Source organism: Erwinia typographi, assembly GCF_000773975.1.
GTDB lineage: Bacteria > Pseudomonadota > Gammaproteobacteria > Enterobacterales > Enterobacteriaceae > Erwinia > Erwinia typographi.
This window is the reverse complement of record NZ_JRUQ01000051.1, coordinates 1-57671: the sequence shown is the minus strand read 5'-3', so window position 1 is coordinate 57671 and position 57671 is coordinate 1. Positions and strand designations below refer to the sequence as shown.

Below are 57671 nucleotides of genomic sequence, written 5' to 3'. Positions count from 1 at the left end.
AGGCCAATCATGATGCCGATGATCACCTCTTTCAACGCCAGGGCGGCGAGCAGGAACAGCGAGGGATCGTCGACGGCGATCTGCTGCTGGATCATCGGCGCAGGAAACAGCGCCAGCGAGAGCACAATGGCGGAGCGCAGGCCGCCTTTAATGGCGTTAAATGAGAAGACCGGCGAGAGCAGCAGGCAGGGGAAAATCCTCGCCATCGCCAGAGTGACGGCAAGGATAAAGTGATAACCATCGAAAAGAACGTTATTCCACATTTCAGTACTTCACGTTGGGCATCATGGCAAAGGCGCTTTGCGCCAATTCCATCAGCTCTACGCCAATCCAGCGACCGGTCAGCGCCAGCGCCACGCCGACCGCGACCAGCTTGATGGCGAACGGCAGCGTCTGATCCTGTAACTGCATCACCGCCTGTAGCAGCGAGACGATAATCCCGACAATCACCGCCACTATCAGCGGCGGCGCGGAGAGGAGCACCACCAACAGCATCGCCTGACGAAATAGCGTCAAAATATCCATCGGCCCCTCACATATAACTATAGAAAAGGCCGTCCAGCAGCCGCGTCCAGCCGCTGACCAGCACGAACAGCAGAATCTTTAGCGGCAGCGAGATGGTCATCGGTGACACCATTTGCATCCCCAGCGCCAGCAGCACGTTGGAGACGATCAGATCCACCACGATAAAGGGGATAAAAATCAGAAAGCCGATTTTGAAACCGTTTTGCAGCTCCGAGAGCACAAAAGAGGGGATCAGCAACAGCGGGCTGTCGTGCTGGACGGTGGCGGACATCTCCTTAGGCCACATCCGCTGCGCGTTTTCCTGCAAATGGATAAGGATGTCGGGATCGGTATTTTTCACCATAAAGCGCTTCAGCGGCTCCACGCCGTTGCTTACCGTGTAGTCCAGCCTGTCGGCCGACTGAGTATCAATCGGCACCGCTTTCACCCGCTGGCTCATTTCGTTGAAGACCGGCGCCATCACAAACAGTGAGGCCGCCAGCGCAATGCCGTAAATCGCCATATTGGGCGGGACCTGCTGCACCCCCATCGCATTGCGGGTCAGCATCAGCACCATGGAGATTTTCAAAAAGCAGGTGCAGACAATCATCAGGATCGGCACCAGCGATAACGCCCCAAGGAACAGGGCCAGCGTCATCGGATTGAGCGAGAGGTTATCCATAGGGTTAGCGAGCCAGCGGATTCTGGCTGCCGGGCAGCATGTGGGTAATTTGCAGGCCCAGCCTGCCCTCCACATCCACCAGTTCCCCTTTGGCTAACGGGTAGTCGCCGTGGCACAGGATAGCCTCGCCAGGCGTGACGTTATTGATCATCACCATCGCCCCCGGCCCCAGCTGCTGGAGTTCACCCAGCGTCAGTTTTAGCTGGCCGCAGCGCACCGACAGAGAGAGCGGCAGCGGCGCAAAATCGGTCTCCGCCTCTGCCGTTTCTGGCTCCCAGTGGGATTCGGGGTGATTCACAAACTCGTCAGGGGTCAGGGTCACGTTCAGTCTCTCCATCTCGGTCAGGATAAAATGGGCCGTCGGGCCAGGCTGCATTTGAATATCCCCGTGCAGCAACCAATTCGCACAGCGAAGGGTTCCACGACCTTCAGGGGTAAAACAGGGCAGTGGCGGCAACAGGATGTCCCCGCTGCGCAGCGCCCGCAGTCCGGCTAACGACAGCGCTAAATCGCCGATAACGATCGGCAAGCTCAGCGTCATGCTTTGCGGCAAAGGCCATGCGTCCTGCTGCCAGCCGTGTTTATTCATAAGCAGTGACAGACTCCGGGCCGAGAGGGCCAGCAGGCTATGCGCCTGTTGCCCTGCCCACTCGATCGCCAGCGTCAGCAGAAGTTCGCCTGTTTCAGCCTTCTCCTGCTTAAAGTCTAAGTGGCCGAACAGCGCAAGAAGTTCGGCAGAAAGTTGCTGATGCCACCACGGCCAGTACCACTCTTGCTCAGAGTTACCGGCGGGCAGGGCAAAAGTGGGGCAGCGTGACATCAGCGACAGCACGGCCTGGGCATCGGAAAATTGCAGCAGGCCAACGTCAGTCAGCCAGCTGCTCATCTCGCCCGGCTGGCGTCCGTCTGCCAGCGTCAGGCGGAGTACGCCCTGCTCTCCCGCCAGTTGAAAGGGGTAAAAGCAGCCCGCGCCAAGCTGCTGGCGCAGGCCAGCGAGTTCAGCACTCATGGTGGGTAAACGCAGCCTGCTCATCCTTGCTGTTCCCGCTCGTCTCCCTGCGTGCGGCGTTCAAAGCGTAGCCGCACCCGGCAGGCCATTTTCTGGCGCAGGGAAAAACGACAGCGCTCCTGATGCGGCAGCAGCGCCTGCCACGCGCCGGGCTGTAAATGCAGGGCGATGTCCCACCCTCCGGCCGCCAGCGCCGTCATATGCGCATCCACATTGCCGAGCTTAGGCAGCATCAGCGTCAGCTGCATTTCGCCAGGCTGAGGTTCGGTCAGTGCGGAGATCAAAGCAGGCTCGATTTCCTGCCAGAGCGCCATTGCCGGTGGCGCCGCTGAAGAGGGGGTTTCTTCCAGTTGGGTGAACCCCTGCTGCTGATCGGAACCCTGATCCAGCGCCAGCCGCTGGGCCATCACGTCATCGCCTTCCAGCAGCGCGCTGAACAACGCATGATCTTCGTCGGTTGGGCGTCTGGCCTCACTGCGCAAGGAAGAACGTGGAACGGGCGGCGCCTCATTAACGCGGCTGGGCTGGCGTGGTAATGCGGCTCGGGGATCGGCACGCTGAACATCGCGGGACTGAAGAAACTGCTGGCGCGCCTGGCGCTGCAAATCGCGCTGCTGCTCAGCCTGCCGTTCGCTGGCCTGCTGCTGGGCCTGGTGCTGAGCAGCCGCCTGAGAAAGAGTACGTATCATCCAGAGACCTCGTTTTGCTGCAGAAGATATTCCAGCTTTTCCACATCACGCAGCCGCAGCCGCGTTTCCCGCTGAGCCTGCTCCACCCGCTGCTGCTGCTGCTGTTGCTGCTCCGCCAGCTCGTGCAGGCTCAGGCGCTGCCGATCGACCTCTTCCGCCGCCTGCTGCTCGCACTGCAACGCGCGCTCCAGGCGAAATTTCGCCTGCTGGACGCCGGCGTTTTGCTGCATAAAACCAGCGCGGATCTGCTGATATTCCCCCTTCTTCTCGTCCAGCTTCCGTTCGGTATGGACGGTTTTATCCACCACGGCCCGCAGCGCCTGCTCCTGCTCACGCTGCTGACGCTCGCTGCGGCTCAGCCGCTGACGGCGGATCGGCAACAGCAGTTGCAGCGTACGCTGGAGTTCCGCCGCGCTGGCGTCGGTTTCGGCTTCCGGTTCAGGCATTGAGTGACGGCGCATAGCGGCTTACCTCCGACAGGTCAAAACAGGTCTTTTCAAAATTTGAGGGATCGCGCATCGACTGCTGTAGATAGCCGTTGATCGCGCCTTGCGCCTGCACGGCAGCATCGGTCAGGCTGTCGTTGCCCGGCTGGTACTCTCCGAGGCGGATCAGCACTTCCACCTGCTGCCAGGCGGCCATTAACCGCCGTACGGAAGTGGCCTCGCTGACCTGCTGCCGCGCCACAACGTTGCTCATGGTTCGGCTGAGGCTGGCCAGCACATCGATGGCCGGATAGTGACCCCGTTCGGCCAGCTTACGGGTCAGAACGATGTGGCCGTCAATCAGCGATCGCACCTCGTCCGCTACCGGATCGTTCATCGAGTCCTGCTCGATCAGCACGGAATAGAGCGCGGTGATGGCGCCGGTTGAAGTCTGCCCGGCTCTTTCCAGCAGCGTAGGCAGCAGGGTATAGACCGAAGGCGGCAGCCCGCCTCGTCCCGGCGGTTCGCCGAGCGCCAGGCCGATTTCGCGCTGCGCGCGGGCAAAACGGGTCAGCGAGTCGAGGATCAGCAGCACGCTTTTCCCCCGATCGCGGAAGGCCTCCGCAATGGCCGTGGCGGTAAAAGCGGCGCGGGCGCGCTCCATGCTGCTGCGGTCAGAAGTGGCGCAAAGCAGCACCGTGCGGCTACGCAGCTCGCTGTCCAGCTCGTGATCGAGAAACTCGCGCAGTTCACGTCCGCGTTCGCCAATCAGCCCGAAGACAATCACATCGCAAGGGGTATTTCGCGCCAGCTCGGCCAGCAGCGTGGTTTTACCGCAGCCCGCTCCGGCAAAAATGCCGACGCGCTGGCCGACGCCCAGCGTCAGCAATCCGTCGATGGCACGCATCCCGGTAGGCAGCGGCGTATCGATTCTTGGCCGTTCGGTCGGCGGCGGCGCATCGCCCAGCACGGTCTTAACGCCGTCCGTGTCGCCCGGCTGGGCAAACGCGCTCAGGCTGCCCTCTTCAATTGGGCGGCCAAAACCGTCCAGCACGCTGCCCAGCAACGCGTCGGAAACGCGAATGCTGTGCGGCTGATAGAGCGGCGTAACCCTCGCCCCCTGCGCAATGCCGTCGAGCTGGCCCAGCGCGGAGAGCAGCGTATGCTGAGGGTTAAAGCCAACCACCTCTGCCAGCACGCGGGTATTGTTTTTGCCTTCGATGCGACAAAGGTCGCCTATGCGGGCGCCCGGCAGGCTGCTTTCCAGCAGGATCCCACTGATGCCGGTAATGCGGCCAAATGCTTCGACGGGCGCAAAACGCGCCAGCCGTTGCTGATGCTGACTGAACCAGCAATCCAGCTCCGCCAGCATCACCAGTTCACCTTGATGTGCTCGCGGCCGCCAAATTCGACCTCGCTGGAGGTGATAGCGACCAGCCGTAAGTCATCCACCTGATCGCCGATAAACAGCCGGTCTCCGGCATCGGTCACCACATTAGCGCGCTTGCCGGTGGTGATTTGCACAATGCGGAACGGCAGTTTTGCATTGTACTGACGGGTGTTATTCACCAGTTGGGGCTGCACGTTGTACTGCGCCTGGAAGCGCACCAGCATCCGCTCCAGGATTTGCAGCTGCTCTTTGTTCAGCTCGCCGTTGAGGATCAGCTTGCCCTTATCCATGTCGATTTTCACGCCGGGCGTCAGGCCGCGCTCGCGCAGCATCGCCACCAGCGGCGGACGCACTTGCTGTAACGTTTCCAGTACCTTGCGGTTGGAATCGGTGGTTGAGGTCTGCGCTACCGTAGGCTGAAGGATCCAACTGATGATGGTGAAGCTCAGCAGCAGGATCAGGCTGATGGAAAGAACCTGTACGCCGCGGGAGAAGGTGCGGGAAGGCACAGGTGCCGCTTCGACCGGCGCAGCTGCCGCTGCCGGAGCCGCCAGCGCCGGCTGTGGCGCAGCGGGCATCGCCTCCCAGGGGCGATCGGCCGGAGAAAGGCACAGCCAGGTTTCGCCCAGCGCAAAAGGGGTATCGAACGGTAGCGGGTCCAGCAGCGCGACCGTTTCGCCTGCGGCCGTCAGCACCTCGCCTTCCTTGCCCTGAAGCTGCCAGTGCTCGTCAGCGAAAACCAGCGTGGCATGCTGCGCCAGTACGCCATCGTCGCTCAGCAGCAGATCGGCTTCATCGGCACTTCCAAGGCTTAACTCGCCGCCGATAACGGGCAGCGCGGCGCCCTGGTGGCGGCCCGTAAGTACGCGTAGCTCAAACATAATCAGCTCCTTAAGCATCAAAGGACTCGGCTGAATCGTCCAGATCGAGGCGACCCACTACGTTTATCGACAGGTTGGACTGCAGCTCGGCAAACGACAGCACCGGCACCTGATGGAATTCATCCTGAATCAGCCCGCGCAGCGGGCTGCGGAGATCCTGCGCCACCAGCATTACCGCAAATCTGGCGTTTTCAACGGCAAAGGCGTTACGCATCTGCGCCAGGATCGCCATGTTCTGCTCCTGCGTCAGCGAGAAGAAAACTTCACTTTGGGTCTGGCGCAGCGAATCGCGCAGCTGCTCCTCCATTTCAGGGGTGAGCAGCCAGACGTGCAGGCCATCTTCCTGGGTGTACTGATAGCAGATATGTTCTTTCAGCGAGATGCGCACCAAATCGGTCAGCAGGCTGATATCTCGCTCGTTCTGGCCGTGCTCAATCAGGGCTTCCGCTATCGCACGCACCGAGCGCAGCGGGATACGCTCCGCCACCAGGTTTTGCAGCACGTTAGAGAAGCGCGCGATAGGCATGACGCGCTGAAGTTCCTGGGCCAGCTCCGGCTGCTCGCTCTCCAGCCAGCCCATCAGCGCTCGCGTCTCCTGTAGACCAATAAAATGGGGCGCGCTGGCGTGAATGGCGTTTTCCATACGCTGCATCAGCAGCTCATGGAAGCCCCAGCGCGGAATCTGCTCGTTTTCCAGCAGAGGATGATCGGCCGGCAGCCACAGCAGAGTGGACTCCCGGCGAGTTTCCGTTCCCGGCGTCACGCCCTCTTCTTCCGCCAGATGATCATGGCCGCTGAGGCCAACCGCCGACTGCGCCACGTTGAAGGTGCCGATCACCCTGGGGATTTCGTACACCGAGTAGCGAAACTCGTCGACGGGCAAACTCTCCTGAAATTCAATATCAAAAGCGGGCAGCGTGAAGCCGTAGTTATAAACGATGCTATTGCGCATACGGCGGATAGCCTGCACCAGATCCAGCGTTTCGGCCGTGCCGCGAGCGCTGCTGGGGAATTGCAACAGATAAGGTCGGGTCGGATTGAATTGCCGCAGGTCTTCAGTGCCGTTCAGCTCAGGCGGGACCACCTCGTTTTCCATCTGCGGCCGTTCGGCAACCAGCAATCGCTTTGCCCGCCAGACCTGAAAACTGCCGGTAGCCAGGGTCAGCACGGCCAGTACGATAAAGACGCCGGTTGGCATTCCCGGTAACAGGGCAAAACCAAACATGCCGATAGAAGAAAGTATCCACGCCTTTGGCTGGCTGGTCAGCTGCTCGGCGATCTCACGACCAATATTGTTATTGCCATCGGTTTCGCTGTCCGAGGAGACGCGGGTGATGATCATCCCTGCCGTCAGGGAGATCAGCAGCGCCGGGATTTGCGCAATCAGGCCGTCACCAATGGTCAGCACCGAATAGGTATGCATCGCGTCCCCGGCTGGCATACCAAGCTGCATTACGCCGATGCTGAAGCCACCGATCAGGTTAATAAACAGGATCACCAGCCCGGCGATGGCATCGCCCTTGACGAACTTCATCGCCCCGTCCATCGCCCCGAACAGCTGGCTCTCTTTTGCCAGATCGACGCGACGGCGCTTGGCCGTGCTGACGTCAATCAGCCCGGCGCGCAGATCGCTGTCGATCGACATTTGCTTACCCGGCATGGCGTCAAGCGTAAAGCGGGCCGCCACTTCTGCCACCCTCTCCGAGCCTTTGGTGATCACCAGAAAGTTGACGACAGTAAGGATCAGGAACATCACCATCCCGACGGCGAGGTTGCCGCCGACCACAAAGGTGCCGAAGGCGGCGACAATATGTCCGGCATCCTGCTGAACCAGGATCTGGCGAGTGGTGGAGATCGACAGCGCAAGGCGGAACATGGTAGTCAGCAGCAGCACCGCCGGAAAGCTGGAGAACGCCAGCGGCTTCGGCAGATACATCGCCAGCACGACCAGCAGGGAAGATATACAGATGTTGACGGCGATCAGGGTATCGATCAGCCCCAGCGGCAGCGGAATGATTAGCATGAAGACGATCGCCATCGCAAACATCGCGCCGACGATTTCGGAGCGCTGCATTGCGCCCAGCGCGATGCGGTTGAGGATTAAAAACATGCTGTTCATTCTATTGTCCCCTTAGCCTTTCGCCGCCGCTTTGTGCTCGTTATCCACCAGCATACCGATCACGCTGCGCAGCAGTTTTGCGGCTTCGGGTCGATGATTGCGGTCGCGCCAGAGCATTGGCGGCATATTGTTCATTAGCGGCAGCAGGCCATTGAAAAAAATCATCTGCGCTTCAGGCTTCTCTCCGGCAAACTCTTTCCCTATTGCGTTGATGTCCCGTCCCTGTAATCCGGTTTCCGCTACGTTAAGCAGCCGTCTGGTCATCTCAATACCGCCCAGCGCGGAGGGGGGAATTTTCCCCCTGGAACGGAGGTCGTCGAGCAGCTTGTCGCTATTTGCAATCAGATGCGTTAGCTGTCCGGCCTCGCTAAGACCAAGTTGGATTTTATGCAGCGATCGCGCCGAAATAGAGGGGGCAAGAGAGGCGATGTCCTCAGACAGCGCGCGTTGCAGCGTACGCAGGCCTGGCATAAATTGTTCCCGACCAAACCGCTCAAGCAGGCTGTCGAGGATCACCGAAGGTGACTGGTGCTTAACGATGCCGTTGTAGTAAAGGTCGCGCATCCCCTGCTTTTCCGCCGGGTCGGTGGTGAAGCTGGCAATCGCTGGCGCGGTATTCAACCCAGCCCTGACCAAATCGCCAAACTGCTCGTCCAGGCGCTCAAGACCATGGCTTGCGGCGTTAGCCGTCTGCGTATCCCCGCGGCTGTCCGCTTCGCGCAGTACCATCCTCAGCATGAGATTGCAGCGTGCCGGATCGTTATCCGCCGCCTCGACCAGCTCGCCAGCATCCGGCTCTGGCCCTTTGGCGAGCACGCTTTTCAGCGCGTTCATGCGGGTTTCCAGTCGGTCCTGCTGCTGCCCGTCAAGCATTTGATAGAGCTCGCCCAGCCGTTCAATGCGCTCCACCGCCCCACGGTTGCTGCGTAAATGCTGGGTATTAATCTGACGGCGGTTGAGCCCTTTGGTGCTCTTCTCCACCTTTTCGCCAAATATTGCCCCTAACTCTTCCAGCGAATCCGTGAGTGAATCCGCCGCCGATTGAGTATTCACCGGACGGGCGCGAGCGTCAGCCCCGGAAGCACGCGAAGACGCGCTATCCTGTTTGAGCAGCGTTTTTACCAGGGCCTGCTGAGACTGAAAGGAGGACTGAACTTTAATCATCTCGGACTCGTCGTTGATTTCGCGATTCTCTTACGTGGCTGCAATCCCCAATAAGTTCCCGAAGAAAACGTCGTTAAACCCGTATTTTAAATGCCTTATTCAGCTGAAACTTTACAGTGCCGTTATTAGTGTAAGAACTTGCACAGCTAATTTTTATAATCCTCCCAGTTTTGTCTCAGATAATTCTTAAGCATTGTAAACATCGCCGGAATAACGCCGCCTGGCGGTATTTTCGTCCTCTGGCACGCTCCTTGCTATATGACAACCCTCAGGCTGTTAATTAATTCCCAGGAGCGTAAAGATGCTATCTTCTTCAACCGCAGAATTGTCATTTTCACCTGAAGTACCGGTCGTTATTTTATGGCAGGAGATCCTTTGCCAGCAGAATCGAAAACTGCACAATTTTATTCGCAAACGCGTTTCCAATCGTGAAGACGTAGAGGATATTGCGCAGATGACCTGCGTGGAAGTTTTGCGAAACAGCCACAAATTCCTCGGCGCCTCACGCCCGGAAACCTGGCTTTTTGGTATCGCCGCCAATCTGATCCGCAATTACTACAAGACGCACCAGAACCGTTTTCTGTTCGACAGTCTCAATGAGGACAACGTGCTGGAACTCATTCAGGATTGCGATCCCAGCGATATCATCGCCAACGATGAACTACTCAGCGTCATGGCGAACTCCATTGACCGGCTGCCCGAAGAGACCCGCCAGATGTTGAGTATTCTGGTCGAACGCAACGGCAGCTACCAGGATGTTGCCACCTCTCTGGATATCCCGTTGGGCACGGTAAAATCCCGCCTCTCCCGCGTGCGCGAGGCGCTCAAGAGCACGATAAGCTGAACAAAGCGTTTTTTTCAGTCCGAATAACGCCATAATTATTTATCTGCGTGTTGACGCAACTTTCAGATGAATATTGATGGTCAGCAGCGATTTTATTTGCTGTAATTGTTTCTTAATGGTAATTAGCCGGGTGAGATACCCTTTGCGGTAATATAATCTATGCTTATCATACTTCCAACTTTCAGCCTTCAGAGAGAAACATGCTTTCATCTGAAATATTCAGCCTCAATGTGAGTAGCAACCCGGATAACGGTCGGGCTATCCTGCCCGACTTTGCTCTTGACAAGGTCAATGACGCGATTTATTTAGTCGGCAAGGACGCAAAGCTGGCTTATATCAATAATAAAGCCTGTGAAATGTTGGGCTATAAATATCAGGAACTGCTCAGTTTAACCTATGCCGATATTGAAAGTGAGCTGAAAGATCCTGACGTTGCGGCACTGTGGTGGAAACTTAGTATGCGCCCGGAAGGCATTCGTTTTACTTCCCAGCACAAGACGCATGACGGTGAGCTGATCCCGGTTGAGGTCAGCTCGAGCACCTATGAGCACCTGGGGCAGACGCTGGTGCTAAACGTAGTGCGGGACGTACGGGAGATCAAAAAACGCACCGAGCGCTACCTTCAGCAGGAGCAGCAGTTTCGCTCGCTGGTGGAGAATTCACCGGATCTGATCGCCCGCTTTGATACCCAGATGCACTGCCAGTATGCCAACCCGCCGGTGCTGAAACTGATTGGCTGTAGCGAGGAGCAGGCGCGGGGATGGCGTTTAACCGACAGCATTCCGTTTGATGAGGTGGGAATGCGGCTGTTCCGACTGGTGTCCAACACGCTGGCCAGCGGGGAGAAAAGCGAATCGGAGCTGGAAGCGCGGTTTGGCGAACGCGCGATGGTGCTGCACGTCCGCTGCGTGCCGGAATACAATTTACTGGGCGAAGTGGTCTCCATCCTGGCGGTAGGCCGGGATATCAGCCGCCTGCGCGAGGTGGAGAATGAAGTTCGGGCGGCCCATCAGCAGATGCGCCTGCTGGCCAGTAATCAGCAGCAGCGTACCGAGGATGAGCGCAAGCATATCGCCAGGGAGATCCACGATGAGCTGGGCCAGCACCTGACCAGCCTGCGGGCCGGTCTGTCGGTGATTGGCATGCAGGCGGACAATCCGGTGCGGGTCAATCAGCAGGTAGACTATTTGATGACGCTAATCGACAGCACTATTCAGGTAGTCAGGGATGTTTCCACTCGCCTGCGGCCTAATATGCTGAATATGGGTCTGGTCCCGGCCCTGGAGTGGCTGCGCGATGAATTTGTCAAAAACAGCCGCTGCGCCTGTATGCTGATCGTGCCGGAAGGAAAGCCGGTGGCGCTGAGCGATCAGGCCGTCACCGCCGTGTTTCGCGTGGTGCAGGAGTCGCTGACCAATATTTCCCGACACGCCAGGGCCAGCAAAGTGTCGATCATTGTGCAGGCCAGCCGTGAGTCGGTGGTTATCCAGATCCGCGACAACGGCCGCGGCTTTAAAATGCAGTCGGTCCGCCGGGATGCCTTTGGGCTGCTGGGTATTAAAGAACGGGTGGATATGCTGAACGGGGTCGCCTCGATCGTCAGCAAGCCAGGCGAAGGCACTCTGCTGGAGATCACCCTTCCCCTTTCAGCATAACCGTCACAGTGAGCTGATATATTCTGCGCTCGCACAGGACATCTTCAACCAGGGAACCAGGATGAGTGAAGTAATTAAGTTAGTGATCGCCGACGATCACGCGCTGATGCGCGAAGGACTGAAACAGATTTTCTCCCTGGACGACGGGATTGATGTGGTAGGTGAAGCGGGAGACGGTAGCCAGGTGCTGGAGCGTTTGCGTCTTGGCGGTCTGGATCTACTGCTGCTGGATATTTCCATGCCGGGAATAAGCGGGGAGGATTTGATCAACCGAATCCACTCTCAGTACCCGGATCTGCCGATTCTGGTACTCAGCATGTTCAATGAACCGCAGATCGCCCGCCGCGTGCTGAACTGCGGCGCGCTGGGGTATATTACTAAGGATAAAAATCCTGACGCGCTGCTGGCCGCCATTCGCTGCGTAGCCAAAGGCTCGCGCTATATCGACCACGATTTAGCGCAGGAAATCGTCTTTGCCGAGTACCAGAACGGCAGCCGGGCGCTGCACGAAACCCTGACCACGCGAGAGCGCCAGATCCTGCTGATGCTGGCACACGGCGAAACCATCAACGCCATTGCTGACGGCCTGTCGATCAGCAACAAGACGGTCAGCACCTATAAATCGCGGATGATGGAAAAAATGCATTTCACCAGCAATGCCGACATAGTGAAATACGCCATCAGCCACCATCTGGTGCAGTAGCTTTAAGCGGTGGGCGTCGGCGCCTCAGCCTCTTCAGGCGGGGCATCCCACAGCTCTTCATCAGGCTCTTCCGGCTGAGCGTTCCTGCGTAACCGCTTACTGACCAGGAACACCGGCGTGGCAATAAACAGCAGCAGGCTGCCCGCCATACCGCAGACCAGCAGGCTGAGGCAGCCAGCCCATCCTTCTCCCGCCGTCAGCCCCGCGATGACCAGAGACAGAATAAAGAAGAAAGAGAGCGTCAGGCTGACCGGCCAGATATTGGTGATATCCATCTCGCTGAGCGCCATTTTCACCGGCTTTCTCGCCCATTTAGCCGCCAGTTTTTCGGCCTTCATCGCCTCTTTTACCGCCAGCAGATCCACACAGGGAGCGACGAAATTTTCCGCTGATGTGGGGTAATAAAGCGCGTCGAAAATGCGGGCGATTGGCGGGAAAGTTACCGGCCAGCTACCGCTGTGCACGCCATAAGTGGTCAGCGCGGGCAAGGTGATTCGCGGCCACATAACCGGTTGCAAATAGCGGTCGTGCAAAACCACCCAGCTCTGCCGGGTCTCCCCTTTGCTCACATGGTAGAGGCGAAAGCGGTCGGCTGGCGGGTAGTTAAGGTTACTGACCCGCGCGGTGATAAAAGGAATGTGCCGCTGGCGGCAATAGTTAACCCGGCTTTGCCCTTGAGCCGCGAGCAGCAGCCCGATCGCCGGCAGGAAATACCACGAGGTACTTTCCGCCGCCAGCGGGCCGTTGAGATGCTCAGCCAGCTTGCTCTCGCTGTTGGCGCTGAGGTGATCGGGCCACCAGCGCCAGCTTCGCCCAATCACCCGCTCGGTAGGCACGCGGAAAATGCCGAGTGGCTCGGTTTCGGCAGGCAGCATGGCAAACGGAAAGATTTTGCTGAAAAAGGTCAGCGCATCGTCCGGCCCGTCCCATTCGCCGCTGGCCTCCAGACCATGAAGGTTCGCCGTCAGCTCGCCCCAGCCCGTTTTCCCCAACATATCTATCTGGTATTTAGTGTCCGCAAGATGCTTTCCGAGCCGCAGTATCTCTTGTGGGATACCCTTCAGCGGCAGCTCGGGGATCGTCGGCACCTGATTCTGTTCATTTTCCATACTGCACTCATCCCCAAAGGCAACTGCCCGCAGACCTGCAAAAAAACCAAGGATAATTAACCGCCAAACGCAGAATGCGTTAAAGAAAGGTGTTTGATGGCCGGAGCCGAAAAGGGAAAAAATTGGCTGAATGTCGCCTGTTATCGTTATCGAAAAAAATTTGGCTTTAGTCAAAAAACTAAATACTTTCAAGATGATAGTATACTTAGCAACGCCTTCCCTTTGCAACTCTCTCCGCACATCACGCTGCCTTCCTCTCCTTTTTACCGGGCTGTTTTTCGGCTTTATTTCACGACAACGGCAAAATATTCGTTTAAAAATAAACAGTAAACTCGAAAGCAAAGGAGGAAAAAAATGCGTCAGGCAGGTGAGGAAATTCGGATTGCGAGCAGCAGGCTACGACAGTTTGTGGCATCGCTTTGGCAACATGCAGGCAGCAGCGAGACGGAAGCCGCGCTAGTAGCCGACCATCTGGTGCAGGCCAATCTGGCGGGCCATGATTCGCACGGCGTCGGGATGATCCCAAGCTATATGGCGTCCCGCAGGCAGGGCCACCTGATGCAAAATAAGCATATTGAAGTGGTTAAAGACGCGGGCGCGGTACTGACGGTTGACGGGCATAACGGTTTTGGTCAGGTTGCCGCCAGCGAGGCGATGGCGCTGGGCATTGAGCGGACGCGTCAGCTGGGAATGTGTGCCGTTGCGCTACGGCACACACATCATATTGGCCGCATTGGTCACTGGGCTGAGCAGTGTGCCAGTGCCGGGTTTATCTCGTTTCATTTCGTCAATGTGGTGGGCGATCCGATGGTTGCCCCGTTTAACGGTAGCGATCGCCGGTTCGGCACCAATCCTTTTTGCGCCATTTTCCCGCGTGAAGGCCAGCCTCCGCTGCTGCTGGACTTCGCCACCAGCGGCATCGCCTTTGGCAAAACGCGAGTAGCCTATAACAAAGGAGTTCAGGTTGCGCCGGGCTATCTGATTGATCACCACGGTGCGCCGACCAATGACCCAACGGTGATGCACGAAACGCCGTATGGCTCGCTGCTGGCCTTTGGCTTACACAAGGGCTACGGTCTGGCGGTAATGTGCGAGATTCTGGGGGGTGCCTTATCGGGAGGGCAGACTACGCATGAAAGCTCGCTGCAAAAGAGCGTGGAAGCCATTTTCAACAGCATGACGACCATCATTCTCGATCCTAAAGCGTTTGATGCCCCGCAGATGCAGGAAGAAGCGCAGGCGTTTATCGACTGGGCAAAAGCCTCACCGCAGGCGGGCGACAGCCCAATCCTCGTGCCGGGCGAGTTTGAACAAGCGCAGCGCGCAGCGCGCCTGCGCGACGGTGTGCCGATTGATGCCAATAGCTGGCAGCAGATTCTGGCGGCAGCCCGCGAAGCCGGAATGCCGGAAGCCGAGCTGGCGGAGTATTACGGCCAGGTAAGTTAGCCCATTTTGCGAGCTGCATGCCCTTCCCCTGTACTCAGGCGGAAGGGCCACGCTTTGCCCAGTTAAATCACCGCATTTAACAACAGGCATCCAGCCAGACCACAGACGGAAATGACCGTTTCCAGACCGGACCAGGCTCGCATGGTTTCGCCGATGGTCAGATTGAAATACTCTTTGAACAGCCAGAATCCCGGGTCGTTAACGTGGGAGAAAATCACGCTGCCGGAGCCTACCGCAATCACCATAAGCTCAGGGCTGACGCCGGTGGTGGCGATGATCGGCGCTACAATGCCACCGGCCGTAATAGCGGCAACCGTTGCAGAACCCAGCGCAATGCGCAACGCAGCAGCGATTGACCATGCCATCAGCAGTGGCGAAATATTGCTGCCTTCCATCATGCCGGCAATATATTTGTCCACGCCGCTATCCACCAGAACCTGCTTAAATGCCCCACCACCGCCAATAATCAGCAGCATCATGGCGATGATTTTGATGGAATCCGTCAGCGTATCCATCACTTCATCCACGCTGCGCCCACGGTTAAGACCGAAGGTGAACAGCGCAATCAGCACGGCAATCAGCGTCGCCATAATAGGATCGCCAAAGAACTCGGCCCAGGCCAGCAGCGGATGCCCTTTTGGCAGCATCATCTCAGCTACCGCGCGCAACGCCATCAGTATTACCGGTACTAATGAGGTCCAGACGCTAACGCCAAAGCTGGGCATTTCGGCTTCGGTAAAGGTCTTCTTGTTATACAGACCTTCCGGGATCGGCTTATCAATACTTTTCAGGAAACGGGTATACACCGGGCCAGCCAGGATAACGGTTGGAATCCCCAGCAGCGTGCCGAACAGTAAGGTTTTCCCCATGTCCGCATGGAACAGCGTGGCGATAGCCGTTGGCCCTGGGTGAGGAGGCAGGAAGCCGTGGGTCACCGAGAGTGCCGCCGCCATCGGCACGCCGACAAACAGCAGAGGCACGCGGGCAGAAGCGGCAATAGTCAGTACCAGCGGCAGCAGCAGCACAAAGCCGACTTCATAGAACAGCGCAAAACCGACGGTAAAGCCAGTCAGAACGACCGCCCACTGAATGTAGCGGGTGCCGAACTTAGCAATCAGCGTGGTGGCAATGCGCTGCGCGCCGCCACAGTCCGCCAGCAGTTTTCCCAGCATCGCGCCAAAGCCCATAATCAGCGCAAGGCTGCCCAGGGTGCCGCCGACGCCAGCCTTAATGGAAGCAATGACTTTGTTAACGGGCATTCCCTGCATCACGCCGACGGCCAGCGCAACGAGGATCAGGGCAATGAATCCATTCAGTTTAAAGCGGATCATCAGCAGCAGTAACATGACTACGCCAATGGCAACGATGACTAATGGCATAACTCTTCTCCGGTGCGTGCTCCTGGTGAGTTCAGAAACACAGTAAATTCTCCCGCTTTGCGCTAAGCGTTACGGGTATCAGTGTCAGGGTAATCAGGCATAACGCCACAGTGTTACCGGGAACATGTTAACGGTAACATCACGCAACCGAAATGCCTCAGCTACGCGGAATTTACATTCTGAGATGAAGATCAAACTTTTGACATACTGTTCAACAAGGTGGTGGCAGGGAAGAAATGAGGCCGCGTCAGTGTTTTCGTTAACGCCACCAGGGCCAGCAGCACCTTATGTTGCTGCGGGCAGGTAGTTCATACATTAACCAACATGTTCTTGACCTCAGACAAGAAAGCATACGTTCATAAGGGGTAAAATGTAACAAAAAAATTCACAGTGAATCAAAATGAGAAATTCAGCGTTAACATCTACACGCGTTTTCAATCAAAATAATGACATTGAGAAATTAGTCATCAGTCGATAACAATCCAGAATATAATATTTAAATTATCCCAACCCCAATGATAACAATAAAGTAACATTACCGTTGTCATGGGGATTTTTCACAGCATTAATTTCCAATTTGTGCGCTTATTCAGTCAATGGCACGACCTAAAAGTAATAAGAAAAGGGACTTTTATTACTGAAGTGAAAAGCTGATTTTTACAATCTCCCTCTCTCATCCGCGCGCTCCCGTCGATAAAAAAACCTTATCAGGCATAAAGATACCTTACCGTCACATCACGATACCACTTAGCCACACACATTTAACAAAGCCGCAAAATTTTTTAACGCGCCGATGAAACAATTCATCGCAAAGTTCAACGCTGTTATAGGAAAATTTCCTATTACTGTAGCTACTCCTTCACCTGATTTGGTCTCAGGATCAAACCTTCGATGAAATAACCGCGTAACGGCGTGAAACCCCATTTGCCTGTTAATTGGCGGTAAATAAAAAAGAAAGGCAGTCTTTTATTATGTTAGATCGAGGTAAGCAATGTTTGGATTAGATGCGTTCCACCTGGCAAGGATACAGTTCGCGTTTACCGTCTCCTTCCATATTATCTTCCCGGCCATCACCATCGGCCTCGCCAGCTTTCTGGCAGTGCTGGAAGGATTATGGATAAAAACCAAAAACCCGGATTATCGTGATCTGTACCATTTCTGGTCAAAAATCTTCGCCGTTAACTTCGGCATGGGCGTGGTGTCCGGCCTGGTGATGGCATACCAGTTCGGCACCAACTGGAGCGGCTTCTCCCAGTTCGCCGGTAGCATTACTGGTCCGCTGCTGACCTACGAAGTGCTCACCGCCTTCTTCCTCGAAGCGGGCTTTCTGGGCGTGATGCTGTTCGGCTGGAACCGCGTGGGACCGGGCCTGCACTTCTTCGCCACCTGCATGGTCGCGCTGGGGACGATCATCTCCACCTTCTGGATCCTTGCCTCGAACAGCTGGATGCAAACCCCGCAGGGTTATGCCATTCAGAACGGCATTGTCGTACCGGTCGACTGGCTGAAGATTGTCTTCAACCCTTCCTTCCCGTTCCGATTGCTGCATATGTCCACCGCGGCATTCCTCGCCAGCGCCTTCTTTGTTGGCGCGTCTGCGGCGTGGCATCTGCTGCGTAAAAATGACACTCCGGCCATCCGTAAAATGCTGTCGATGGCTATGTGGATGGCGCTGATCGTTTCGCCCATTCAGGCGATGCTGGGGGATGCCCACGGTCTGAATACGCTTGAGCATCAGCCGGCCAAAATTGCGGCGATCGAAGGCCACTGGGAAAACCCGCCGGATGAGCCAACGCCGCTGATTCTGTTCGGTCTACCGGACATGGAACAGGAAAAAACCCGCTATGCGCTTGAGATCCCGTATCTGGGCAGCCTGATCCTGACGCACAGCCTGCATAAGCAGGTGCCTGCGCTGAAGACGTTCCCTAAAGAAGATCGTCCGAATTCGACCATTATTTTCTGGTCCTTCCGCGTGATGGCCGGTCTGGGGATGCTGATGGTGCTGCTGGGCTTTGCCAGCCTGTGGCTTCGCTTCCGCGAACGTCTTTACACCTCGCGCCCGTTCCTGTGGTTTGCGCTGGCGATGGGCCCCTCTGGCCTGATTGCAATTCTGGCCGGTTGGTTTACTACCGAAATCGGGCGTCAGCCATGGGTGGTTTATGGCCTGCTGCGCACTACCGACGCGGTCTCCGCGCATGGCGATCTGCATATGAGCATCAGCCTGCTCGCCTTTATTGCGGTCTATATGTCCGTGTTCGGCGTGGGCTATATCTACCTGTTCAACCTGATTAAGAAAGGTCCGCAGCAGGGTGAAGGCGACCATACGCCAGATGGCGGACCGGGTACTTCGCATACCCCTTCTCGCCCGCTGTCTGCCGTACAGGAAAAATTAAATTCGCCGGAAGAGGGGAAATAACGTGGGTATCGATCTTCCTGTTATCTGGTTCACCATCATTGTCTTCTCGACGCTGATGTATATCGTAATGGATGGTTTCGATCTGGGCATCGGCATCCTGTTCCCGTTCAATAAGGACGCCACCGAGCGCGACATGATGGTTAACACCGTTGCGCCCGTATGGGACGGCAACGAAACCTGGCTGGTGCTGGGCGGCGCGGCGCTGTACGGCGCCTTTCCACTGGCCTACGCGGTGGTGGTTGATGCGCTGTCAGCGCCGCTGACCGCGATGCTGGTTGGGCTGATTTTCCGTGGCGTGGCGTTTGAATTCCGCTTCAAGGCCACCGAAGAGCACCGTCCATTCTGGGACAAGTCCTTTATCGTCGGTTCTTATCTGGCTACCTTCAGCCAGGGCGTCGCGCTGGGCGCGATCATCAACGGCTTCAGCGTGACCAACCGCACCTTCAGCGGCGCCGAGCTGGGCTGGCTGACGCCGTTCTCGCTGTTCTGCGGTCTCGGTCTGGTGGTCGCCTATGCGCTGCTGGGCAGCACCTGGCTGATTATGAAAACCGAAAACGATCTGCACCGCAAGATGACCGCGCTGGCGAAGCCACTGCTGCTGGCCCTGCTGGCGATCATCGCGGTGGTCAGCGTCTGGACGCCGCTGGAACATGCCAACATCATGCAGCGCTGGTTCACCCTCCCCAACCTGTTCTGGTTCCTGCCGGTGCCGGTGCTGGTACTGTTGGCATCGTGGGGCCTGCTGCGCGCCCTGAAGCGTCATGCGCACTACTCGCCGTTCCTGCTGACGCTGGCGCTGGTGTTCCTGGGCTTTACCGGTCTGGGCATCAGCATCTGGCCGAACATCATTCCGCCTTCCATCACCATCTGGCAGGCCGCGTCACCGCCGCAGAGCCTTGGGTTTATGCTGGTTGGCGGACTGCTGATTATTCCGGTTATCCTGGTTTATACCTTCTGGAGCTACTACGTGTTCCGCGGGAAAATCAAACCGGATGAAGGCTACCATTGATAAATCGCTGACGGTACGGGAGAAGAAGATGGTTGAGACACAAACTCAGCAGGCGGCTAAATCCCCGGCGTGGAAACGCGTACTGTGGATGGTGGCTATCTATGCGGGCAGCGTAATGGCGCTGGGCATCGTGGCAACGCTGTTTCGTCTGATGATGACCGCCGCTGGCATGAAATCTCACTGAGACGCTGAATGCCAATGGCATAACGGGGGCCGACATTTGTCGGCCCTTTTCTTTACAACCGTCATAAATAGTCACATAACCGAGGCGGCGGACGGCGCAGGATGGTCTAAGCTTATTGTCATCCATGAGGAAATCATGCCACCAAGAAGGAGACAGTATGAGTCTTTTAGATAAAGCATCAGATAAAGCTGACGAAGCGCTGGGTAAAGGTCAGGAGCAGTTTGGTAAGGCTGTCGATTCTCCCGAGCATGAGTTTAAAGGCCGCGTGCGCCAGGGCGCTGCAAAAGCCTCTTATGCGGTAGACGATGCGCTGGACTGCGTGAAATCGAAAACGCAGGATTCCCCGTTTGTTTCGCTGGCGATTGCCGCTGGCGTCGGTTTCCTGGCCGCGAAGATTTTTGGTCGCCGCTAAGCCGCGGGTTCCGCCGATTAAAGGCCGATATTTCGGCCTTTTTTTATTCCACCCTGCCCTCCTCCCGGCGAGTATTATCGCTGTAGCCGGAAACGCTGACGCTCTGCAATTCATCGGTCTGGACTGGATGCTGTTTTCGGTATTCGGCAGGCGTGACGCCGACGTGTTTCTGAAAGGCCCGACGCAGCGTATCGGCATTGGCGAAGCCGCATTTGGCGGCTACCAGCTTGGGCGCATTATAGCCATTCTCCAGCAGTTTTCGGACAGCCGCCACGCGGGTGGTCTCGACCCAGGCGCCTGCCGTAATGCCGACCTCGGCATGGAACAGACGAGCAAAATGCCGGGGGCTTAGTCCGGCGTGCCTGGCCATGCTTGCTACGCTGTGATTGAGTTCAGGATTCGCGGCGACCCAGCGTTGAACTTCCTGTAACGCCGCTCGCCCTGCCGGGCCGGTTTCCCCTTTGCGACTGAACTGCAACTGCCCACCGGGGCGTTTGAAGTACATGACCAGTTGCCCGGCGACGCGTCTGGCGATATCACGCCCGAGATCCTCCTCGACCAGCGCCAGCGCCAGATCCAGACCCGCCGTAACGCCCGCCGCCGTGCGCAGCTTCCCGTCACGAACATAGAGCGCATCCTCATCAATTTGCAGCGAGGGATAGGCCCGGGCCAGCGCATCGACCGCGGCCCAGTGGGTGGTAATATGCCGCCCTTCCAGCAAGCCCGTCGCTGCCAGAATGAATGCTCCCGTACAAACCGAGCCATAGCGTCGGCTGCGCATAGCCGTTGCGCGGAGCCACTCCAGAATCTCGGGCGACAGATTCAGCTTTCCGGCGTTGGGCGCACCGGCGACCAGTAGCGTGTCAATACGCCCGACGTCTTCTGTAGCTATCGCATCCGGTAGCAGGCGCACGCCCGAGGAGCTGCGCACGGGACCGGACTCACAGGCAATGACCCGCAGCGCGTAGATCTCCTTGCCTGTTTCAATGTTCGCCTGGGCGAAGACATCGAGCGGGCCGGATACATCCAAAAGCTGGACGCCGGGAAGAGCCAGAACGGCTACCAGCTTGCTCATCATCGATCATTTTCCTTATACGTCCGCGTGCCGCGTAAAATGGCAGTATATGACGTGTTACCCCTGTTGATAACAATCTTCACTCTCAGGAAAATGAAGTCTGATTCCTGAGGAGATTAATCATGTCTTTGAATATTGAAGGTATTGCGGTTCCCGACAGCCACTTTGCCCGCGAAATCACCGAGCTCGTTCGTGATACCGCATCGCCACTTCTGTTCCATCATTCCAGCCGCGTGTACTACTTCGGCGCACTGGCTGGTCAGCATCGCGGCCTGAAATTTGATGCCGAATTGCTCTACTGCGGGTGCATGTTCCACGATATGGGGCTGACCCATAAGCACAGTAGCGCGTGCGAACGTTTCGAGGTAGACGGCGCCAACGCCGCTCGCGATTTTCTGAAGAGCCATGGGATCGGCCAGCAAGATATTGACACGGTGTGGACCGCTATCGCGCTGCATACCACGCCTGGTATTCCGCAACATATGCATCCTGTCGTTGCACTCGTCACGGCCGGCGTTGAAATGGACGTGCTGGGGCTGACCTATGCCGGGTACAGCGATGCGGAACGTGAAGCTGTCGTTCTGGCCCATCCGCGCGGGGACAACTTTAAGGAAAATATCATTCAGACATTCTACGACGGCATCAAACACAAGCCCGATACCACCTTCGGTAACGTCAAGGCCGACGTGATCGCCGAAAAAGATCCCCATTTCCATGCCGGAAATTTTTGCAGCGTGATCCGCAACTCAGCCTGGACAATCTGATTGTCCATGTCTGTACAAACTTTCGCAGCCACCTGCATCCAGTCAACACCGCTGATGCAGGTCTTTTCTACGCCTGCCAGTTAGCCTTTTGCCAGAAAGTTCCTCCCTTGCCGCTTTAGTTTCGGAGTGAAATTGTGATCTGGCTAAAAATTTTGATGCTAATTTCTTTCTGCCGACTCTTTTCAGCACGATTTAGAACATTTATCTGCCGCAATAGTGCTTTCATTCATCCTGTTAAGGCCATCAATTCAAACTTATTCCAGCATTTCCCACCCTGAACAGCGGTGATGTGTGGGGTAAAATGCTTAATAAAGCCGGATGGTCGCAACGTACCCTGCCCGACGCACAGAAGGACAGCGTTATCCTGATAAAAAGAAGGTGTTCCACATGAAAAGCAAACTCCCGCAAACCACGTTAAAAAGATCGGTGGCGCTCTGTGGTTTTGGACTGATGCTGGCGTCCGGATCTGCCCTTGCAGATTTTGCGCCGCTCAGCATGGACTCTCCCTACGCATTTGGCGACTGGGAGGGTTATCGTTCCCAGCTAAAAAATGACGGCGTGGATTTCCAGGTGAATTACACCATGGAATCCGCCAGTAACTTCTCCGGCGGCTATAACAAGTCGACAAGCGCGCGTTATACCGACCAGTGGGCCTTTGGCACCACGCTGGATTTGGATAAGCTGCTGAACTGGAAGGACACCCAATTCCAGGCGACTATCACCAGCCGTAACGGTCAGGATTTAACCCAATACGTCAACGACCCGCGTTCGGGTGGCCTTTCCTCAGTACAGGAAGTGTGGGGGCGCGGGCAAACCTGGCGTCTGACCCAGTTCTGGTTGAATAAAGGCTTCTTTGATAATGCGGTGGAAGTGAAAGCCGGTCGCGTGACGGTAGGTGAGGATTTCGACTCCTTCGACAGCAACTTCCAGAACTTAGCGTTTGGCAGCGGCCAGGCGGGTAACTGGCGCGGCGACCGCTGGTACAACTGGCCGGTTTCCCAATGGGGCGGACGCGTGAAGTTTAACTTCACGCCGGAACTGTTCTTCCAGGTCGGCTTCTATAACCAGACGCCTTCAAACTATGACACCGGCAACGGTTTCCGCCTGGATGGCAGTCCGACGCTGGGGAATATGGTTCCCGTAGAACTGGGCTGGAAACCGGCGCTGGGCGCCGACAAGCTGCCGGGTAACTACCGCGTCGGGATGTACTACTCCTCCGTACGGGGCGATAACTACAGTTCTTACAGCAATGGTCAGTACGGCGAAGATAACCACTCTTACGGCGGTTACCTGCTGCTGCAACAACAGCTGACGGCGATGGACGGCGACAACCAGCGTGGCCTGGGCGTTACCGTTCAGGCGGTGATGAACGATCAGAAAACCTCGAAGACCGACAACTATCAGTCTGTCTCCTTTACCTGGAAAGGGCCGTTTGATGCCCGCCCGAAAGACGAGGTCGGCATCGGGGCCGCACGTATTCACGTCAACGACGACTACAGCAATATGTTGCGTAAGACTAACCAGGAAAACGGCGTGGGCGACTACAACAGCCCAACCTATCTGCCAATCCAGAGTGGCTCGGAGTATAACTACGAGATCTACTACAATGCGCAGGTCACTAACTGGCTGAAACTGCGGCCAAACCTGCAATATGTTGCCTCTCCGGGCGCGGTAAGCGAAGTGAAAGACGCCTTTATCGGCGGCATCAGCGCCAATATCAACTTCTGATAACCTCAGCGCCAGGCGGATCGCTCGATCCGCCTGTTCTTTACCGACTTCGACCACACAACCCGGCTTTTTGATCCCCTGTCTTACGCTGCCGCTAGCGCAACTGAGCACGAGGCGTGTAAAATTTCCGGTAAGCCAGATACCCCGCAATGATGGTCGAAATGCTCGCCGTGCCGAGCAGCATAAAGGTCACCATAATCTGATATTTGATGGCTTTTACCGGATCGATACCGGCAAAAATCAACCCGGACATCATGCCTGGCAGGCTGACCAGCCCGACGGTTTTGGCCGCGTCGACGGTTGGGATCATCGCGGCGCGAATGCTGTCGCGGATTAACATGCCGGAGGCCATTTTCACCGAGGCTCCGAGGCTAAGCATCTCCTGAATCTTTTGCCGGTTATCAGCAAACCGCTGATTCAGATTGCTGTAACACAGGCCGACGGCAACCATCGCGTTACCCGCGATCATCCCGGAGATCGGGATCACCTGCATCGGCATAAATTCGATTGCGCCACTCAGCACCAGAATGGTCAGCGTCAGCGTGGTGCTGAAGGCGATAGCGATAAAAGAGAGAACAAACGCGTTGCCAATATTGCGGCTGCGTTTACGGGCATTCAGCGCCGCGTTCACGCAGATAAACAGCACCATCAGGACCGTCAGCCAGCCATTATTCAGATCGAAGACAGACTTGAGCACGTAACCGACAATAATCAGCTGTACGATAGCGCGGGCGATGCTCCAGACAATATCCTTCTCAAGCCCCAGCTTCTCTTTGCTGCTCACCAGCAGCGCAATCAGCACCAGAACCAGCGCCAGCCCAAGGGATTCGTTAGTAATATTATGCTGGTTCATGGGGTTCCTTCCCGCCAGGCGGCTGCAGGGTAACAACCCTTTGCGCCTGAGTGATTTCGGCCGTATCGTGGCTGATCCAGATAACCGCCACGCCCTTTTCTTTCACCAGCCCGCCAATCAGCTGATTAACCATTTGCTTATTCTCTTCATCCAGCGCGCTGGTTATTTCATCCAGCAGCAGCACCTCCGGCAGCCATTGCAGGTTACGCAGCAGCGCCACCCGCTGCTTTTCGCCGCCAGAGAGCTGTTCAATATTTTTTTCCAGCATTTCCGCAGGCAAATTAACCTTTCCCAGCCACCCTCTCAGCACGTCACGTTCGACCTTCTTCTGGCGAATTTGCCATGGCAGCGCCAGATTGTCATATACCGTCGCGCCAAACAGCGCGGGCGTCTGGAAACAGTAGGAAACCTGCTGACGATAAATTTCCGGCTTCAGTTGGTCAATTGCCCGATCTCTGTACAGCACCCGGCCTTTTGAAGGATCGAGCAAAGAGGCGATGATTTTTAATAGCGTACTTTTTCCGCTGCCGGACGGGCCGGTCAACAGGATAAATTCACCCCGATTCAGACTGAGCGAGACGGGCGCCAATAGCGTGGTGCCATCCTGCACATAGCTAACATCCTGCACGTCCAGCAGGAGAGAAGTTTGCGACATAGTAAATCAACCTGATGAAAGATAAGCCCGCGGATCATAACGCGAAATGGCGACGGTATGTCTCCTTTTCCTCGCTAAAACCATACCGATATAAAATAATCTTAACGTTCAGGCCACTGGGTGAACGCCCGGCAGCTGCGAGTAGAATTTCTCCCTGCATTCTGTCGAGCAGCGTGCGGACGATGGACAGCCCCAGACCGGAACCGCTCTCCCCGCTTCCTTCAATACGATAAAACGCATCAAATACCCGCTGTCGTTTCTCCGCAGCGATGCCGGGACCAGTGTCCTCGATTTCGACCACCACCCTGTGCTGGCTGGCGATAATTTGCAGATCTATCCGTCCAAATTCCGGCGTATAGCGAATAGCGTTATCTATCAGATTTTTGATCACCGTAAACAGCTCTAGCGGCTGGCAGAACACGGCCACCTCACTGTCCTCAAGCATTCCCAAATCGAGATGTTTTTTCTCGGCCAGCGGCAGCAGATCGGCGATCGCCTGTCTCACTATCTGGCTGACTACCACCGGCTGATCCTCTTCTGCCGAATGACGAGCTGCTGACTGCGCTCGGGCTAGTGAGAGCAACTGCTCCAGCAAATTTTTCATTCGCTGCATTCCCTCGCGCATCCGCCTGACCCGCATCCGGCTGTCTTCCGGCAGCTCAGCGGCTGATAAACGTTCAGCCTGTAAGGACAGTGCGGTGAGCGGCGAGCGCAATTCGTGGGCCGCATCAGCGACGAAACGGCGCTGGGCCTCCACCGAGAGCGAGACCCGCTCAAGCAGACGGTTAATGGCGTGGATAAAGGGCACGATTTCGCGAGGCAAATTTTCCGTTTCCAGCGGCGTCGTGTCCTGCTCATCCCGGTTATGTACGGCTACTGAGAGCTGGCGAATCGGCCGGAAAATTTTCTTCACCAGGTCCGCCACCATAAACAGCAGCACCGGGACCAGGATGAAGAACGGTAGCAGCGTACGCAGCGCGCCAGCCATCGCTACCTCATCCTGTACCGAAGAACGCTGCGCAACCGCTACTTTCGTTCCCGCATCAATCTGGCGGACCAGCACCCGATACTGATGGCCGTTGGTATGCAGCGTGTGGAATCCTTCGGCCAGCGACCAGCTGAGAGTGAAATTTTTCATCGGTCCCTGAGCGAGGCGTTGTGGGGAAAACATGAAGTGCACGATGATGCGGGATTCGCGCTCATCATGCAGCGGCGGACCGATCAGATTGGCATTGCTCACCGCAACCACGCCGTTTTGCGCCAGTTCGGCAATCTGGCTTAGCGAGGAGTCCTGCAATTCGTGGGCTTCATCCAGCGCGGAGAAAAAAGCGATGCTGCCAGTCAGGATCGCCACCAGCATGATCGCGCTACACAGCCCGAACGACAGCCTGAGTTGAACCGACTCTTTCAGGCGTTTTTTGATACCATCCATCCCACACCCCGGACGTTCTTAATCACCTCGCTGCCAAACTTTTTACGTAACGCATGAATAAAATATTCGACCGCATTGCTTTCAATCTCTTCGCCCCAGCCGTAGATTTTCTCCTCCAGCTCACTGCGTGAAAGCAGCGTGCCGGGGCGGATTAGCAGCGCCTGTAGCAGCGCGAATTCGCGGTTCGACAGGCGCTGCATTTCCCCGTTTGCCACCTCGCAGGCCTCGTGGCTGGCCGGATCCAGCGTAATGATACCGTTGCTGAGCACCGGCCCGCTGCTGCCGCCTTTACGGCGCAGCACCGCACGAATTCTGGCGAGCAACTCTTTCATTTCAAAAGGTTTAACCACATAATCGTCGGCGCCTGAGTCCAGCCCGCGCAGGCGATCTTCCAGCGCATCCCGGGCGGTTATAATCAGCAGCGGGACTTCATTACCGCGGCCCCGCAGCGAGCTGAGCACGCTGAAGCCATTTTTTCCGGGTAAACCGAGATCGAGCAGGACCAAATCGTAGCTCTGGATGGCAAGAGAGCTGCTGGCTTCCGTGCCATTGCGCACCCAGTCCACCGCATAGCTGGCCTCTTTTAACGCCTCGCGCACGGCTTCGCCGATCATCACGTCATCTTCAACCAGCAACACTCGCATGGTGTCCTCCGAACAGCATTGTTAGTCTGCCGCGCGTTCTGCCAGCGTCAGATATCCCACCAGCGCGGCAATCGACGCCAGAAAAAGCAGATTAATTTCAACGATGCCGATGCCAAAGCCGCCGTTATTCACCGGCTGTGCCAGCAGATCGCCACAGGAGGCGCCCAGCGGGCGGGTGAGAATATAAGCCAGCCAGAAGCAGAGCACCGTATTGAGCCGCAATCCTTTCCAGACCAGCGCAACCAGCGCAATAGCGCCGCCAAAGACCAGCGCCGACGGCAGATAGCCAAGGTTCAGTCCTTCGGCTAACCCGTCTCCCACCGCCGTGCCCAGCGCGAAGGTGAACAGGATAGCCGCCCAGTAAAAAGCCTCCCGCGCTGGCGTAGTGATTGAGTGGATGGACAACGTCCCCTCACTGCGGTGCCAGAGCATAAATGTCAGGATCAGCGCGCTGCTGAACATGATGATGGAAAACAGCAGCGGGATACCTGACGCATCGGTGAAATTATCGGTAATCAGGGTGCCGAAAATACTCACCATCACCACCGTCGACCAGTAGAGCGCGGGAATATAGCGCTGGGCGCGCATTTGAGCCAACAGCAGCACCGCCAGCAGGCATCCAGCCGTCAGCGAGGTCAGGCTGAGGCCGAAGCCAAGATTAACATTGAGAAAATCCGCAGCGGTTTCTCCCACGGTAGTAGACATCATTTTGATCAGCCAAAAGAACAGCGTGACCTCAGGCACCTTGCTGAGCGCAGCGGGTACAGTGAGCATTCTCTCTCTCCTTTAAACAGGGTGAGAGGAGAGTGTGCCCGGCAAGACTTAGTCTGCCGTTAGGTCCTTAACTCGCTTTACGACCGGGCCAGCAAATCAGCAGCAGGCCGCTGAAAATGAGCGCCACGCCAAGCAGTTTTCCCCACAGGAATGCCTCATTGAACAGCGGCAGCGCCAGCGCGGCAGCCCACACCAGCACGTAGCTCAGGCTCAGCAACGGGTAGGCTTTACTCAGCGCCACCCGCTGAAGCGCCAGGAACCAGCACAGCATCGACAGCGCGTAGGCCAGCAGCCCGCCGGCCAGGGTGAACGCCGCTGTGGGCCATGTCAGCAGCACGCGGCAAAATGCCGCAACATCGCTGACCGGGGGAAGCGACATCATCGACCAGCGCAGCAAAAGCTGCGCGCAGCTGACCAGCAGTACGCTGCCAAGCGCCCATATTATTCCCATCAGGCATACGCTCCCATTACCGCCACACCTGCCACAATCAAGCCAATGCCCAGCCAGTGCCGCAGGGAAACGGGTTCCTTCCACAGCCAGCGGGCGGCCAGCGCCACGAAGATAAAGTTGAGGCTGAGCATGGGATAAGCCACGCCAACCGGCACCGTTTGCAGCACGACCAGCCAGACCAGCATTGCGCAGCCCAGCAGCATCACGCTTAGCCCCAGCCAGAACAGCAGGTGCAGTTTGCCTTTCAGCAGGCCGTGCTGGGCCGCCTGCTTCTGGCACAGTTGGCCGATGCAGCTCAGCAGGCTGGCAAAAAGGATCAGCAGCAGGTTCATGGCGTTCGGTTAAACTGGTACATCACGACTCTTCCCTGGCGGTAGCTGAAGTCCGCCTTCGGCAGCGACTGGTCGGGGTTCTCATTGCGCGACAGCACCATTATCAGGCTGACATCTCCCAGCCGACGATGCTGCGCCAGCCATGCCGGGAAGTCCGTGCCTTTAACAAATTTGCCGCGCGCATCGGGATAGCTTAATCCGTACTGCACCTCGCCAGGCTGATCGTAAAGCAAAATATCGCTGCGGCGCAGTTCCCAGGCCAGCCCCGAAGCCAGCCCCGGGTTGTTCGCCAGCACATAGCGGCTGCCCGCGATATCTTTTTTGATCCCACGAATAAACTGCTGCGGCTGCTTGGAATCGATCACCTGCTGAGGAATCACCTGGCCCAACGCCAGCGCCAGTGCCAACGGGCAAAGGGCCGCCCAGCGCCAGCGCGTCTGCGGGGCTTGCAGAGTCAGCCAGCCGAACGCTCCCCACAGCAGGAACACGCCAGCGGCCATCAGCACTTTCCCCGTTTCGGGATAACCATACAGCGGGTGCTTTGCCAGCCCCCAGGGAGCAAGGAAGCCCATTACCGCAACGGTACAAACCAGCCCGAAGGCCAGGTTGATCCAGCCGTTGATTCTTAGCGCCCTGCCCCCAGCCGAGATCGACAACATTGCCTGACGAGCCATCAGGATCGCCAGCGGGGCAAAGCACGGCAGAATATAGGTAGGCAGCTTGCCCTTCGCGATGCTGAAAAACAGCAGCGGCATCACTACCCAGCTCAGCAAATAGAGGCTGCCCCGATTCTGCTGACGCTCCGCCCAGCCCGCGCGCAGCGCGCCCGGTAACAGCGCCAGCCACGGTAAACAGCCGAGCACTAAAATCGGCAGGTAGTACCAGAACGGGGCCTTATGTTGCGCATTTGACTCGGCAAAGCGCTGGATGTGTTCCACCCAGAAGAAGTAGTGCCAGAAATCCGCTTCGCTTTTGGCAATGGCTATCGCCCAGGGGGCGCTGATTACCGCAGCGCCGACGATAGCCAGCGGGCCGAAGCACAGCAGCTCCTTAAAGCGCTTCTGGTGGATCGCCCACGGCAGAATAGCGATAACCGGCACCGCCAGCGCCAGAAAGCCCTTGGTCATAAATCCCATGCCGCAGGCCAGACCAAGCACCAGCCAGGCCAGCGTTTTTTTCCTGGTGGTGGTGGCTTCACTTGCCCACCAGTAGCTGCACATGGCGGCCACCAGCCACAGGGTGATCATCGGATCAAGCACCGCATAGCTGCCGACGCCGTAAACCAGCAGGCAGGTCAGAAAGATCACCGCAGCCATTATCGCCATCGCCCGGTTGCACCACAGCCGCAGCGTCAACCAGTAGACCAGCAGCGCGGTCAGGGTGATGGAGAAAACGGAGCCAAAGCGCACGGCAAAGTTATTGTGCCCAAAAATCAGCTGGCTGAGATTGTTGATCCAGTAACCTGCGGCAGGCTTTTCAAAATAGCGCAGGTCGAAAAAGTGCGGCACCACCCAGTTGCCGTTGACCAGCATTTCCCGGCTGATCTCGGCATAGCGGGTTTCATCAGGCTGCCACAGAAAGCGAAACTCCAGAGGAATCAGGTAGTACAGGGCAAACAACACCAAAAGGAGAAGGCCATTTCTCGTTATGTTCATACACAGTTACTCAACTAATTGCTGGCATCCCAACCATCCTTCACGACCGGGGAGGCTACCCCGAACAATTTTTCCCGTAGGCAGGCTGCTCAGATCGTCGGGCAGCAATTCGCTTAGCGGACAAAACTGAATACCCTCCTGCTCCGCCAGGGTCAGCAGCTCGCTGAACAGCTCGTTCATCACAATCCCTTCCACTTCGGCGTGGATGGTATAGACCGGCGTACCGCTGTCGTTCTTGATCCGATCGATAATAAAAGCGTTGAAATCCTCTTTAGCTAAAGAGGAGCCAATCACTTCATCCCAGGTCGGCAGCGTCACCGGAATTTGTACCGTCCCCAGCGAGCCGTCGCTTAACTGCGGCCTGAACGGAGAGGTTCCCCGGCAGTCGCTGTTGTAGTGAAAATGAAAAGGCTCTTTCGCATTCACTACCCGCTGGTCGGCCCGCCATCCCGCTACCGCAGAGCAGGTAACCGGCTGTTCGGTGATCACCGCCAGGGCATCGCGCCCCAGCCTGATCTGATGGTTAAGCTGCTCGGCTGGCCAGACGCCGGCCCAGGTTTGCCAGGCAAAATGGTCCCAGGCGTGCAGCCCCACCTCATGATGATCGCTGGTCGCGGCGATAATCTCCGCCAGCCCGCGGCCAATATTCCGGCCAGGCCAGGCGGTGCCCGCCAGCAGAATATCCCAGCCGTACAGCGAAGCCGCGTTGGATCTCAGCATCTTCCAGAGGAATTGAGGCTTTAGCAGGCGCCAGAGATGGCGCCCCATATTATCCGGACCGACGCTGAAGAAAAAAGTGGCCTGGGTGCGATGTAAGCTGAGTATTTCCAGAAGCTTAGGCACGCCATCTCGCGTCCCACGCCAGGTATCAACATCTATACGAAGGCCGACTTTTTTCATTTCCGATCGTCCACGCCGTCTACGGTACGCAGGAAGAAGTCCAGCGTGGCGTCAATGGTCTTATCCATCCTCACCTCAGGCGTCCAGCCCAGCAGGCGACGGGCGTTGCGGATCGCCGGTTTACGGTGCTCAACGTCCTGATAACCTTTACCGTAGTAGCTGCTGCTCTCCACGTCGCGGAAGCCAGCAAACGGTGGAAACTGCTGGCGCAGCGGATGACGCTCGAAGCTGGCGAGCAGCTGTTCTGCCAGCTCTTTAATGCTCGCTTCGTTATCCGGGTTGCCAATATTAATGATCTGCCCGTCGCAGTTATTATTTTTGTTTTCAATTATGCGGAACAGCGCTTCCACGCCGTCGCTGATATCCGTGAAGCAGCGTTTTTGGTTGCCACCGTCCATCAGCCTGATCGGCGATCCTTCCACCAGATTGAGGATCAGCTGGGTGATGGCGCGCGAGCTCCCGATACGCGCCGCGTTCAGGTTATCCAGCCGCGGTCCCATCCAGTTGAACGGACGGAACAGGGTAAAGCGCAGTCCCTCTTTATCGCCATAGGCCCAAATCACCCGGTCAAGCAGCTGTTTGGAAACCGAATAAATCCAGCGCTGTTTGTTGATCGGCCCGACCACCAGATTGGAACTGTCTTCGTCAAAGTTCGGGTCTTCGCACATCCCGTAAACTTCTGAGGTAGAAGGGAAAATAATGCGTTTTTTGTACTTGACGCAGTCGCGGATAATTTTCAGATTCTCTTCAAAATCCAGTTCGAAGACCCGCAGCGGATTGCGCGTGTACTCAATCGGCGTGGCGATGGCGACCAGCGGCAGGATCACGTCGCATTTCTTGATGTGATACTCAATCCATTCGGAGTGAATGCTGATATCGCCCTCAACAAACTGAAAGCGCGGATGGCCGACAAAGCGGCCGATGGCATCGGAGCCAATATCCAGACCAAAAATATCGAAATTGTCGTCCTGCAACAGGCGTTCGGTCAGGTGGTTGCCAATAAAACCATTCACGCCGAGGATCAGCACGCGAGTACGACGCTTAACGGCGGAAACAGGCTTGTTGGTCAGCAGCGCGCCGCTCACCAGGCCCAGCGTTTGCGCCAGCTGGGAACCCTGCATATAGACGCCAGTTTCACTTTGTCCGGTGATCACTTCAAGCGCCCCTTCGCCGCAGGCGATAATCAGTGGGCTGACGGACAGCACGGTGCCCGCTTTCGCGGCTGGCCTGTCGTGACGAACCTTGCCTTTCCAGATAATGAACTTAGCCGCACCGACGTAGCCAAACGCCCCCGGCCAGGGATCGGTAACGGCACGCACCAGATTATTAACGCTTTCCGCTGACAGCGACCAGTCGATGCGGCCATCCTCCGGCGTACGGCGCCCAAAGCAGGTTGCCTGAGAATCGTCCTGCGGATGCGCCACGGCATTGCCATTTTTCAGCGCGGGCAGGCAGTCGGCCAGCAGATGTTCAGCGGCAGAGTTCAGCTTGCGGTGCAGCGTCAGCGCGTTGTCCTCAGGCTCAATGCTGACCCGCTCCTGAGCCACAATGGCTCCGGCATCGGCGCGCGCCAGCATCCGGTGCAGCGTCACGCCCGTTTCCGTTTCGCCATTCACCAACGCCCAGTTCAGCGGCGCACGTCCCCGGTATTTCGGCAGCAGCGACCCATGCAGGTTGAATGCCCCCTGCGCGGCGCAGCCAAGGATCTCGTTGCTGAGCAGGTTACGGTAATAGAAGGAAAAAATAACCTCCGGCGCCATGGTTTTGATTCGATCAACCCACAGCGGATGGTTTACGTCCTCCGGCGCAAAAACCGGGATACCCAGCTCTGCCGCCGTACGGGCCACGGAGGCGAAAAAGTGATTTTCCGTCGCTGAATCCGCATGGGTGAAAATCGCTTCAATCTCATAACCAGCCTTCACCAGCGCGTGGATACCAATGCATCCCATATCGTGATAGGCAAAAACAACAGCTTTCATTATTCATCTTCCTCAGAACGGACAGGCACGGTCGAGTTGACCACGCGCTGGATAAAATAGCGGGGACGAGCGCGGACATCGTTATAGATGCGTCCGATGTACTCACCTAACAGCCCCATGCCAACAAACTGGGCGCCGATAAAAATAAACAGCACGGCAAACAGCATAAACACGCCATCTGCGGCCCAGTGCGGCCCTAAAAACAGACGCAGGCCAATCAGCAGCAGGGAAAAAGCAAACCCGGCGAGGGCAATCAGGGTACCGACCACGCTGAGCAGGCGCAGCGGCGTGGTGGTCAGGCAGGTCACCAGGTCATACATCAGATTAATCAGCCGCATCAGGCTGTATTTGGAATCGCCAAACTCGCGTTCGGCGTGCAGCACCGGAATTTCAGTTGCCCGACGGGCAAAGGTGTTCGCCAGAATCGGGATAAAGGTGCTGCGCTCGTGGCAGTGGAGCATGGCATCGATAATGTGGCGGCGGTAGGCGCGCAACATGCAGCCATAGTCGCCCATCGCTTTGCCGGTAGTGCGCTGGATCAGGTGGTTAATCAGGCGGGAAGCCCGCTTGCGGAACCAGCTGTCCTGGCGGTTTTGCCGTACGGTGCCGACCACGTCATAGCCTTCGGCCGCAACGGCAACCAGCCGAGGGATCTCCTCCGGCGGATTCTGTAAATCCGCATCCAGCGTGATAATCAGGTCGCCGCTGACGTGGCTGAAACCGGCCATAATCGCCGAATGTTGCCCGTAGTTGCGGTTCAGCAGCACCGCGACGATCTGGCTGCCGGGAGCTTCTGCCGCCGCCGTCAGCATCTCGGCTGAGCGGTCGCTGCTGCCGTCGTCCACCAGCAGGATTTCCCACGCCATCGACAGTTGCGCGCAGGCTTCAGAGGTACGTCTGATCAGCTCCGGCAGGCTGTCCTGTTCGTTATAAACAGGGATCACCACGGAGACTTTATTAATAGGTTGTTCAACGGTCATTGGTGTTTCTCGGCAATATCGTGCAGTGCGGCAACCACACGGCTGACATCGTCATCGGTCATGGTTGGGAACAGCGGAATGGAGCAGATACGATCTGAATTCCATTCCGTTTCAGGCAGCGAGAGCGCTGGAAAACGCTCGCGATAATATTTCTGGGTATGGGCAGCCCGGAAGTGCAGGCCAGTGCCAATATTGCGTTCTTTCAGCGCCTGCATCAGCGCATCCCGGCTGATGCCGCAGCGCTGCGGGTCCACGCGTAGAATAAACAGATGCCAGGCGTGCTGATGCGGCCAGGCCGGTTGGGCCAGCGGCTGAAAAGGCGTCCCGGCCAGTTCTTTCAGGTAGCGGCCGGCGATCTCTGACCGGCGGGCATTGAGCTGTGGCAGCCTGGCCATCTGCACCAGCGCAATGGCGGCGTTAATGTCGGCGAGGTTGTATTTATAGCCAGGCGAGATCACCTCGGCCTGCGGCGCGCGGCCGTGAGTCTGGCGGTCAAACGCATCCACGCCGAGGCCATGAAATTTCAGGCTACGGATGCGGGCGGCCAGCGCTTCATTATCGGTGACCACCAGGCCCCCTTCCGCGCAGGTCATATTTTTAATCGCGTGAAAGGAGAAGATTGCCGTGCCGCTGGCGCCAACGTGGCGGCCTTTGTACCAGGTTCCCGCCGCATGTGCCGCATCATCAATGACCGGAATACCGTAGCGTTTACCCAGTTCGTGGATCGCATCGATATCGGCAGGCGCGCCCGCATAGTGAACCGGCACAATCGCTTTGGTTCTTGGCGTGATGGCGGCTTCAATCAGCGCAGGCGTGATCATCAGCGTGTCGCGATCGACGTCGATCATCACCGGCTCCGCACCGAGCAGCGCAATCATGTTGAGCGTGGAAACCCAGGTCAGCGATGGGGTAATGACTTCGTCTCCGCTGCCGATCCCCAGCGCCATCAGGGTGACATGCATCCCTGCCGTTGCGGAACTGACGGCGATAGCATGTTGGTTACCGGTCAGCTGGCAGAATGCCTGTTCCAGCTGCTGGTTTTTTGGACCGGTAGTGATCCAGCCGGAATTCATCACTTCGCCCACCGCAGCGAGTTCGGCCTCACCCATGGCCGGTCGGGAAAACGGGAGAAATTCTGACATTATTAAACATCCTTTAACAATAACCTGAGAAAACTGTAGCAGATTGCGCGATTCTGGCCTGACATCAAAGCGCTAACGCAGGGAAATTTAGCTACCGTTTAAGCAAATCGATAATTTTTACCTGGCGTAACAATCGCTGGCATTTTGGCCCGATCATTTTGCCCACGGATTAAATGGCTCAGTCAGGCGTAACGCCGTGCTCAGCCAGCGATTCCTGAACGATACAGGTGATTCCTTAGCTGAAAATTAAGAAAGCGACGGAGAGAAGAAAATGAAGGCGTATATTGAGGAAAGGTTTACTTTCAGCGGCGTTTAAACGGAAGTGTGCAAAAGAAAGGACAGCGTGCAGGAAGGGAAATATTAAGATTATCTTAATATTCATTAGCAAAGTTAGCAGGGAGATAAGGCGTCAGGGCGGCGGAATGAGGAGAAATGCGTTGCCTTCCCCGCCGGGCGGGGAAGACAGGCGAACCGAGATTCGCCGTTATCAATACTTACTTCGCCGCCTCGTCTGGCAGCGCATAGGCAATAATGTAATCGCCCAGTTTGGTCCCGAAGGAACCGTGACCACCGGCAGCAATCAGTACGTACTGCTTGCCGTTCACTTCATAGGTCATTGGGGTTGCCTGACCACCAGCCGGCAGGCGAGCTTCCCACAGCGCTTTACCGTTGGAGACGTTAAAGGCACGCAGATAGTTATCTGCGGTGGCGCCAATGAACATCACGTTACCCGCGGTAGAGATTGGGCCGCCCAGCATCGGCATCCCCATCTTGAACGGCAGCGGAATTGGCGAGCTGTCGCGCACGGTGCCGATGCGTTTTTTCCATACGATATCGTTAGTTTTCAGGTCAACCGCCGACACATAGCCCCAGGCAGGCTGCTTACAAGGGAAACCAAGCGGCGACAGGAACGGATTCAGGGTTACACCGTACGGCACGCCGTACTGCGGCTGAACGCCAGTTTCTGTGCCGCTGCCGCCTTTATCGTTCTCGTTTGGCCACAGTGGGTTTTGCGGACCACGCGGGATCAGACGAGAAACAAACGGCAGCGCCATCGGGTTAGTCACGGCGATCTGGCGATCGGTATCAACAGAAATACCGCCCCATTCGAACATGCCCAGGTTACCCGGGAACACCAGCGTACCCTGCTCTGAAGGCGGCGTGAACGGACCTTCGTAGCGCAGGCTGTGGAACATCACGCGGCAGATCAGCTGATCGTAAATCGTCGCGCCCCACATGTCCGCGCCGGTCAGGTTCTTTTTCGGACGATAGGTCAGCTCAGAGTACGGCTGAGTAGGCGACAGACGATCGCCTTTGGCCGGACCTTGCGGCACTGGCGTTTCTGGCGCAGGCACCACCTCTTTACCGCTACGACGATCGAGTACGAAAATGTTACCGGTTTTCGCCGGTACGTAGATCACCGGAACCTTGTTGCCGTTCTTATCGTCAATATCGGCCAGAGTCGGCTGAGCCGGTACGTCCATATCCCACAGATCGTGGTGCACAGTCTGGTAGAACCAGGCCAGCTTGCCGGTGGTGGCGTTAAGCGCCAGCAGGCCGGAAGCAAAACGCTCCATTTCCGGGGTACGGTTGCCGCCCCAGATATCCGGGGTCGCTACGCCGATTGGCAGGTAAACCAGATCGAGCTTAGCGTCATAGGCCGCAGGTGCCCATGAGTTTGGCGAGTTCGCCACATAGTGTTGTTCGCCTTCCGGCACCACGTTAGGGTCTTTAGCGCCGGTATCGAAGGCCCACAGCAGCTTACCACTGTTGACGTCGAAACCCCGGATCACGCCAGAAGGCTCTTTAGTGGAGTAGTTATCGGTCACCGCACCGGCCACCACAATCACTTTATCGGTGACGATCGGCGGTGATGTTGGCTCGTAGGCACCCGCACGGGCGTTAGGCATGTTTTGCTGAAGGTTCAGCTTGCCGTTCTCGCCAAATTCAGGGCACAGCGCGCCAGTTTCGGCATCCAGTGAGTACAGGTAACCGTCGTTCACTGGCAGGATGATACGACGTGCGCACATCGCAGGCTTAGCGCCCGCAGGCAAAGCGGCGGCTTCAGGCGTCTGATAGTAAGACACGCCGCGACAGGTTACGTGCTGGAAGGAAGGATCGGTTTTCAGTTGAGGATCAAACTTCCACTTCTCTTTACCGCTAGCCGCGTCCAGCGCAAACAGAATTTGGTGCGGCGTACACAGGTAGAGGGAATCGCCAATCTTGATCGGGGTCACTTCGTTAGTCATTTCACCCGGATCGGTTGGACGCTTCATATCGCCAGTCTGGAAAGTCCAAGCTTCCTTCAGCTGACCGACGTTTTTGTCGTTGATCTGCGTCAGCGGCGAGTAGCGGGTGCCTCCCTGGGTACGACCGTAGGCCGGCCAGTCGCCGGCAGCGATGCCGTCGCCAGACTTCTCAATGTTCGCCGCCTGTTCAGGGCTGAGCGTGCCGTTGATTTCCTGCGGATCGTTAAAGACCGAGTAGACCAGCACCGCAACCGTTGCCACCAGTACCAGGCTCAGCGCGCCACGGGCAAATTTGCCCTGAGTGAGGCCACGGTAAACAAACGGCAGGATCAGCCACAGGCCGAGGAAGAAGGTGACGTCAAGACGCGGCGTCAGCGCCCAGAAATCGGACCCCACTTCCCACAGCGACCAGATCAGCGTCGCCAGCAGGAATACCGCATACAGCAGCAGCGCTGAAGAGCGACGACGGAACAGCAGCCAGGCAACAACCAGTTCAATAACACCCGCGATGATGTAATAGAACGAGCCGCCGATCTTAGCCAGCCAGATACCGCCAATCAGCAGATATAATCCGCTGATGACGGCGAATACAGCCGTAAGGATCACGAGGATACGTGATAACGGTGCTTTACTTTGCATAGTATGGACCTTACCAAAATTTAACGTCTTCGATTTAGATCGTATGCTAAATCGCAAAAAACACTCGGTTTCGTACTGACTATCCATCCCGGTGTTTTGAACCTGCCGCTCAACTGGCGCTAAACGACAGGCTGTGCTGGATTCTTATTACAGGAACGAGTAAGAGAGCGACGCGCCGACGCCATAGTTACGTCCCGGTGCCGGCTCGTAATAACGGCCGTTGCCTTCGTTGACGATGACTGAGCCAACGTAGGTTTTATCAAACAGGTTATCTACGCGGCTGAACAGGTCCAGCGACCAGCGATCCCAGCCGAATTTATAGCCGGTGCTCAGCCCGACAACCGTGTAAGACGGGGCTTTGGCATCGTTTTGATCGTCGGCCTGAATGCTGCCCATATAGCGAACATCCGCCCCCGCGTGCCAGCCCTGCTCAGGCGCCCAGGCCAGTGAAGCGTAGCCCATATTTTTCGCCACGCCAGGCAGACGGTTACCGGACGGCGTGCAGCTGCCGCTATCATCGCAGGTACTGTTGCGGTAGGTAGCGTCCAGCCAGGTCCACGCCGTTTTCAACTGCCAGTTTTCAGCAAACTGCTGGTCAAAGGATAGTTCCACGCCCTGACGACGGGTTTTACCGGCATTCTTATAAACGGAGCGGCCGTTGCTGCTGTCGGCGACGACCAGTTCATTATCGGTGTTGGTCTGGAAAATTGCCGCCGTCAGCAGGCCATAGCCAATGCGGGTTTTGCTGCCCAGTTCAAAGGTGTCGCTGGTTGACGGCTTCAGGCCAAGGTTCAGGCCGGTGTCGCTGCCGTCCACCGAACGGTAGGAGAGCTCGTTAATGGTAGGCGTTTCAAAACCACGTCCGGCAGAGAAGTAGAGGTTCCAGGCGTCGGTCACCGCGTAGTTCAGCGATCCCATCGGCAGCAGCTTGTGATAGCGCTTGCTGCCGCTGTCATCGCCATTGCCAGCGGTGACGTAGTAATCGGTCGAGTCAAAGCTGACGGTGCTGTAGCGCATACCGGCATCCAGCGTCCATTTCGGCGTCAGGTTCCAGCTGGTCTGTAGGTAGGGATCGAGGTTCCACATGACGTTCTTCTCGTTCCGGCGTAGATCGCCCTTCTCGCCCAGCTCGGTCGTGCCATTATTGATGACATAGTTCTGGAAGCCCTGGCGGCGTTCAGTCATGGTTTCATAATCCAGACCGCCAATTACGCTGAACGGTATCGGGCCGATTTGGTCCAGATGTTTCCAGCGAGTATCCACGCCAGAATACTTACGCTCCAGCACAATGACGCCGCCCGGATAGCCAGCCTGCTGCTGTACGCTGACGGGGATGGACTGATATTGCGTGGTATGCCGTTCGCCGTGCCAGGTGGTCAGCGTCAGCTGATCGTTTGGACTCATCTCGCGCTGATAGCGCAGGCCGAACTGCGTCTGATCGAGGCTCTTACGGGTGTTATACATATCGCCGCGCGGAGACTGACGGGGATTATCTTTCCACTCATCGCGGGTCAGGCCACCCGGGTCGTTAGCATCGACGGAGACGCTGTTGAACATCAGCGTCAGGGTGCTGACATCATCAAGCCGTACGCCCAATTTGGCGTTGCCCAGGTTCTTTTGCGTACCGCTGTGGTCACGGTAGCCGTTGGTGGTGAATCGCGAGCCGGAAAGGGTGTAATTCACGTCGCCTGCGTGGGTGCCGTCTCCCGTTGAGCCACTGGCCTTAACGCTGTTACGCCAGCTGCCGTAGCTGCCGAAATAAGTTCCTGCGGTCAGCGTTGTCGGCTGGCTGCCGGTCTGGGTATCAATATTGACAACGCCGCCTGAAGCGTTGCCGTACAGCGCCGAATAAGGCCCGCGAAGCACCTCAACCTTATCAATTGAGTTGATATCGATATTTGAGGTTTGCCCCTGCCCGTCCGGCATGGTAGCGGGGATGCCGTCAACATAAACACGCACGCCGCGAACGCCGTACATCGATCGGCTGCCGAAGCCGCGCACGGACAGCTGAAGATCCTGTGCATAGTTCTGCCGGTTCTGAATTTGCAGACCGGGCACGCTACCCAGTCCTTCAGAAAGATTGACCTGCGCGCTGCTACTACGCAAATCGTCGCCGCTGACGACGCTGACGGCGGCTGGCGTATCCAGTTCCGACAGCCCACTGCGCTGTTTGATCACCATCAGCGAATTTTCAGAAGAAGCGTCGGTAGCGCTCTGCGTGGCAGCAGACTCGGCGTTGCTAACGGCAGGCTGTATGAAAAACAGCGGCGTTAATAAAAGGGCAGACGTTTTGTTGTTCACAGGATCCGTTCGTTTTTAAAAGATTATCCGTAACAGCTTCCCGGCCAGGTTCTGCACGAAAAGTCAGGCTTTTCAGGCGGAACGTCGCGGCGGAGAAACGCGCGCATCGTTGCTGCAAAAGTATACAACCCGTTTTGAAACTTGCCCGCTAAAGTTCCCCATTTTAATAAGGTGATAGCGCAATCAGTCGAGTAAAACGGCTGTTCAGATGCGGAGAACAAAGGGGAAAGGGCAAAATCGGCAGAAAGTGTAGCACCCAATAATCGGTTTGCGAACTGTTGTTACGCATTTTGCTGAATTGATTCAGTCTTACAACACAATTTGATAATGGGGTAGCTACAACCGACGAAAAGTGCGGTTTTATTCAGGGCGATATTTAACAAACTCCCCGCTATACTCAGAAGAAACCCAAGCAAAAGGACGTATTATGCGCTGGCAGGAACCCGAACGCCGCCCTGGCGCTGGCCTTAGCACGCTGAGTAAAAAAGGCCCCATCGCGGCAGCAGTCTTATTATTAATGGCCTGTTCCTCTGGCAACCAGGGGATGGTTTGCCAGGGAAAAGTCCAGACGCTGGACGGCCGCGATGTCAGCATGGTAGAGGGCAAGATCATTGACCGCTACGCCTCCTTTAGCGTTTCCCTGCCCGATCTCAAGCTTGAAAGCGGACCGCTGCACTCTTCCGACCGGCGGCAGTATGTCCCTTCCGCCGTCACCAAAGAGGGCTGGCTGGCTATGAGGCTGTCCGATACGCGCTTCATGGTAGTTAATGCGCCGCTGGATAAAGTCATCACCTTTGACTGTCCTGCCCGCTCAATCTGAGCTTTATCCCGTCGCCCCGGCAAGGTAGCCTGAGCGTTCTGATTCTGACCTTAATGGAAAACCCATGAGCACCAGCCAGATGATTGCTAACCGCCAGACCTTTTTCGGCCGTGGAAGCCTGCGCGAGCTGCCGCCACTGCTGCAAAACGATCCGCAACCTACCCTGCTTTTCTGTGGCCGCTCCTTTTTGCACAGCGCCGCCTGGCAAAGCCTGAAAGCCGAACTTGAGCCGCTTTTTCTGGGCCATGAGATTGTCAGCCACGAGGCCTCGCCGGATGAGATTGATGGCTGGGTTGCGCGCTGGCGCGGCAAAGTGGCCAGAGTGGTCGCCATTGGCGGCGGCAGCGTGCTGGATGCGGCAAAAGCGTTTGCCGCGCTCAGCCAGCATCCGCTGAACACGCTGCGCTATCTGGAAAAAGTCGGCGATACTAAGGTCACCGGCAAGACGCTGCCGCTGATTGCGGTTCCAACAACGGCAGGCACCGGGAGCGAAGCGACGCAAAATGCCGTGGTGACCGATAAAGCGGAAATAAAGGTCAAAGCCTCGCTGCGCCACGCGAACTTTGTGCCGCAGATCGCCATTTTGGACCCCGATCTGCTGCGCGGCGCACCCGAGCACGTACTGGCCTGCTGCGCGATTGATGCGTTCACCCATCTGTTTGAGGCCTGGCTCTCCAGCAAAGGCAACCTGTTCAGCCGCCAGACCGCGCTGAGCGGGATGCGCGCCTTTATCAGCGCCTGGCCGCACCTCAACCGTGACGATGAGCAGGGCGATCTGGCTCGCGAGCAGATGATGTTTGCCTCCTGGCAGGGCGGGTTGAGCCTGAGTATGGCGGGGTTAGGGGTGATCCACGGTATTGCCGGAGAGCTGGGCGCAATTAAGGATTATCACCATGGTGAAGTATGCGGACGGCTGCTGTTCCCGTTCCTTGCCCTGCTTAACGAGACGGAGAATGCGCAGCAAAAAGCGTTGATGGAGGATCTGGCCGCGGTGCTGTTCCCTGGCTTCACCCTGCCCCCGGCGCGGATGCTGGCGCACTGGCTTCAGGACAATGCGATTACGCCATTCTGGCATGATACCCAGCCGCTAAGTGCCGAAGAAGTGGCGTGGATACTTGCCCGCTCCAACAGCAAAAATTCGCTGGTGTCCTACAGTGAAGAACAGCAGCGGTTTATGCTGGAGAAAGCGTACTCGGTCGGGTGAGCCGACAGGCCGAAAGCTGGCCTGTCAGACCTTCCGTTCAGGCTATGCCGCTATCCCGTTCAGCTTTACCAGCGCTTCAGCGGGGAGCTTCAGATCTTTCGCCGCCAGGTTTTCGTGTAAATGGCGGACGGAAGAGGTCCCTGGGATGAGCAGGATATTAGGCGAACGTTGCAGCAGCCAGGCCAGTGCGACCTGCATTGGCGTGGCGTTAAGCGTCCGCGCCACCTCTGTCAGCGCCGCGGATTGCAGCGGGCTGAAGCCTCCCAGTGGGAAGAAGGGCACGTAGGGAATACCCTGCGCCGCCAGACTGTCTACCAGCGCATCATCCTGCCTGTTCGCCAGGTTATACAGATTCTGCACGCAGGCAATCGGGGTGAGAGCCTGCGCGTCAGCAACCTGCGTAGCCGTAACGTTGCTTAGCCCGATATGGCGGATCAGCCCCTGCTCTTTCAGCTTGATTAATGCCCGCAGCGGCGCCTCAAGCGACCCTTCGACCGGTTTGTGTACGTCGAGCATACTACGCAGGTTGACGACCTCCAGCACGTCCAGCCCCAGGTTTTGCAGGTTCTCTTCTACCGCGCGGGCCAGTTCATCGTCGCTGAATGCCGGGAGCCAGCCGCCTTTCTCGTCCCGTCGACAGCCAACTTTGGTGACAATGCACAGATCGTCAGCATAAGGATGCAGCGCGCGTTTTATCAGTTGGTTAGTGATATGCGGGCCATAAAAGTCAGAGGTATCAATCATCGAAACGCCAGAGGCCACGGCCTCGCGCAGGACGCTAATGGCGGCGGCTTCATCGGCCGGTGGACCAAAAACGCCGGGACCAGCCAGCTGCATTGCGCCATAGCCCATGCGGCTGATCTGGCGGTCGCCAAGCGTACAGGAAAGTGAATGGACGGACATAACAAATCTCCTTTGTGAGTGACCTGATGATTGTAGCGGCGGGCCTGCTGTGCAACTATCCGCTAAAATAACGACACACTGTACGGGATGGCGGACAATGAAACTCGATATAGCCCTGCTCCACGCGGTCGTTGCGGTGGCAAAAGCCGGAGGTTTCCGCGAGGCCGCTCGCGTGACCGGCAGCAATGCTTCCCGCCTGAGCGACGCGGTCCGACGCGCAGAGCAGCAGCTCGGCGTCAGATTATTTAACCGCACCACCCGCAGCGTGGCGCTGACTGACGTCGGCAGAACTCTGATGGAGCGGTTGGTGCCAGCGATGAATGAAGTGGAATCCGCGCTGGATGACGTCAACCGCTACCGCGATACGCCAGCCGGTACGCTACGGCTGAATGTGCCGGTCAGCGCCTCCCGGCTGATCCTGCCCGCCATCGTCCCCGCTTTTCTCGCGCGCTATCCCGACATTGAGCTGGAGGTGATTGCCGAGAGCAACGTTCAGGACGTCTTCCGCGACGGCTGCGACGCGGGAATTCGCTATGATGAAACGCTGGAGCAGGACGTGATCGCCGTTCCAATTGGCCCCCGTCGACAGCGCTTTGCGCTGGCCGCCTCCCCTGAGTATCTTGACAAGGCTGGTCGCCCTGCTCATCCGCACGAATTAATTCATCATCGTTGCCTGCGCGGACGCTTTGCCAGCGGCGTAGTGCCTGAGTGGGAATTCGAAAAGGACGGCGAAGCCGTACACATCCAGACCACCGGACCGCTGCTGGTGAGCATCGGCAGCGGAGTGGAGCTGGCGATAGATACCGCGATTGCGGGCGGCGGCATCATTTATCTGTTTGAAGAGTGGCTGAGACCCGCTCTGGAAAGCGGCAAGCTTGAACCGGTCCTCGAACCCTGGTGGCTCTCCTTTCCCGGCCCGTGGCTCTATTATCCTGACCGCCGTTTGATCCCCGCTCCGCTGAGAGCGTTTATTGATTTTGTGCGGGAATGTGACTGAGGCCGCTTTACGCCGCCGGGCTTGTCTACACTTAACTCTTTTGCGCTAACAGAGGAGACGATCATGAAGATTGATTTAACCGGCAAAACCGCCATTGTGACCGGTTCAACAAAGGGGATCGGTAAAGGCAATGCGCAAGGTCTGGCTGCGGCAGGAGCGACAGTTATTGTCACCGGACGCAGCAAAGAAGGCGTTGCTTCGCTGGTGCAGCAGCTCGGCAACAACGCCCGTGGTCATGTGGTGGATTTAGGGACGCCGGAGGGCTGCGAGGCGCTGCTGAAAGCCGAGCCGCAGTGCGATGTGCTGGTCAATAACGTGGGCATCTTTCCACAGGGCGACTTCTTTGAGACGCAGGACGAAGTCTGGCAAACTATCTGGGACGTTAACGTGATGTCTGCCGTGCGCCTCAGTCGCGCTTACCTGCCCGTAATGAAAAAGGCAGGCTGGGGGCGAGTGGTCTTTCTCTCCTCCGAATCGGCGGTCAATATCCCGGCCGATATGATCCATTACGGCGTGAGCAAGACGGCGCTGCTGGCACTCTCCCGCGGCCTCGCTAAGGCTGTTGCCGGAACCGGCGTTACGGTTAATGCCGTGCTGCCCGGTCCGACGCTTTCTGATGGTTTTGCCGACTTCTTTACCAAAGAGCTGGAACAGGGCGCCAAGCTCGAAGAGCTGGGGGTAGAGTTTGTCAAAGAGAACCGGCCGAGCTCTATTATTCAGCGCGCGGCCAGCGTGGAGGAAGTCAGCAATATGGTGGTCTACGTCTGCTCGCCCCTCTCCTCAGCCACGACTGGCGCTGCGCTGCGGGTGGATGGCGGCGTGGTAGAGACGCCATTCTGAGCCAAATGGCGCTGTGCAGGCAGCGCCGGCCCTCTCTCTTTACCTCTGCTATGCCGCGTTATCTGCCTTATGTCCCCTGCTGATTTATCGGCATGCTGCCACTCTTTTGATAAGAAAGCGTAAATTTAGCGTTAAGATCGCCCTTGTTAGGATTATTCAGCTTGTTGTTCGCGTGGCTACCCCCCAGATTGTCAGCTATCAACAAGACGTTTGGTTCAAACCTGTAAGGGAAAAAACGATGAAAAAATCAGGAATTATTGCCCTTTCGGCGCTGCTGTTTGCGACCACCAGCCTCAGCGCTTTTGCCGAAGGCCCACAGCAGAGTCATGACGATCGGCAGCAGCAAGTGAAACGCCCGCCGCAGGGGGGTAACCAGCAGCAGGGTAATCAGCAGCACGGCCAACCGCAGGGCAACCAGCACGGCGCGCAGCCGCAGCACGCTTCCGAGCGCCGTCAGTCACAGCAGCATCATCAGTTCCATCAGGGCCGCCCGCTGCCGCAGAAATACCGTGGCGAAGGCTATCAGGTCACCGACTGGCACGAACGCGGCCTGAAGGCGCCGCCTGCTGGTCATCGCTGGCAGAACGTTGACGGCAACTATGTGCTGATTGCCGTGGCTACCGGCGTCATTACCTCAATCATTACCCATCAGTAGCCTTACGCCCCTGTTTTAGCGCCACAATAAAAAAGCCCCGCCAGAGATTAACTGGCGGGGCTTTTTTTTGGCGCTTACTGGCACCAGCAGCCGAAACGGGCTGTCGCTCTTATCGCAGGGCTGACGGGTGAGCCCTCAGAACAGTAGCTTTGCCAGGCCAAGCCCCGTCCCCAGCACCACGAACAGTGCCGAAACCAACCATTTTGTCTGGCTGGCGAGCGACGATTGCAGCTCGCGACGCGCGCTCTCCACATCTTCTTTGGTGGCGTAATTTGCTTTAATTCCGGCGAAATCAACCCGCAGATCATCGACCTTTCCCTCAAGCTTTATCACTCTTTCCATCTCATGTTTCCTTTCCATGCTGAAAGATGTCTCCGGATTTCAATCATACCCGGAGAGGAAAAAATAACCAGACGAAATACGCGGATAAACCACGAGAGAGGTTCCGAAATGAAATGAAAACCTCTGCAACTGAAAGGAATAGCGAAAACCAGGGCGGGAGCAACGTAGAACGGCTGGCACAGCATTGTGCCAGCCGGAGGGAAACTTAGCGGAAGGCGCCATTCAACAGGATCGAGGTGATCACCCCGGTTGCGGCGGCAATCAACACGTAGTTACCGTCGATGTAGGCCCAGTGTTCACCGCGAGGCGGCTCACGCAGGCCGCGTTCGTGCCAGTTGTCGACGCGGTAATCATCGTAACGGAAATGAGGCGGCAGCGGATGACCTCGACGGAAGTCGTGTCCCTGCCACGCAAAGCGGTCACGGGGTTCGTAGCGAACTGGACCAGGACCACGGCCACGGTCGCCATGACCGCGATCGTCATGAGCCTGATAGCCACCACGATCGTCATGCCCGCGATCCGGTCCACGACCTGAACCACCGTGTCCATCACGCCCGCCCTGCTGGTGCCACTGCTGTCCCGGAGGGCCTTCGGCCTGGGTTACTGTGGAAAACAAGGTGCTCGCGGTGAAAACGGTCATTAAAAGTGCCAGAGTCGTTTTTTTCATGGTTGTATCCTCGATTTGCTCACGGCTTCTGTTGCACCGTTGTGGGATACTATCGACTAATCCGGCCCGTTAAAATATCTCCAAATGTCTTAAAACCCATAGACTTACCGTACTTTACCGCTTCTTATCGCTTCCTTAACACTATGAGTAAATTGTGGTCCTTCCGGATCAAAGAAATTTGTGTTAAGCACGCGTCAGGCGGCGTGACGCAATTCGCTAATAAACTCTTTAACCTGCTGAGCCTGAAGGATAAACCCATCCAGAGACTGGACAAAAAGCCGGGCATCCAGCGACGCCGTGGGCTGCTGGCTGCACAGCCGCAGATCCTCCGCTTCATCCAGTGCCAGCCAGCAGCCGCGCATCGCATTCATCTCAAAATTCAGCGCTAACAGCGTCTTGAGCTGAGTCTCAGGTACGCTGCCCGCCAGTGACGCCAGCCGACAGTGAAAGAGTACGCTGTCGCTGTCAGACGGCAGTTCCACCACGGCCACCTCCTGCTGCTGACTGTCGGCCAGGGCACAAACCCCCTCTTTCAGGCAAAGCACGGTATTCATTTTGCGGCCATAGAGCTGTAAATAGTGGTTAAGCTGTTCGGTAGCTGACATGCGTTATCCCTTAAGTACGAAGTGATTTTCCTGCCCCTGCAGAAGAGCGCTGGCAAGCTCCGTGCTCGCTTTCGCAATGCGCCCTTCCAGCGAATATTGCGTTGGCGAGTCCTGATTTTCACCATAGCTGAAGTTAATTTTCCCCAGACTACGCTTCATGGAGACCGAAGCATTATTCGATCCCCCGAGCAAAAATGCCGGCGTGGCAAAGCCATCCGTTTTCGTCTGTGACTTGTTAAAGGCGATGGATTTAATCCTCAGGTTATCGCGGTCCGTCAGTTCCGAAATCATCTCCTGCTGGCTGTTTCCCTGTTCCAGCCAGCGTTTTTCCAGACGCTCGCGCGCGTCATCCTTTAGTTCCAGCGTAACGGTGGCATCGGTGCTGACATTATCCTGTAGTGTGGCAATCAGCGATTGCAGCTGGAGGTCGTGGCTCATCAGCTGACGAATTTTGGTAGCATTGCTGGCGTTAAGCTTGCCGTCCAGCAGATGAGAGAGTTGGTGCCACAAACCAGGGCTGTCAACCTTGCTCAGGTTAGCGTAGGTGGTCTGATATTGGCCGCTTTGCAGCAGTTTCTTACCCTGGTCCGCCGCGCTCTGCTGACGTACGTGCTTGTCCAGATCGCGCAGTGCCTCCTGTTGCCCATTACTCATCGTTGCCCGATCGCGATCGGTGAAGTGCGCGTCCAGCTGCGCCAACTTCTGCCGGGGAGTCAGCGCTGGCGCTTCTTCCTCTCCGGTCTTATCTTTTAACCCGGCCATCAGAGCGGCGCTGGCAGGATCGCTGAAGTTTTTACCCAGGGACTCCATCAGCTTATCAATATGTACCGGTTCGAGGTGGCGGGCATTTTTCGTTTCCAGCGACAGACTCTGTTTGGTGCGGTTATCAAGCGAAAGTTGCATACTGGCTGACGTGCCGGCAAACAGCGGCAGCCTCCCGCTGTCGCTTTTTATCAGCACGCCGAGGGGCAGCGAGAAATTAGCGCCGACGCTGGCTTTATTCAGCCCTCGCGGACGGTTGTTACTGCGGCTAAGGGAGGTACTCTCTTCTTTGCTGGAACTGCCCCTTTCCCGCGTTCCTGACAGCAAGTTCACACCGGCATAAATGCCCCCTCCCGCGCGGAAGCTGGCTGGCGTCTCTTTCTCGTCTTTGTTGGTTATGGGGATACCTGCGGAAGCCAGAGCGGCAATATTGGCATCCAGACTGACGTTCATCACTTCCCCATGGGTAACGCTGTGGTTAATCCCCCGGTTTAGCAACGCCAGCGGGTTTAACGAGCCTTCGGTTAACCCGTCAATAAATTCGGGAAGTTCCGCTTCGGTAATATCAAAACTGACGCTGTTCTGCTTTTTCAAATCAAGTGGGGTCGCCGACACCACGCCGCCCAGCCGAACGGCGGGCATCAAATCGCGCTCGCCATCGATATGAACGTCGTGCGCAGGATCCTGATTAATCCCGGTCAGCAAATTGTAACCAAAGCCGCTAAAGGCGGTAAGGCCACCGCTTCCGTCCCGGCCAAAGCTGACGTTAATACCGCCTTCACCGCGCGTCAGAGTCATGCTGTAACCGCGATCCAGACTTCCACGCCCTCCCACACCGGCCACGATCTGCGTACCGGGCATTCCGCTAACCGTTGTCGCCGCCCCATAGGCGCGACTGAACGAAATACTCTCCCCTTTTTCCATCGACAGCACCGTTCCCTCCATCCTGCGGGCCAGCATCTTCTGATCGTCAGCCTGCATCACGGTGCGGGTGGTAACGTTCATGCCATGGTTCTCTTTGGTGAACGCTTTGGTCATCGATTTAATGGCGTCGTAGTTCGCTTCTAATCGATCATTACCGGTAAATCCCTGGCTGGTGACCTGCTTGATCGGGTTCTCTTCCCACTGACAATCGCGCAGATTACGAAATTCAGCCCCCAGCTCTGCCAGCGTTCTCTCCCGCTGGTCCCCCTCCAATTCCATCGCGCCAGAAAGTCGCCCGGCCAGATCGTGCAGCTTCGCGTTGGTGAGGCCATCAAGGATCAGCCGGGATTTTACCAGTCCCATCGGATCGTGTTTATCGCGATGCAGACCGATCGGAATCTCGTCGGAAGGCTTCTGATGTGAGAGCCGCACGCCGTCATTGTGCAATGCGGCCAGCGCGCTCTGAGCATGGTTCCCTTCGCCGCAAGGATGAAGGGAAAAGAGCTGGTTTAGTTTGGCCGTCAGATCATCCTGATACGTGCGGGCGAAATTCATCCCACTGGTTAACCTGTTGAGCTGCTGCTTCATCGCCCCCCGCGGCTTGCCATACTGCTGTTGCAGCAAGCTGGCCTGATGGGCTGCGCTATCGGCCAGGGTCGCGTTAAACTTCTGCATCTCGCCAAGCCACTCCGGCGGCGCCGTTTTTGCCTCCAGCACGCTAAGCTTCTGGCTCAGCGACTGTTCTGGCTGAAGCGCGCCCGGCGGTTGGAAACGCTGCAAATGCTCTTTCAGTTCCGCCAACTGCTGGCTCTGCTGTTGATAAACAGGCGTCAACCCCTGTCGTCCGCCGTGGGCATGTTGGATCAGGTTCGCCATATTTTTCAGCGGGCGCGGCATCTCCAGGGTTGGGCGGAAGACAAAGGTGCTGAGGCGCGTACGGAAAGGCGTATGCACTTTGTGGCCGTCATGACCGGATTGCCCGAAGGTATTTACCTCACGTTTAAAAGTGAGGCCAGTTTTGCCCAGTCTGGAGTCTCGAGTCGCAGCGCTCAGCCGCTCGAAATGCAGGTCGGCCAGATTATCCTGCTGGCTCATGCTGGGTAAGAGTGCCGACGATACCCGCCGCCATTCGCCTTTTTGCCCCATCGCCAACAGCCGCTTATCATCCGTTTCCAGCAATAGCGCCCCTTTCTGATTGCCGTGCAATTTTAGCGGTTTCGCTGCGCCAGTCTCTTCCGTCTCATCGCTGACCGGCAGAGCTGGCAGGCGCTCTTCGCGTAAATTATCGAGCCGCCCATTTTGCCAGCTCTGCTGCGGCAGGCTGAAGAGTTTGCCTTTGTCGCTAAGCAGAAAAAGCTGATTGTCCAGCCCGAGGGCCAGGTCGGTGAGTTTGTGATCTTCCGTGCCGCCAGCCGGCTCTGTGATAATAATAGCCGAGCGATTCATCGCCTGATTCAACGCTTCACGACGCAGAGTTTGCCCCATTTTTTTATGGCGGCGGCTTTCGCTGTCGACGTGATGGAAATGGACGTCGCCATTCTCCCTCAACGTCAGATAGCGCCCGCTGTCCAGTACGGCACAGGCGAGCGTTTTCTTATTTTTATCCAGGCCAGGCATCGCCAGATCTTCACTGACGCTCTTCTTCACCTGATGCAGGGCGAAGGCGTTTTGATCGAAGTTGATTTTATTGCTGGAGAGATTCACCTTCAGCCGCATCAGCACATGGTCTTTCATCACCCAGGCCTGGCCATCCTGCCCGGCGTGGAGCCGGTCGGCCTTCACCTCAGAGCGTTCCCAACTTTGCGTGGTTTCATTGAAAAAGTGGACTTTGCCGTCGTGCAGCGTCAGCTTCCCCGCCGAGCCAATGTCAACGATATCAGCCCTGCCGGGAGCGATCTTCGGCAGTCCTTTCTGGAAATCCATCACCAGGCTGTCGCTCAGATTCCAGCTGGAGCGAGGCTGTGGATGGGCCGGGTCAAGGTTGAGCGCGATCGCGTGCTGGCGATCCATGCCGTCTTTTACCAGAGCGTGTAACTGATTGCCCTCACCGCTGATGATACCCTCAACGTGGAAGCGATCGCCGACGACGTCGGCAATTTGCTGATGCAGCTGATTACGCAGCGTCTGGTTATCTTCAGCAGCAAAATCAAGCGCCGCATCCTGCTCCCCGGGACGGCTGGCGACCAGCAGACGGCCCTGATGACTGGCCGCAATGACGTGCCGGTCGCTTTGCGCCAGTGCAGCCAGCGACGTTCCCCGAGGGAGAATGCCCAGCGGCCGATGTGACTCTGCCGGGCTGTCCGACTGGGGTAACCACTTCAGGCTTTGCTGTTTGCTCTCGTCGTCAGACAGCAGCACCAGCGTCTGACCATCTGCGGCGACCGAAGCCTTGCTGATTTTTTCCTCAAACCGCGGACTTTGTGTCTGGGTGGTCAGGTTATGCAGATGGTGATCATCGTGGATCAGATAGAGTGCGTTGTTGCCCTGTCGCGTCAGGCTTGCCTGATCCTTCTCTTTATCAAGCAGCGGATGATCCACCTGCTTCCAGCCCTCATCCTGCGACGTCAGTTGATAGAGCTTGTCGTTATGCAGTCGATAATCTGTGGTGCCGCTGGCGGAGGTTTGCTGATGCACGCCGCTGAGCTGACTGAGAACCGCCGCGTCCGGCAGTTTTACCTGCTGCGCAGCGCCTCCTGCCGCCGTCCCTGTTCTGGCGATTTGTACGGTGCTTTCATCTGCGCTCAGCGTCAGCGCATGGTCCTTCACCACGGGGGCACGTCGCTTCGGCACAGAAGAACCCGGCGTTTCTTCACGCTGCCACTCTGGATTAGCCTTGCTGTTCGCCAGGCCAATCAAACTGCCGGGAGAAGAGTGCAGGGAGAGTAATTTCCCGCTGTCATCCAGCAAAGTATGCTGCTGGAGATCGGCGCTGCCCGCCACGCTTTGATACCGCATTTTGTCGTTGCCCAGCGTCTGCCTGACCAGCGTTCGCTGCGCATCTCGCGCCTCAGGTGCGGAAATCAGCACGTTGCGCTGGCTATCGAGGCGGATAGCCATCGGCGAAGTATCGGCGGTGGGGACCGCGGGCATGGCGTCCTCAGCTGGCGGCGGCACGGGCACGTCTGGGGGCTGGATCGGATCATTAGCTGGCCTGGCATGAAGCGCGGCCAGTCCCTCCTGAAATCCCTGCTGAAGCCAGCCGTCATCCTCGTGCGGAATAACGACGTTGAGCAAATCCATCTCATGTTCGTCACCGGCAGCCAGCGGAGCAGGCGCGTTCCCCTGATGAGCGGGTGCCCTTGCCACCTGATTACGTTGAAAAAGCGGCAACCGTGAAAAGGCCTGAAACCGGCCGCGCCCTGTCGCACGCGGCGCGGTCTGCTGGTGAAGCCCCTCGCCTGCTGGAGCCCCCTGCTCACGAGCCGTGCCCGCCAGCGTGCCGCCGCCGTTTTGGCGAGGACGCGCATTCTGCTGTGTAATGCTCCCTTGTCCCTGCTGTGCCTGGCGGGCAGGCCCGGTGCCCTGAGGACCGTGCAGAGCTGATGGACTGAATGCTGTTTTGATCCTTGAAAACACGATGTCTCTCCCCGGCCAGTCAGTGATTGCCTCGTGAAGCTTTCCCTTGGTGGAGAAAAAAAGCCGCGGGTTCCTTGCAACATAAGTTTTAAGTATGGACAGGACGGCGAGGGAAATAGAGTAAACAGTGACAGTGAACACATTTCGACCAATAAGAGAATGCTATTTTTAATTTGTCCTAAATTAGGATTAATTAAAAACACCCAGTGTAACGCCGTCGCTGGAGACGTTTACCGATTTGCCCACGGCAGATCGCCTATCCCTCACCTCTGCGGAGTTCGTTATGAATGCGCTTGATTACAGTGTGATGGCTTTATATGCAGTGATGATTGTTTGTATTACCTTCTGGGCCATGCGCCGCATTGGTAGTACTAAGGATTTCTTCGCCGCCGGGGGGAAAATGCCCTGGTGGCTCTCCGGCGTCTCGCACCATATGTCCGGCTATAGCGCCGCCGTTTTTGTGGCTTACGCCGCAGTGGCCTACAAAGTGGGGATCACCATTTACTTCTGGTGGGCTTTTCCCATCGCTATCGCCGTCCTGCTCGGAGCGGTAATCTTCGCTCCGCGCTGGGCACGTCTGCGTATTCATCTGAATATTGAGTCACCAATGGAATATCTGGCGACTCGCTATAACGTTCCCACTCAGCAGGTGCTGGCATGGAGCGGCGTTCTGCTGAAGGTGTTTGATGTCGGGGCAAAATGGGCGGCTATTGCTATTATAATCAACGTGTTTACCGGCTTTGACCCGCTGATGGGCATTTTGATTTCTGGCGGTCTTAGCCTGTTCTATTCGGTGATGGGCGGACTGTGGGCCGATGCCTGCAACGACTTTGGTCAGTTCGTGGTGCAGTTTGTGGCGGCGATTGTGATGGTCGGTGCCGTGGCGATGCATCTCGGCGGCATTGATAATCTGCTGACGATTTGGGATCGCCTGCCGCCTGGCCATACTACTATCGTGCAGGAGCCGTACTCGCTGGGCTTTATTCTCGCCTATTTTGTGATTTACACCCTGAGCTACAACGGCGGAACCTGGAACCTTGCCCAGCGCTTTATCGCTTCGCCTGGTGGTAAGGAGGCCCGCAAGGCCGCCCTGCTGTCAGCGGCGCTGTATCTGATTTGGCCGCTGGTGCTGTTCTACCCGATGTGGGCAGCGCCGCTGCTCTACCCGGATCTGGCCGATCCTTCCCGCTCTTACTCAATGATGGCGATGGAGCTGCTGCCAAATGGGCTGATTGGTCTGGTACTGGTGGCGATGTTCACCCATACGCTGTCGATGACCTCATCGGATGCCAATGCGATCACGGCGGTAGTTACACGGGATATTTTGCCGGTACTGCTGCCAAAACGCTTTTCGCAGCGGACGCCGTCGCTGCTGGCGGCGAGGATCACCACGACGCTGTTTATTCTGCTGACGCTGGTTATCGCCATTAACGCCGGGCGCTTTGGCGGCGTGCTGTCGCTGCTGATTGTCTGGTTTGGCGGCCTGGTAGGGCCCATTTCTATCCCGATGCTGCTCGGCCTGCTGCCGTGGTTTCGCAAATCCGGCAGCGCCGCCGCCATCAGTTCCTGGGCGCTGGGCGTGTCGGTGTTCTTCGTGGTGAAATTTTTACTGCCCGATGTGAGTACAGCTGTGGTGGTCGCCTCGCCCGTGCTGACCGCATTGGCTATTTACGTCATTGTTGGCTGGCTGCGCCGTAGCCCGGTCGATCCAGAAATCGATCGGCTGCTGAACGCCCTCAATCAGGATGGCCCGGAGCCAGAAGGCGCCGCGCAGTCCCAACCCGTTTATCAGAACAACGCGAAGCAGCCATAAAGGAGATCATCATGACGACTATCGTACAACAACTTCAGGTCGATCGTTTGCAGGTCGAAGTGTATCCCGATCGGGCGATAATGGGCGTGCAGGCCGCGCGGCAGGCAGCTGCCCACCTGCGCCAGCTGCTTGCCACGCAGCCTGAAGTAAGAATTATTTTTGCTGCGGCACCCTCGCAGAATGAATTTCTGGCGGCGCTGGCAAGCACGCCCGATATTGACTGGTCAAGGGTCACAGCCTTTCACATGGATGAATATATTGGGCTTAGCGACCGGGCTACGCAGCGTTTCAGCGCCTGGCTGACGCGGCATCTCATGCAACGCGTTCAGCCTGGTAAGGTGCATTTGATCCCTTCGCAGGGCGATCCTGATACGATTTGCGCCGATTACCTGAGACTGATTCAACGTGCGCCCATTGATATGGTGTGTCTGGGAATTGGCGAAAACGGCCATCTCGCGTTTAACGATCCGCCGGTCGCGGATTTTGACGATCCGCAAGGAATGAAGGCGGTACAGCTGGATGAAATCTGTCGCCAGCAGCAGGTGAACGACGGCTGCTTTGCCACGCTAACAGACGTCCCCAGTCATGCGCTGACGCTGACTATCCCCACGTTGATGGCCGCGCACCGCCTGTTCTGTATCGTACCGGGTAAAAACAAGCGCCAGGCCGTGTCAACAACGTTGCGGGGGCCGATCGCGACCACCTGCCCGGCAACGATCCTTCGTCGCCATCCAGGCTGCACACTCTTTACCGACAGTGACGCTTTCCAGGAGCCTGAGCATGGCTGAGTCTCGTATCCAGGGCCGGGATTACCGTACTCTGAAGGCCATAGAAGTTCAGTCGGTAAATGGGCTAATTACCCAAACGCTACCGCTGCCGGACGACAGTAGCCTGCCGATTATCGCCCCTGGCCTGGTGGATTTGCAGGTCAACGGTTTCGGGGGACTGGACTTTAATCATTTCCCTTTCAGTGTGGACAGCGTTGAACAGGTCACCCGGTTACTGTGGCAGCAGGGCGTAACCACGTTTCTACCGACGGTGATAACCAACGCTAATGAGGTGATTGAAAATGCCGTCAGCAGGCTGGCCGAAGCCTGCCAACAGAGTGAAACGGTAGCCCGTGCCGTAGCGGGTATTCATCTTGAGGGGCCTTTTTTATCACCGGAGGATGGGCCAAGAGGCGCGCATCCGCTGTGCCATATCAAAGCCCCGGACTGGCCGCTGTTTCTCCGCTGGCAGCAGGCCGCCGCTGGAAAAATCGTCCTGTTGACCCTTGCGCCTGAATGGCCCCATGCGGGTGATTTTATCAGCCACTGTGTAGCAAGCGGCGTAAGGGTTTCTGTCGGGCACACCGCTGCGACCGCCGAAAATATTATGCAAGCCGTGGCTGCCGGAGCCACGCTCTCCACGCATCTGGGTAACGGCGCACACCTCCAGCTACCGCGTCATCCCAACTATATCTGGCAGCAGCTGGCCGAGGACAAGCTGGCCAGCGCGCTGATTGCCGACGGCGATCACCTGCCTGCAGCGGTGCTAAAAGTATTTATGCGCGCTAAAGGAGAACAGGCATTTCTGGTCAGTGACGTCACCCGCTTTGCGGGTATGCCTGCCGGGCAGTATGACTCGCCGATTGGTGGTCGGGTAGAGCTGAGCGCTGCGGGCCGTCTGTCGGTTGCCAGCCAGCCGCAGCTGCTGGCCGGATCGGCCAGAGGTCTGCTGGAAGGCGTTAACCACCTGCTTGACCAGCAGTTGGCGACGCGGCCAATCGCGCTGGAAATGGCCTCGATCCGCCCTGCTCGTCAACTCAATCTCCCCATGCAGCAAGGGCTGGAGGTCGGCGCCCCCTGTGATGCTATCCTGCTGACGGAACATGCAAAAGGCGGGCTGGCGCTGCAATCTACCTGGAAAGCGGGGGAAAAAGTGTGGGAGACTTGTAGTCAGTAGCCGCTTGCTGCCAGACTAAGGCAGGACGGTTAATCAGGGAACCCGGATGAAAGAGTCAGGCAAGGGGCCAGCATTACTCAGGCTGAATAATGAAAAGCGGGTGCTGACGGCACTGCGCCAGCAGCGCATCAGCACCCGGCAGGATATTGCCGGGTGGCTTGCGCTGAGCAAGAACACGGTTTCGCTGATTATTGACGAGCTGATTGCCCGACAATGGGTGCAGGAACTGGGACCTTTGCCAGGTTCGAAAGCGGGCCGCCCGAAAATTGGCATTGCCCTCCGCGGCCAGATGCTGAAAGCCGCCGGGATAATGGTTGAGCGACAGCGCATTCATCTGATGGTGACGGATTACCTGTCTGAGGTGCTTGAAGAGTCGAACTGGCAGACCAATACGGCCGATCCGGTCAGCGTGCTGACGGAGCTGAAAACCCTGTGCCAGCAGCTACACCAGCGCCACCCTGAGCTGTTAGGGATTGGACTGGGATTTCCTGGTATTGTCGATCCTGCCGCCGGTTTCCTGCACGTATCCTCTCATCTGCGCTGGCGGGATGTTGATTTACAGTCGGCGTTCCTCAACCAGACCGCCGTGCCGGTGCATATCATGAACTATGTTAAGGCTACCGCCCTGCTGGCCCAAACGCCGCAAAGCGTGGCGGAAGGCGCCAGCTGTTTTTACCTGCGTATAGGCGAAGGGATCGGCGGCGCTTTGCTGCTGGGCAACGATATTTATACCGGCAGTAGTTGGACGGCAGGAGAAGTGGGCCATCTGTCGGTTGCCGAAGGCCCGACATGCAGCTGTGGCAAGCAAGGTTGCCTTGAGGCGCTGCTCAGCGTCCCGGCTATCCAGCAGCAGCTTAACGCCGTCCACCCCGGATTGACCTGGGAAACCCGGCACCAGTCGCCAGAAAGTTTTGATCGGATCATGGCACAGGCGGGCCACTACCTGGGCAAGGCGCTGAGCCAGATCATGCTGCTGCTAAACCCGGCCGCACTGGCGATTGACAGCCCGTGGAACGACAATGAGGCCTTTCGCAGCGCGGTAACAG

52 protein-coding genes (1 of these 52 running past the window's edge) are annotated in these 57671 nt (G+C 57.1%); 20 read left to right on the top strand and 32 right to left on the bottom strand.

Going from position 1 to position 57671, the window contains the following annotated elements; translation table 11 throughout:
* The 10 genes in view from sctT to sctW are tightly spaced (at most 12 nt apart) and all read right to left on the bottom strand, a layout consistent with a single transcriptional unit that may run on beyond the window.
* A protein-coding gene (gene sctT / locus NG99_RS18220) for a type III secretion system export apparatus subunit SctT (RefSeq protein ID WP_034896020.1) crosses the window boundary here: on the bottom strand, positions 1-263 show its 5' portion. The gene continues 541 nt to the left of window position 1, outside the view; 263 of the gene's 804 nt are visible here — the first part of the coding sequence; it begins with the start codon at positions 261-263; its stop codon lies off the left edge, out of view.
* Position 264: 1 nt separating this feature from the next.
* Positions 265-525, bottom strand: a complete 261-nt coding sequence (sctS, locus tag NG99_RS18215; protein ID WP_034896019.1) for a type III secretion system export apparatus subunit SctS — start codon at positions 523-525, stop codon at positions 265-267.
* Between the two features lie 7 nt (positions 526-532).
* On the bottom strand, positions 533-1186 hold the full coding sequence (gene sctR, locus NG99_RS18210; RefSeq protein WP_034896017.1) for a type III secretion system export apparatus subunit SctR: 654 nt from the start codon (positions 1184-1186) through the stop codon (positions 533-535).
* A gap of 4 nt (positions 1187-1190) precedes the next feature.
* Entirely contained in the window at positions 1191-2219 is a 1029-nt protein-coding gene (gene sctQ / locus NG99_RS18205; protein WP_034896014.1) for a type III secretion system cytoplasmic ring protein SctQ, read from the bottom strand.
* Entirely contained in the window at positions 2216-2884 is a 669-nt protein-coding gene (locus NG99_RS27675) for a type III secretion system HrpP C-terminal domain-containing protein (protein WP_052130770.1), read from the bottom strand. Before NG99_RS27675 ends, sctQ begins: the two co-directional genes overlap by 4 nt.
* On the bottom strand, positions 2881-3345 hold the full coding sequence (locus NG99_RS18195; RefSeq protein ID WP_034896012.1) for a hypothetical protein: 465 nt from the start codon (positions 3343-3345) through the stop codon (positions 2881-2883). Before NG99_RS18195 ends, NG99_RS27675 begins: the two co-directional genes overlap by 4 nt.
* Entirely contained in the window at positions 3323-4681 is a 1359-nt protein-coding gene (gene sctN / locus NG99_RS18190) for a type III secretion system ATPase SctN (RefSeq protein ID WP_157032654.1), read from the bottom strand. The genes NG99_RS18195 and sctN overlap by 23 nt, the downstream gene beginning before the upstream one ends.
* Positions 4681-5580, bottom strand: a complete 900-nt coding sequence (locus NG99_RS18185; RefSeq protein WP_034896007.1) for an FHA domain-containing protein — start codon at positions 5578-5580, stop codon at positions 4681-4683. Before NG99_RS18185 ends, sctN begins: the two co-directional genes overlap by 1 nt.
* Positions 5581-5590: 10 nt before the next feature.
* Positions 5591-7699 carry a type III secretion system export apparatus subunit SctV gene (gene sctV, locus NG99_RS18180; RefSeq protein WP_034896005.1) on the bottom strand — a complete coding sequence of 703 codons (2109 nt, stop codon included), beginning with the start codon at positions 7697-7699 and terminating at the stop codon, positions 5591-5593.
* Between the two features lie 12 nt (positions 7700-7711).
* Positions 7712-8863 carry a type III secretion system gatekeeper subunit SctW gene (gene sctW, locus NG99_RS18175; RefSeq protein WP_034896003.1) on the bottom strand — a complete coding sequence of 384 codons (1152 nt, stop codon included), beginning with the start codon at positions 8861-8863 and terminating at the stop codon, positions 7712-7714.
* A 301-nt stretch (positions 8864-9164) separates the two neighbouring features.
* Here sctW and NG99_RS18170 point away from each other — a divergent pair, with 301 nt between their 5' ends.
* From NG99_RS18170 to NG99_RS18160, 3 genes are all read left to right on the top strand, one after another.
* A complete protein-coding gene (locus tag NG99_RS18170; protein WP_034895999.1) occupies positions 9165-9707 on the top strand; it encodes an RNA polymerase sigma factor in 543 nt (180 codons plus the stop codon).
* 200 nt (positions 9708-9907) lie between these two features.
* Entirely contained in the window at positions 9908-11362 is a 1455-nt protein-coding gene (locus NG99_RS18165) for a PAS domain-containing sensor histidine kinase (protein ID WP_084110574.1), read from the top strand.
* A 61-nt stretch (positions 11363-11423) separates the two neighbouring features.
* Positions 11424-12065, top strand: coding sequence for a response regulator (locus NG99_RS18160; RefSeq protein ID WP_034895998.1), 642 nt, complete (start codon positions 11424-11426; stop codon positions 12063-12065).
* Positions 12066-12067: 2 nt separating this feature from the next.
* Here NG99_RS18160 and NG99_RS18155 read toward each other — a convergent pair whose 3' ends face one another.
* Complete coding sequence (locus NG99_RS18155) at positions 12068-13174, bottom strand: hypothetical protein (RefSeq protein WP_034896237.1); 1107 nt, start codon at positions 13172-13174, stop codon at positions 12068-12070.
* A 96-nt stretch (positions 13175-13270) separates the two neighbouring features.
* Here NG99_RS18155 and NG99_RS29335 point away from each other — a divergent pair, with 96 nt between their 5' ends.
* Both NG99_RS29335 and NG99_RS18150 read left to right on the top strand, forming a co-directional pair.
* Positions 13271-13504, top strand: a complete 234-nt coding sequence (locus tag NG99_RS29335) for a hypothetical protein (protein WP_157032650.1) — start codon at positions 13271-13273, stop codon at positions 13502-13504.
* A gap of 24 nt (positions 13505-13528) precedes the next feature.
* Positions 13529-14620, top strand: coding sequence for a malate/lactate/ureidoglycolate dehydrogenase (locus NG99_RS18150; protein ID WP_034895996.1), 1092 nt, complete (start codon positions 13529-13531; stop codon positions 14618-14620).
* 62 nt (positions 14621-14682) lie between these two features.
* Here NG99_RS18150 and gntT read toward each other — a convergent pair whose 3' ends face one another.
* Positions 14683-15999 (bottom strand): gluconate transporter, encoded by a 1317-nt coding sequence (gene gntT, locus NG99_RS18145; protein ID WP_034895993.1) that lies wholly within the window; start codon positions 15997-15999, stop codon positions 14683-14685.
* Positions 16000-16990: 991 nt separating this feature from the next.
* On the opposite strand from gntT, the gene NG99_RS18140 reads away from it, so the two are divergent.
* The 4 genes from NG99_RS18140 (at position 16991) to NG99_RS18125 (ending at position 20020) form a co-directional block, all read left to right on the top strand.
* Positions 16991-18415: a cytochrome ubiquinol oxidase subunit I gene (locus tag NG99_RS18140; RefSeq protein WP_034895991.1), complete on the top strand. Its 1425-nt coding sequence runs from the start codon at positions 16991-16993 to the stop codon at positions 18413-18415.
* A 1-nt stretch (position 18416) separates the two neighbouring features.
* Entirely contained in the window at positions 18417-19424 is a 1008-nt protein-coding gene (gene cydB, locus NG99_RS18135) for a cytochrome d ubiquinol oxidase subunit II (protein WP_034895988.1), read from the top strand.
* Positions 19425-19452: 28 nt separating this feature from the next.
* On the top strand, positions 19453-19608 hold the full coding sequence (locus tag NG99_RS18130; RefSeq protein WP_072017618.1) for a DUF2474 domain-containing protein: 156 nt from the start codon (positions 19453-19455) through the stop codon (positions 19606-19608).
* Positions 19609-19765: 157 nt separating this feature from the next.
* Positions 19766-20020, top strand: a complete 255-nt coding sequence (locus NG99_RS18125) for a CsbD family protein (protein WP_034895985.1) — start codon at positions 19766-19768, stop codon at positions 20018-20020.
* Positions 20021-20063: 43 nt separating this feature from the next.
* On the opposite strand, the gene NG99_RS18120 is transcribed toward NG99_RS18125, so the two are convergent.
* Positions 20064-21098, bottom strand: a complete 1035-nt coding sequence (locus NG99_RS18120) for a GlxA family transcriptional regulator (protein WP_332308358.1) — start codon at positions 21096-21098, stop codon at positions 20064-20066.
* Positions 21099-21217: 119 nt separating this feature from the next.
* Here NG99_RS18120 and NG99_RS18115 point away from each other — a divergent pair, with 119 nt between their 5' ends.
* Positions 21218-21859 (top strand): HD domain-containing protein, encoded by a 642-nt coding sequence (locus NG99_RS18115; protein WP_034895982.1) that lies wholly within the window; start codon positions 21218-21220, stop codon positions 21857-21859.
* Between the two features lie 387 nt (positions 21860-22246).
* Complete coding sequence (locus NG99_RS18110; RefSeq protein ID WP_034895980.1) at positions 22247-23587, top strand: carbohydrate porin; 1341 nt, start codon at positions 22247-22249, stop codon at positions 23585-23587.
* Between the two features lie 94 nt (positions 23588-23681).
* Here the strand turns inward: NG99_RS18110 and fetB are convergent, their stop codons facing one another.
* From fetB to pqqU, 14 genes are all read right to left on the bottom strand, one after another.
* The gene (gene fetB, locus NG99_RS18105; protein ID WP_034895977.1) at positions 23682-24440 is read right to left on the bottom strand and encodes an iron efflux ABC transporter permease subunit FetB; all 759 of its coding nucleotides are present in this window, start codon (positions 24438-24440) and stop codon (positions 23682-23684) included.
* Positions 24427-25095, bottom strand: a complete 669-nt coding sequence (gene fetA / locus NG99_RS18100; protein ID WP_034895975.1) for an iron efflux ABC transporter ATP-binding subunit FetA — start codon at positions 25093-25095, stop codon at positions 24427-24429. The genes fetB and fetA overlap by 14 nt, the downstream gene beginning before the upstream one ends.
* Before the next feature lie 34 nt (positions 25096-25129).
* Positions 25130-26527: an ATP-binding protein gene (locus NG99_RS18095; RefSeq protein WP_052130769.1), complete on the bottom strand. Its 1398-nt coding sequence runs from the start codon at positions 26525-26527 to the stop codon at positions 25130-25132.
* Positions 26503-27171: a response regulator gene (locus NG99_RS18090; RefSeq protein WP_034895974.1), complete on the bottom strand. Its 669-nt coding sequence runs from the start codon at positions 27169-27171 to the stop codon at positions 26503-26505. The genes NG99_RS18095 and NG99_RS18090 overlap by 25 nt, the downstream gene beginning before the upstream one ends.
* Positions 27172-27192: 21 nt before the next feature.
* Positions 27193-27945 carry a COG4705 family protein gene (locus NG99_RS18085; protein WP_034895973.1) on the bottom strand — a complete coding sequence of 251 codons (753 nt, stop codon included), beginning with the start codon at positions 27943-27945 and terminating at the stop codon, positions 27193-27195.
* A gap of 67 nt (positions 27946-28012) precedes the next feature.
* Positions 28013-28396: a 4-amino-4-deoxy-L-arabinose-phosphoundecaprenol flippase subunit ArnF gene (gene arnF, locus NG99_RS18080; RefSeq protein ID WP_034895972.1), complete on the bottom strand. Its 384-nt coding sequence runs from the start codon at positions 28394-28396 to the stop codon at positions 28013-28015.
* Entirely contained in the window at positions 28396-28728 is a 333-nt protein-coding gene (gene arnE / locus NG99_RS18075; RefSeq protein WP_034895971.1) for a 4-amino-4-deoxy-L-arabinose-phosphoundecaprenol flippase subunit ArnE, read from the bottom strand. Before arnE ends, arnF begins: the two co-directional genes overlap by 1 nt.
* On the bottom strand, positions 28725-30383 hold the full coding sequence (arnT, locus tag NG99_RS18070) for a lipid IV(A) 4-amino-4-deoxy-L-arabinosyltransferase (RefSeq protein ID WP_034895970.1): 1659 nt from the start codon (positions 30381-30383) through the stop codon (positions 28725-28727). Before arnT ends, arnE begins: the two co-directional genes overlap by 4 nt.
* A gap of 6 nt (positions 30384-30389) precedes the next feature.
* Entirely contained in the window at positions 30390-31283 is an 894-nt protein-coding gene (gene arnD, locus NG99_RS18065; RefSeq protein WP_034895969.1) for a 4-deoxy-4-formamido-L-arabinose-phosphoundecaprenol deformylase, read from the bottom strand.
* Positions 31280-33262, bottom strand: a complete 1983-nt coding sequence (gene arnA, locus NG99_RS18060) for a bifunctional UDP-4-amino-4-deoxy-L-arabinose formyltransferase/UDP-glucuronic acid oxidase ArnA (RefSeq protein ID WP_034895968.1) — start codon at positions 33260-33262, stop codon at positions 31280-31282. Before arnA ends, arnD begins: the two co-directional genes overlap by 4 nt.
* Complete coding sequence (gene arnC, locus NG99_RS18055; protein WP_034895967.1) at positions 33262-34242, bottom strand: undecaprenyl-phosphate 4-deoxy-4-formamido-L-arabinose transferase; 981 nt, start codon at positions 34240-34242, stop codon at positions 33262-33264. Before arnC ends, arnA begins: the two co-directional genes overlap by 1 nt.
* The gene (gene arnB, locus NG99_RS18050; RefSeq protein WP_034895966.1) at positions 34239-35384 is read right to left on the bottom strand and encodes a UDP-4-amino-4-deoxy-L-arabinose aminotransferase; all 1146 of its coding nucleotides are present in this window, start codon (positions 35382-35384) and stop codon (positions 34239-34241) included. The genes arnC and arnB overlap by 4 nt, the downstream gene beginning before the upstream one ends.
* 494 nt (positions 35385-35878) lie before the next feature.
* Entirely contained in the window at positions 35879-38272 is a 2394-nt protein-coding gene (locus tag NG99_RS18045; protein ID WP_034895965.1) for a glucose/quinate/shikimate family membrane-bound PQQ-dependent dehydrogenase, read from the bottom strand.
* A gap of 147 nt (positions 38273-38419) precedes the next feature.
* Positions 38420-40573, bottom strand: coding sequence for a TonB-dependent receptor PqqU (pqqU, locus tag NG99_RS18040; RefSeq protein WP_034895963.1), 2154 nt, complete (start codon positions 40571-40573; stop codon positions 38420-38422).
* Between the two features lie 427 nt (positions 40574-41000).
* Here pqqU and NG99_RS18035 point away from each other — a divergent pair, with 427 nt between their 5' ends.
* Positions 41001-41393 (top strand): hypothetical protein, encoded by a 393-nt coding sequence (locus NG99_RS18035; RefSeq protein ID WP_198138808.1) that lies wholly within the window; start codon positions 41001-41003, stop codon positions 41391-41393.
* Positions 41394-41457: 64 nt separating this feature from the next.
* Positions 41458-42597, top strand: coding sequence for an iron-containing alcohol dehydrogenase (locus NG99_RS18030; RefSeq protein WP_034895961.1), 1140 nt, complete (start codon positions 41458-41460; stop codon positions 42595-42597).
* Positions 42598-42639: 42 nt separating this feature from the next.
* Here the strand turns inward: NG99_RS18030 and NG99_RS18025 are convergent, their stop codons facing one another.
* Positions 42640-43500, bottom strand: coding sequence for an aldo/keto reductase family oxidoreductase (locus NG99_RS18025; RefSeq protein ID WP_034895959.1), 861 nt, complete (start codon positions 43498-43500; stop codon positions 42640-42642).
* Between the two features lie 97 nt (positions 43501-43597).
* On the opposite strand from NG99_RS18025, the gene NG99_RS18020 reads away from it, so the two are divergent.
* The 3 genes from NG99_RS18020 (at position 43598) to NG99_RS18010 (ending at position 45992) form a co-directional block, all read left to right on the top strand.
* The gene (locus tag NG99_RS18020) at positions 43598-44497 is read left to right on the top strand and encodes a LysR family transcriptional regulator (RefSeq protein WP_034895956.1); all 900 of its coding nucleotides are present in this window, start codon (positions 43598-43600) and stop codon (positions 44495-44497) included.
* 63 nt (positions 44498-44560) lie between these two features.
* Positions 44561-45337, top strand: a complete 777-nt coding sequence (locus tag NG99_RS18015; protein WP_034895953.1) for an SDR family NAD(P)-dependent oxidoreductase — start codon at positions 44561-44563, stop codon at positions 45335-45337.
* A gap of 238 nt (positions 45338-45575) precedes the next feature.
* Positions 45576-45992 carry an RcnB family protein gene (locus NG99_RS18010; protein WP_034895951.1) on the top strand — a complete coding sequence of 139 codons (417 nt, stop codon included), beginning with the start codon at positions 45576-45578 and terminating at the stop codon, positions 45990-45992.
* Positions 45993-46127: 135 nt separating this feature from the next.
* Here NG99_RS18010 and NG99_RS18005 read toward each other — a convergent pair whose 3' ends face one another.
* From NG99_RS18005 to NG99_RS17990, 4 genes are all read right to left on the bottom strand, one after another.
* Positions 46128-46334, bottom strand: coding sequence for a hypothetical protein (locus NG99_RS18005; protein ID WP_034895948.1), 207 nt, complete (start codon positions 46332-46334; stop codon positions 46128-46130).
* A gap of 205 nt (positions 46335-46539) precedes the next feature.
* A complete protein-coding gene (locus NG99_RS18000; protein WP_034895945.1) occupies positions 46540-47001 on the bottom strand; it encodes an RcnB family protein in 462 nt (153 codons plus the stop codon).
* 194 nt (positions 47002-47195) lie between these two features.
* Positions 47196-47606, bottom strand: a complete 411-nt coding sequence (locus NG99_RS17995; RefSeq protein WP_034895942.1) for a type III secretion system chaperone — start codon at positions 47604-47606, stop codon at positions 47196-47198.
* A 3-nt stretch (positions 47607-47609) separates the two neighbouring features.
* The gene (locus NG99_RS17990; RefSeq protein ID WP_052130768.1) at positions 47610-52868 is read right to left on the bottom strand and encodes an AvrE-family type 3 secretion system effector; all 5259 of its coding nucleotides are present in this window, start codon (positions 52866-52868) and stop codon (positions 47610-47612) included.
* A gap of 283 nt (positions 52869-53151) precedes the next feature.
* Here NG99_RS17990 and NG99_RS17985 point away from each other — a divergent pair, with 283 nt between their 5' ends.
* From NG99_RS17985 to NG99_RS17970, 4 genes are all read left to right on the top strand, one after another.
* Positions 53152-54681 carry a sodium:solute symporter family protein gene (locus NG99_RS17985; RefSeq protein WP_034895939.1) on the top strand — a complete coding sequence of 510 codons (1530 nt, stop codon included), beginning with the start codon at positions 53152-53154 and terminating at the stop codon, positions 54679-54681.
* A gap of 11 nt (positions 54682-54692) precedes the next feature.
* Positions 54693-55469, top strand: a complete 777-nt coding sequence (locus tag NG99_RS17980) for a glucosamine-6-phosphate deaminase (protein ID WP_034895937.1) — start codon at positions 54693-54695, stop codon at positions 55467-55469.
* Positions 55462-56625: an N-acetylglucosamine-6-phosphate deacetylase gene (locus NG99_RS17975; protein WP_034895934.1), complete on the top strand. Its 1164-nt coding sequence runs from the start codon at positions 55462-55464 to the stop codon at positions 56623-56625. The genes NG99_RS17980 and NG99_RS17975 overlap by 8 nt, the downstream gene beginning before the upstream one ends.
* A 46-nt stretch (positions 56626-56671) precedes the next feature.
* Positions 56672-57671 (top strand): ROK family transcriptional regulator (locus tag NG99_RS17970; protein WP_034895931.1); only part of this gene is annotated, 1000 nt, incomplete at its 3' end.

Coding starts and splice junctions, on each gene's coding strand:
- NG99_RS18035 (WP_198138808.1), top strand. CDS start 41,001: ATGCGCTGGCAGGAACCCGAACGCCGCCCTGGCGCTGGCCTTAGCACG.
- arnF (WP_034895972.1), bottom strand. CDS start 28,396: ATGGGAATAATATGGGCGCTTGGCAGCGTACTGCTGGTCAGCTGCGCG.
- NG99_RS18000 (WP_034895945.1), bottom strand. CDS start 47,001: ATGAAAAAAACGACTCTGGCACTTTTAATGACCGTTTTCACCGCGAGC.
- arnA (WP_034895968.1), bottom strand. CDS start 33,262: ATGAAAGCTGTTGTTTTTGCCTATCACGATATGGGATGCATTGGTATC.
- fetA (WP_034895975.1), bottom strand. CDS start 25,095: ATGTCGCAAACTTCTCTCCTGCTGGACGTGCAGGATGTTAGCTATGTG.
- NG99_RS18115 (WP_034895982.1), top strand. CDS start 21,218: ATGTCTTTGAATATTGAAGGTATTGCGGTTCCCGACAGCCACTTTGCC.
- NG99_RS18195 (WP_034896012.1), bottom strand. CDS start 3,345: ATGCGCCGTCACTCAATGCCTGAACCGGAAGCCGAAACCGACGCCAGC.
- NG99_RS27675 (WP_052130770.1), bottom strand. CDS start 2,884: ATGATACGTACTCTTTCTCAGGCGGCTGCTCAGCACCAGGCCCAGCAG.
- NG99_RS18015 (WP_034895953.1), top strand. CDS start 44,561: ATGAAGATTGATTTAACCGGCAAAACCGCCATTGTGACCGGTTCAACA.
- NG99_RS29335 (WP_157032650.1), top strand. CDS start 13,271: ATGGCCGGAGCCGAAAAGGGAAAAAATTGGCTGAATGTCGCCTGTTAT.
- arnB (WP_034895966.1), bottom strand. CDS start 35,384: ATGTCAGAATTTCTCCCGTTTTCCCGACCGGCCATGGGTGAGGCCGAA.
- NG99_RS18185 (WP_034896007.1), bottom strand. CDS start 5,580: ATGTTTGAGCTACGCGTACTTACGGGCCGCCACCAGGGCGCCGCGCTG.
- arnC (WP_034895967.1), bottom strand. CDS start 34,242: ATGACCGTTGAACAACCTATTAATAAAGTCTCCGTGGTGATCCCTGTT.
- NG99_RS17995 (WP_034895942.1), bottom strand. CDS start 47,606: ATGTCAGCTACCGAACAGCTTAACCACTATTTACAGCTCTATGGCCGC.
- sctR (WP_034896017.1), bottom strand. CDS start 1,186: ATGGATAACCTCTCGCTCAATCCGATGACGCTGGCCCTGTTCCTTGGG.
- sctQ (WP_034896014.1), bottom strand. CDS start 2,219: ATGAGCAGGCTGCGTTTACCCACCATGAGTGCTGAACTCGCTGGCCTG.
- sctW (WP_034896003.1), bottom strand. CDS start 8,863: ATGATTAAAGTTCAGTCCTCCTTTCAGTCTCAGCAGGCCCTGGTAAAA.
- NG99_RS18170 (WP_034895999.1), top strand. CDS start 9,165: ATGCTATCTTCTTCAACCGCAGAATTGTCATTTTCACCTGAAGTACCG.
- NG99_RS18160 (WP_034895998.1), top strand. CDS start 11,424: ATGAGTGAAGTAATTAAGTTAGTGATCGCCGACGATCACGCGCTGATG.
- NG99_RS17980 (WP_034895937.1), top strand. CDS start 54,693: ATGACGACTATCGTACAACAACTTCAGGTCGATCGTTTGCAGGTCGAA.
- sctN (WP_157032654.1), bottom strand. CDS start 4,681: ATGCTGGCGGAGCTGGATTGCTGGTTCAGTCAGCATCAGCAACGGCTG.
- fetB (WP_034895977.1), bottom strand. CDS start 24,440: ATGAACCAGCATAATATTACTAACGAATCCCTTGGGCTGGCGCTGGTT.
- NG99_RS18120 (WP_332308358.1), bottom strand. CDS start 21,098: ATGATGAGCAAGCTGGTAGCCGTTCTGGCTCTTCCCGGCGTCCAGCTT.
- NG99_RS18095 (WP_052130769.1), bottom strand. CDS start 26,527: ATGGATGGTATCAAAAAACGCCTGAAAGAGTCGGTTCAACTCAGGCTG.
- NG99_RS18150 (WP_034895996.1), top strand. CDS start 13,529: ATGCGTCAGGCAGGTGAGGAAATTCGGATTGCGAGCAGCAGGCTACGA.
- NG99_RS17985 (WP_034895939.1), top strand. CDS start 53,152: ATGAATGCGCTTGATTACAGTGTGATGGCTTTATATGCAGTGATGATT.
- NG99_RS18090 (WP_034895974.1), bottom strand. CDS start 27,171: ATGCGAGTGTTGCTGGTTGAAGATGACGTGATGATCGGCGAAGCCGTG.
- NG99_RS18165 (WP_084110574.1), top strand. CDS start 9,908: ATGCTTTCATCTGAAATATTCAGCCTCAATGTGAGTAGCAACCCGGAT.
- NG99_RS18125 (WP_034895985.1), top strand. CDS start 19,766: ATGAGTCTTTTAGATAAAGCATCAGATAAAGCTGACGAAGCGCTGGGT.
- NG99_RS18010 (WP_034895951.1), top strand. CDS start 45,576: ATGAAAAAATCAGGAATTATTGCCCTTTCGGCGCTGCTGTTTGCGACC.
- gntT (WP_034895993.1), bottom strand. CDS start 15,999: ATGCCATTAGTCATCGTTGCCATTGGCGTAGTCATGTTACTGCTGCTG.
- sctV (WP_034896005.1), bottom strand. CDS start 7,699: ATGAACAGCATGTTTTTAATCCTCAACCGCATCGCGCTGGGCGCAATG.
- NG99_RS18030 (WP_034895961.1), top strand. CDS start 41,458: ATGAGCACCAGCCAGATGATTGCTAACCGCCAGACCTTTTTCGGCCGT.
- NG99_RS18140 (WP_034895991.1), top strand. CDS start 16,991: ATGTTTGGATTAGATGCGTTCCACCTGGCAAGGATACAGTTCGCGTTT.
- NG99_RS18005 (WP_034895948.1), bottom strand. CDS start 46,334: ATGGAAAGAGTGATAAAGCTTGAGGGAAAGGTCGATGATCTGCGGGTT.
- NG99_RS18130 (WP_072017618.1), top strand. CDS start 19,453: ATGGTTGAGACACAAACTCAGCAGGCGGCTAAATCCCCGGCGTGGAAA.
- arnE (WP_034895971.1), bottom strand. CDS start 28,728: ATGAACCTGCTGCTGATCCTTTTTGCCAGCCTGCTGAGCTGCATCGGC.
- NG99_RS18085 (WP_034895973.1), bottom strand. CDS start 27,945: ATGCTCACTGTACCCGCTGCGCTCAGCAAGGTGCCTGAGGTCACGCTG.
- arnD (WP_034895969.1), bottom strand. CDS start 31,283: ATGAAAAAAGTCGGCCTTCGTATAGATGTTGATACCTGGCGTGGGACG.
- NG99_RS18025 (WP_034895959.1), bottom strand. CDS start 43,500: ATGTCCGTCCATTCACTTTCCTGTACGCTTGGCGACCGCCAGATCAGC.
- NG99_RS18155 (WP_034896237.1), bottom strand. CDS start 13,174: ATGGAAAATGAACAGAATCAGGTGCCGACGATCCCCGAGCTGCCGCTG.
- NG99_RS17975 (WP_034895934.1), top strand. CDS start 55,462: ATGGCTGAGTCTCGTATCCAGGGCCGGGATTACCGTACTCTGAAGGCC.
- sctS (WP_034896019.1), bottom strand. CDS start 525: ATGGATATTTTGACGCTATTTCGTCAGGCGATGCTGTTGGTGGTGCTC.
- arnT (WP_034895970.1), bottom strand. CDS start 30,383: ATGAACATAACGAGAAATGGCCTTCTCCTTTTGGTGTTGTTTGCCCTG.
- NG99_RS18045 (WP_034895965.1), bottom strand. CDS start 38,272: ATGCAAAGTAAAGCACCGTTATCACGTATCCTCGTGATCCTTACGGCT.
- NG99_RS18020 (WP_034895956.1), top strand. CDS start 43,598: ATGAAACTCGATATAGCCCTGCTCCACGCGGTCGTTGCGGTGGCAAAA.
- NG99_RS18110 (WP_034895980.1), top strand. CDS start 22,247: ATGAAAAGCAAACTCCCGCAAACCACGTTAAAAAGATCGGTGGCGCTC.